Source organism: Psychrobacter lutiphocae DSM 21542, assembly GCF_000382145.1.
Lineage (GTDB): Bacteria > Pseudomonadota > Gammaproteobacteria > Pseudomonadales > Moraxellaceae > Psychrobacter > Psychrobacter lutiphocae.
Window position 1 is genome coordinate 57,672 of sequence record NZ_KB907627.1, and the last position, 54,291, is coordinate 111,962.

The window sequence follows — 54,291 nt, forward strand, 5'->3', positions numbered from 1 at the left end:
TTAAAGATGAGCTAAGTAAGCTAAGCCGTCAAGTGGGTGTGCAGACAGGTGAGGTACGACAGCTAGAAAAAGACTTGTTACAACTTAAAGCCGAATTGCCTGCTAAGTACGTCCATAAGTCTGACTTTAACCGTACCTTTACGGTGGTGGAAGCTAAGCTTGATAGGCTGTATGGCATTATTAGCCAAAACAATAATAAGGATTAGCTATGACTATTGATTTACAAAAAAGTCGCCGTGAGGGTATGCGCTGGTATTTACTAGTGGCCATGCATCGTGGTGAGCCACTTGGCTGCTCTGATCATATACTCAAAACCATTATGGATGATATCTACGGCAAGGTAACGCCTAGTGAGCTACACCAACAGCTAAGCTATCTTGAAAAAAAGCAGACAGTGACGGTGACAAAAAGCCCTGATGGGCATTGGCATGGCAGGCTGACCGCTGTGGGTATTGATATTGTGGATTATACGGTGGACTGCCCTGCGGGTATCGCTCGCCCTGCTAAGTATTGGGAGTAAATGCTATGGGACGGGAAACTGCGATTGATAGGCTTGCACCTGAGCACTTAGAACTGCTAAAGCAAAGGCTTGAGGATAGTGGCTTTAGAAATTATCAAGAGCTAACTGACTGGTTAACTGAGATGGGATATGAAATCAGTAAATCTAGTGTGCATCGCTTTGGTAAAAAGCATGAGCAAAAGATACAAGCGGTCAGTTTGTCGACACAAGCTGCTATCCATATGGCAGAGCGTAATCCTGATGATGCTGGGGCACTGTCATCCACTGTGATTACGATGATGCAATCAGAGTTTTTTAATGCACTGGTGCGACTACAAAGTCTAGATGATGACAATGTTAGCCCAATGCAACGTATGACAGCCTTATCTAAAATTAGTAAAGGAATTGCTGAGCTGTCTAAAGCATCTGTTAATCAGAAAAAATGGCAAGTTGAAGTGCGTGAAAAAACGAAGATAGCCGCTGATGAAGTACAGGATATTGTGAAATCTGGTGGTCTATCTGATGAAACAGCTGACTTGATACGCTCTAAGATCTTGGGGATTGCACACTCATGAAAGCAAATCTTTGGGACGTTATTATCATTTGGATATTTTGTCAAACCATTCTTGAGTTAGGCAAATGCATATGAAACATGCCACGATTAAAAACACGCCATCTATATTCTTACCCTATCAGCAAGCATGGGTAGCGGATACTTCAGCGGTAAAAATATTCGTGAAATCACGGCGTATTGGTGGCTCATGGGCGGAAGCTGGTGAATCAGCACTGGAAGCTTCACGCCAAAATGGACAAGATACCTGGTATATCGGTTATGCCAAAGATATGGCGATAGAGTTTATCCGTGATGTCGCAGACTGGGCTAAGTATTATCAGCTTGCTGCTGGTGAGATTGAAGAGTCTGAAGAGGTGTTTATTGAAGGCGATGAAAAAAAATCTATCCTTGCTTATACCATCAAGTTTGCTAGCGGATGGCGTGTGACGGCTTTGTCTTCTGCACCTCGCAATCTACGTGGTAAACAAGGGCGGGTGATTATTGATGAGGCGGCATTCCATGACAATTTGGGGGAACTACTAAAAGCGGCATTTGCCTTACTAATCTGGGGTGGCTGTGTACGTATTATTAGTACTCATAATGGTGTCACTAACCCTTTTAACCAACTGGTAGAAGATGTTAAGGCTGGAAGGCTACCTTACAGTTTACACCAAACTACCTTTGATGAAGCCTTAGAGCAAGGTTTATACAAGCGAATTTGTCTAAAGCTTGGGCGTGAATGGACTGCTGAAGGTGAAGCTAAGTGGGCAAATGAAATCCGTGAGATTTATGCAGATAACTTGGATGAAGAGCTTAACTGTATCCCTAAAAACAGCGGCGGCAAGTGGCTTAGTCGTGCGCTTATCGAAAGCCGTATGACACCTGATGTGCCCATCTTGTTATATAAGCGTGGTAATGACTTTAATCTACAAACTGAAGCCTTGCGGATTGCAGACTGTAATCAGTGGTGTGTAGAAAATATACAACCTATTATTGATAACTTGCCTAACAATGCAAAATGCTTTGTGGGTGGTGACTATGGTCGTAATGGGGATTTAACAGTGTTCCCACTTGCGATACGTACCACTGGATTGGTATTGGAATGCCAAGCGATATTTGAGTTAGAGAATATCCCATTTAGTCAGCAAGAACAGGTGCTTAATTATATATGCGATGGTCTGATTGATACTGGACGAATGTTGTTAGGTATGGCACTGGATGCTGGTGGTATTGGTGCGTCTAATAGTGAAAAAGCACAGCAACGCTATGGCGCAAGTGTGGTTGAGTGTGTCAAGTTTAGCAATGCTTGGTATGCGCTTAATATGCCACCGTTTAAGGCGGCACTTGAGGATGGCACAGTTGATAACTTGCCACGTCATGAGAATGTGTTGTCTGATTTATCTGCGTTTGAAGTGATTGATGGTGTGCCAAAACTGCCAAAAAAGAAAAATAAGGGCAAAGACAATCAAGACCGACATGGTGATATTGGGACGGCACTGGTACTGATGCACTATGCCAATCGGACGTTGAACGATGGTGCATTAACGATAGGCTCTCGCCCCAGTGATACAGATAACAGTGTACAACAAGGTATCGGTCTGCTTGACCGCTTTAAAAATATGATACGAGGCTATGACTAAATGAGTATAACGACCAGCAAAAGCAACCAACTGTCACAAGAGATTGCCAGTCGTGAAAAGATAAACCCATATCTAGGCTCTGACTTGGGTGCCCTGATGATGTCACTACCTAATCCTGATCCTGTGCTAAAAAAACTGGGCTGCGATATAGAGGTGTATCGAGATATTATGGTCGACCCTGTCATTAAGGGTGCTGTGCGTCGTCGCCGCTCTGCTGTCGTTGGTCTTGAATATGGGCTCGACCAAGGGGATGCCTCAGATAAAGTGATGGACTTGTGCAAGCAGGTACTGGCTAATATCAAGCTGCGTACCTTGATACGTGAGCTACACGATGCAGCATGGTATGGTTATAGCCCAGCTGAGGTGTATTGGACTAAAGATAATGGCTTATGGATACCATCAAAGGTCGTCGGGAAACCGCCTGAGTGGTTTGGCTTCAATGGTGATAATGATCTGTGCTTTAAAGGCTTTGATAATATGAGCTTTGAGCCTGTGCCTGATATGAAGTTTATCATGGCTCGTAATGATGCAACCTTTAACAATCCATACGGTGTGGCGGATATGGCAGCTGTGTACTGGTATGCGATATTCCGTAAAGGCGGACTGAAGTTTTGGTTACGCTTTGCCGATAAATACGGTCAAGCTTTTATTGTAGGTAAGCATCCCCGTGGTACACCGCAACTTGAGGTCGATAAAATACTGGATAGCTTGGAGGTGTTAAGCCAAGACGGTATTGGTGCTATCCCTAATGATGGCTCTGTCGAAATCATTGAGGCGGCTGGCAAAGGGGCAACTGCTGATATGTTTGAGCGACTATTAAAGTACTGCCGTAGCGAGATTAATATTGCACTGCTTGGACAGGATCAATCGACTGATTCATCGAGCACCAATGCCTCTGCACAGGCTGGGCTTGAGGTAACAGACGACATACGTGATGCCGATGGTGAAATGATAAGCGACGCCATCAATGAGCTATTGCGTTATGTGGTGCGCTTAAATATAGGTGATAATGAGCCAATGCCTGTCTGGTCTATGTGGTCTGATGAGGATGTGACCGAAGCTTTGGCTAATCGTGATGAAAAACTACAAAAAGCGGGGGCACGTCTGACTAAAACCTACTTTATGCGAGCCTATAAACTCGGTGAAGATGATGTCGATGTCGACGCACCGCTTACGGCACAAGCTCGAAGTCGAGGACGTGCTGCTCGTGGCCGACAAGATGAGGCTACGCAAGACTCTGGTGTGAAAGCGGACTTTAGTGAGAATCCATCCCCAACCCTTGCTGTATCAAAGGAAGGGAGATTTACGCCTATACGAATAGACTATGCAGATACTAATGTCGATAAAATGGCAAATGCCAGCCAGCCATATATAGACGATTGGTTAACCCGTCTGAAGGTGGTGATTGATAGTGCGCCAAACTTAGAGGCTTTGCCTGATATGCTGGCTAATGCTTTTAGTGATCTACCCAATGATGAATTGGTTGAGGTAATAGCACTGGGGATGACGGCAGCAGAGTTGGCTGGAGGTGCTGAGGTGGTTGGCGAAGCGGTATTAAATAAAGATGGTAGTAGCTTGTGAGTGATAAATTATGAGCGATAAAGATCTGGCTAATGTACAAGCGGCGTTTAAGCTACCCTTTGCTGAGCAAATAGCGTTTTACCAGCAAAAGCTGCGGTTGCCAACACAGAGCTATAAAGACTTACAAGCACACCAGCATGACAAAGCGTTTGTGGTCGCTGGCGCAATGAAGGCGGACCTTCTAAAAGACTTGCAAGATGCTGTGGCGAAAGCAATAGAAGATGGTGAAAGCTTAGGTCAATTTAAATCACGCTTTGATGAGATTGTAGCCAAGCGGGGCTGGCTAACTGATACTGATAAAGAATACAAGGCGTGGCGTGCTCGTATTGTCTATCTGACCAATCTGCGTAGCAGTCATGCGGCTGGACGCTGGCAACAGATGCGTACCCCTGAGATGATGGCGGCACGCCCATACTGGCAGTATCGGCATACGACGCTTGATAATCCAAGGCTCAATCATAAACGGCTTAATGGTAAGGTACTGCCTGCTGATGATGGCTGGTGGTCAATCAACTATCCTCCCAACGGCTATGGCTGTAACTGCTATGTGCGGGCGTTAAGTAGAAAAGATGTAGAGCGTTTAGGGCTTAGCGTTGCAAAAACACCAGATTATGATGGTGCAGATGATAGCTTTGCGCATGCACCAGGATCGAGCTGGTATCCTGATCTTGATAAATATAGCTATGCAATCGCTAAGGCGATGGTTGCTGATGGTATGGCAAACGGGGTGTTTGAGCGTTGGATAGCAAGAATGAATGACCAGCGTGATGAACTGGTACAAAGTGATGGCTATAAAGGTCTATCAAGTTTGGATAAAAACCGACTGATAAGACAGGCTGACACGGGTGAAAAATATGCAGTGGCAGTGATAAATCCAAGCCAAAAGCAAATACTGGATGTTAAAACACAAACTATCTGGCTAAGTGAATATGATGCTCTTAAACAGGCGCAAAGCCGTGCAGGTAATCATGGGTTTGATGCATCGAGTTATCACAAAGTACAACGAGTTATTGATAATGCGACGCTTATTGTACGTCAGATACATAAGCCTACGGGTGATCTGTCAAAACGCACATTATGGGTTGAAGGGTTTATTGATGGTAAGACGTCTCGATATAGTGCAGTGCTGCATCAGACGGCGGATGGCAAAGAGGTGTATTTGAAGTCTTATAGGTTAGATAGCACTAAAGACAAATCAATCAAGAAACGTGGTGAAGTGCTATTTGAGAAATAGCAGACAAAATGAAGCACCTAGCAGAACGCTCCCAGAGTTCTCATGCCAATCACCGAAATCTGTAAAATAGATTGGTGGCGGGAGGGAGGCTCACCGCAGTTGGGGCTAGGTGCCTATTTATATTAATACATAACATGAGTGGGTGCAATGATAAGCGTACAACTTGAAGGCGTTGAGCAAGTAGAAAAGCAGCTGCTACGAGTGCAACAGCGTGTGGGTGATATGCGTCCACTTATGGCGGATATCGGTGAGCATCTAGTCAATAGCACTCATGATAACTTTGAAAGCTCTACTGCACCAGATGGCTCAAAATGGGAGGCTAATAGCCCAGTCACTTTTGCTCGTATGCTAGGCAAGTCTGATACGGGTAAATCAGGACGCATTAACAAGCGTGGTGTGAATAAAGTGGCGAATAAGCGACCGCTGATAATGAGTCATACATTAATGCAATCAATCCATTATCAGGAAACTAGCACTAATGTGACAGTCGGTACTAATATGGTGTATGGCGCAATGATGCACTATGGTGGTAGTAAGGCTAAGTTCCCTCATCTGTGGGGTGATATACCAGCACGTCCGTATTTGGGTATTGGCCGTGATGATGGGTCGGTGATTAAAGATATGATTGGAGATTATTTGCTTGATGCTTTAAATAATAGATAACTAAGCCATCCCCAGCCCTGAGAAGCGTTAAGAAAAGCTCTGGGGGAGCTTTTTAGCTTCGCAAGAGCCAAGCTGTGCTTGGCTAAAGAAAAGGAAGGGAATGAAAATAAAAACCGCTTAAATGCGATTTAAGCGGTTTTGTTGTGTTTGTGGGGTTAGGTGTGGTGATTTTAGCTTTATAGCGTTTATAAACGTTTATAAAGGGGTTTAAAGCTTAGTTTTATGTTGTATTGATTATGCAATTAACTACGCCAGCCCCTTTTATCTGCAAACACCCAAGTCACGACCCCGATAACCATAAAATATTCTGGATGGTCAACAATAACATCACGATGTGTATCGCTATGGGCAATCAATCGAATGCCATCACCACTTACACAAAGCTCTTTGATTAAAGTCTCGTTAAAATAATCGACTGCCACCAGTTGCCCAGATTTAGGCTCAATATGCCTATCGACTAATAAAAAGTCGCCATCATCAATACCCGCCTTAACCATTGACATACCTCCAGCTTGATATAAAAACGTCTCGCTTGGATGTTGCAAGCACAGCGTATTTAGATCTACCATCTCAATATCATCTGTTATTGGGCAGGGTATCCCTGCCGATAGCTTAGATAAAAACTGTGGTAGATTAGCATGAGTCTTGGCATCTAACACCCCAACCAGCTTTGCGTTACTTTCAATAACATCGTGCATTAGCTTCATAAATCCTCCTTTAATCAAATGGATGTAAGATCATCTTCTACTTAGCCACAGCATCTTGCAAGTCAATAGCTAAATTACACGCCATGTAATGTCGTTTCTTTTTTTTAATAAAAACAGCAATGACTATTTAATCCTTAAAACAGCATAAAATCACCACAGTAATACAACCTCTACTATGTGTCATAAATGAGATTAACTCTACTTACTACCTAACTTACGCATAACGATACAGTGTAACAACTGCGAATTATTTTTAAATCGTCAAAAGATAGAGCATTGCCAATCTAAAAATAATCAGCAGTTGTTTTAAAGATTAAAAACTATCTATCTGCGTAACGTCAGTTACTACTTATGGCACTTATCCATGAAACGCATTCATATCTTTAAGACAGGCACACATACTGACAGCCACGGGCAAACGGTGAACTTTAGTGAGTCTGACTTGGCTGCTGCCGTAACAGCTTACAATCCCGATATCCATCAAGCCCCTATCGTAGTTGGACACCCAAAGACGGATGCCCCTGCTTTTGGCTGGGTGCAATCCTTATCTAGTGAGGGCGGTAATTTGTACGCCACTCCTGAACAAGTCAACACTGAATTTAGCGAACAAGTGAAAGCTGGCAGCTACAAAAAAGTATCTGCTAGCTTTTATCCTCCCAATAGCCCAGCAAATCCAGTCAAAGGCGTGTATTACTTGCGTCATGTTGGGTTTTTGGGCGCCAAGCCACCTGCGATTAAAGGCTTACAACCTGTGGAATTTAGCGAAAGCGGTGATGAAGTCACCTTAACGTTAGATTTTAAAGAAAATCCATCCCCAACCCTTCCTTTGGAAAAGGAAGGGAACAAAAACTTATTTGAGCAGATGGTCAGTAGTATAAGAACACTTCTTTTTGGTGAGTCTGCAACTGCTACTGTGACTAGTGCTCAAACTGATATTCAAAATAAACCAGAACAAAAGGATGATGATATGACGACTCCAGCACCTGCTGCACCAGCAACTCCACCAGTACCCCCTGTGACTCCTGCACCACACGCTACACCTGATACTACTGAAAAAGATGCCGAAATTGCACGTTTAAAAGCTGAGCTTGATGCCAAAAAACAAGCGGAAGCGAAAGCAAAAGCCGATGCTTTGACTAAAGAGAATGCCGATTTTGCTGAAAGCTTGGTCAATGACGGCAAGATTGCCCCTGCTGATAAAGCCCTTGTTACTGCCATTTTAGATGGTCTTGATGCAGCTGATACAGCTAAGCCGATTGAGTTTGGTGAAGGTGATGACAAACAGCCATTAAAGCAAGTGGTAAAAGACAAGCTTGCAAGTGCCAATGCAGACAGCTTTGCGTATCTGTTTAGTGAGGCGGCTGGTAAGCCTGCTGAGAGTAGTACAACTAATTTTGAAGCACCGACGGGTACGACGATTGATGCAGATCGGTTGGCTCTACATAACCAAGCCTTGGCTTATAGCGAGGCACATAAGGTTGACTACGCTACGGCTGTGGTCGCTATTGGGGGTTAATAAAAGATGCAAAAAGTTATAGTGCTTGCTGCTGCCTTAATGGCTTGTATGACTGTCACCACAGCCGTCAATGCTAGCGTAGGAAAGATTAGTGTTTTTACAGAGCATCAAGCCATCCATATGACACGCCATCGAGTGTATAACCCTTATGCTCCCACTGGTGACTGGCCGTATATAGGGCGTTTGGGAGTTGAGTACAATCGCAATAACTTTAGTTACAGCTTGGGCTATATCCATCGCTCAAACATCGACATTGACGGCGACGAGTATAACTACGATGGCATTAGTCTAGGTATCAAATACACGCACTGCTTAGTGGGATGCTAAAACATAAGCAACGGCAATTTTTTTTAAACAATGAATAATAGGTTAAGACTATGCAAAACATCGATAAAAGCGTACAGCATCGCAGCGTACTGGCACTGCCCGTCACCGTACAACAAGACACGCCCAAAGGCACATGGGTCACCGCCACAGGTACAAAGCTAACAGCTAATAGCTTGCCACTTGGTATTACTCAATATGATGCGGCAACTGGCGAAACAGTAGCTGTTACCGTCATCGGTACGGCAAGTATGAATCTGGATGGTATTGCCGAATCACAAGTAATGGCAGGTGATGCAATCACCTTTGATGCAGGCTCTGTGGCAGTAAAACCTGCTGCTGAAGCTGCAAGTATACTCATGGACGTGCGAGGTGTGGTGCTGTATGACGCTGCTGCCACGGGACATGCTGAGGTGTTGCTGCGTTAAAAATCCATCCCAGCCCTGATTTAACAAAGGGCGGAGACAACATCTGCAAACCAAAATTATTAAACGAAAAGGACAAAGCCAATGGCTAAAGTAACCGTAGATCCCATTTTGACCAAAGTCGTACAAGGCTATGTTGTACCCAATACTGTGGGTCATGTGCTCTTCCCACGTGTGGGTGTGCAAAAATCTGGTGGTAAGGTCATCATGTTTACTGACCGAGACTTTAAGATCTATAACACGGCTCGTGCACCAGGCTCAAATACCAAACGCATCGATGTCGGCTATGAAGGCGCTGATTATGCGTTAGAGAATCATAGCTTGGAGGGTAAGCTACCACGTGAACATCTGCGTGATGCTAATGCAACCGCACCAACCATTAAGCTTGAACAGCGTGCGGTGCGTAAGCCGTGGAATGCGATGGGACTTGGTCTAGAGGTGCAACAAGCGAAACTGGCTCGTGACCCTGATCAGTATGCAGACAGCAACAAAAAAGCCTTATCTGGTACGAGTATGTGGACTGACCCTGATAGTGATCCTGTACAAGATATTGATGATGCTAAAGAGGTTATCCGCTCTCAATGTGGTGTTGAGCCAAACCGTTTGGTATTAAGCCCAAGTGGTTTTAAAGCGTTAAAGAACAACCCTAAAGTTCGTGCAGCGATGAAAATCACAGCCGATGGTAAAGCCATCTCACCTGAGATGCTTGCTGAACTACTTGATCTAGATGAAGTGGTTGTCGGTAAGGCGCTTTATTACGATGAGCAAGCAGATGAAACCAAAGATGTGTGGGGTAATGATGCCATCTTGGCGTATACCCCAACATCTGGAGAGCTAGATCGTGAAGAGCCTGCATTTGGTTATACCTACGAGATGGAAGGCCATCCGTATGTGGAAGCTAAGTACTATGATGAGAATGCAAAATGCTGGTTTTACCCAGTGACGCATGAGCGTAAGCCTGTGATTGCAGGTATCTCGGCTGGATTCCTGTTTAAAAACGTCGCTTAAAGCATAGCTAACCGATGTTTTTGTCAGCTGGACAATGTGCTGGCTGACATACTCTCACATATTTTTAAGGATTATCTAAATGCAACAGACAAAACTAACAATGGCAATCGTGGCCGCCTTATACACCATCCGTCATAACGGTATTGACTATGAAGCAGGTGATTTGTTCGAAGTGCCAAAGACTCAAGCGGTGTTTTTGCGCATGGCTAAGTGCGTGCGTGAACCGACTGCGTCAGAAATTGAAGATTGGCAAGCGCAAAAGCAAGCAGAGCAACAAGCTGCGACTTTATATATTAATGAAGAAGAGCTGCCTACACCCCAGCATGCAGTTGCAACGGATAGCACAGAGACGGCAGATGCAGTCACAGATGATAATCAGACCGCTACTGATATGGCAGCGGACGTGGTGGTGGATGATGCCTATGCTGACACAGATCATGCTGATGTCGTAATTGGCGAAGCCGTCTCCTTGCCTGAATCTGATGTAGCTGAAGAAGAAATCAGTAAAAGCACAAACCCATACGATGGCTGGCTTAAAAAAGATCTAAACGCCGAGCTTGATAAGCGTGGCATTGATCATGATGACAAAGCTCGGAATGATGAGCTTGAGCAATTGCTAATTGATGACGACGCCAAACAGGCTTAAATAACAGGCTTAAATAACAGGCTTAAATAACAGGCTTAAATAACAGGCTTAAATAACAGGCTTAAATAACAGGCTTAAATAATAAAGGGGGGCGACGGGCGACTTATGAGTTATATCACCAGTGACGACCAAAAAACACTCGTACCTGCTCATGTCATCCGTGAGCTAACCGATGACGATGCTGAGGGTATTGCCAATCTAGCCATCGTAGATGAGGTTATCAAAGAAGCTTGTGAAGAGGTCGATGGCTACTTACGGGGTCGTTATAGCTTGCCCTTTGCTAAAACCCCAACTTTGGTAAAAAGTGCAGCCAAACAAATTGCACGCTATATGTTGTATGAGCGTCGCCCTGAAGGCTTTGAGTTACCTCCTGCGGTGGTTGATGGGCGTAAGATCGCTATTAAAAACCTTGAGAAAATACGAGATGGTCTGATTAGCTTGGGCGTCAGTGAGGGTGAGCTACAAGGTCGCATACTTGATGATGATGGTGAATTCCACGTCAGTGTGCGCCCAAGCCAAGATAGGATGAGTAACTTTGGGCGAGATGTATTAGATAGGTATTAGACCAATGGTAATGAGTCACTCAAGCATACCGCCTCATAGCTTAACTTGTGATGTGAGCCAGTCGATAGTTGAGCAATTACAAGACATCGTTGATACCACTTTAGCGGTTGAGTTTTATCCAGAAAAGCCAGCGACTTATCGACTCAATCATGCCAATGGTGCACTGCTGGTTAATTATGCTCGCTCAAATTACCCCAAGCACAATGAAACAGGCGCTGTTATACGTCCTCGCACGATGATACTTACCGTCACTATCGTAAGCCGTGGACTATATGACAGATATGGTGCTGTGCCACTGGTGGATTGGGTGCTGGCAATGCTATCAGGCTTCACACCTGAACATGCGGATAAACCACTAGCACCGATTAAGGATTACTTTGTGCAACATCAATCAGGTTTGTGGTTTTATGGTGTGGACTTTGAGACTGAGGTGGTGCATGTGCAGAGCTTGGGTGTGCCTCAGGGTTTTTAGAAATTCCCCTTTAAGGGAATTTCTCTTGCGAGCCTAAAATTGCAGTGCAATTTTTTAACGGCTCTCAGGTTTTATGGCGTGGACTTTGAGACTGAGGTGGTGCATGTGCAGAGCTTGGCGATGAGAGAGTTTTAATTAAAAGGATAAATGATGGCGGAGTATGAATATAACGGCTGTGTGACAGGCTTTAGTGAGTCGGATACGGTGAGTGTGTGGCAGCCTGAACAGGTGCCTTATACGGTAGAGCGTGACGATAATGAGTATAGTCAACGACTGGTTGATGTGTTGCTGCTTGAGACAAAGCTACCTTCTGACCAAGGACTAGCCAAAGACTACTCAGGCACTGGTTGGTATAAAGCTACTGATACTGGGATTGTTTATAACAAGGGCGTACCAGAAGGCGAGACTCATGTGTTTGAGGGCGACCCTGTTGAGTATGTTAGTGTTTATTCCAAAGAAGACGCTAAAGCAAATGCGGAAAGAGCGGCGACATCTAATATACGAAATATGAGCGGTATGTTTTACAAAGAAAGTGACTTTAATGAAGATATTGCGCACTGGGATGTATCCAATGTCACTGATATGTCAAAAATGTTTAACTCAGCTACCTTCTTTAACCAGGATATAGGTAATTGGGATGTATCAAAAGTTACCAGCATGTGGTTAATGTTTTATGGAGCCACTGCTTTTAATCAGGATATAGGTAGTTGGGATGTATCAAACACCTCTAATATGGGGACCATGTTTTATGAAGCCGCTGCTTTTAACCAAGATATAGGTAATTGGGACGTATCAAAAGTGACTAACATGGATTCAATGTTTAGTAGGGCCACTGCTTTTAATCAAGATATTGGCAGTTGGAATACAAGTTCTGTCATTAATATGAACCATATGCTTTACAAAGCTAGTTCGTTCAACCAAGATTTGTCGAAGTGGTGTGTATCTAAGATACCATCAAAACCTAAAGGTTTCGACAATCAAGCGGGAGCATGGACCAAACCACGTCCTGTATGGGGCACATGCCCAAGAGGTGAAGACCGTATTTGATTAATTATCAACAAAGCTTATTACTAGCTATAACCTAAATCATTGCTCAACATATTAATAAAAGGACATACTCATGACCCAATTTTTACACGGTATCGAAACCGTCGATGTCTCCAAAGGCACTACCCAAGTACGTGAAGTACGCTCAGGTATCATCGGCCTCGTCGGCACAGCACCCAAAGGCGAAGTGAACACACTCACCATCTGTATCTCATCTACTGACGATGCCCAGTTTGGCGAGATTACTAGTAATCATACTATACCTCAAGCTCTGAAAAGCCTACGTGAGCAAGGTGCTGGCATGGTGATGGTGGTCAATGTGGGCAGTGATACAGATAGTATTGATGTCGCTGATATCATAGGTACCACTCTCAACACAGGTGAGCGTACTGGCATCCAACTGCTTGCTGATGGCTACGGCACTTATGGCTATGATGCCAGAATACTTATCGCACCAGGCTTTAGTAGTGTGCCTAGCGTGGCTGGTGCACTTGAGGTCATGGCACACAAAGTTAACGCTATGGCATATATCGACTTGCCACTGGGACTCAAACCGACTGAAGCAGTCGCTAGCCGTGGCGGCGTAGCGCCACTTGGCTTGGATATCTACCAGACTCAATCTAGCCGTGTGCGCCTGTGCTATCCGCACCGCAAAGTATTTGACCCTGTGACCAATGAGACTAAGCTTGAGCCTGCCTCTATCGCTTATGCTGGTGTACGTGCTCGTGTGGATAGAGAAAGTGGCTACTGGACGAGCTCATCTAACAAAGAAGTACGGGGCACACTTGGGCTTGAGCGTGTCATCTCTGCTCGATTGGATGACCCTGATACCGAAACTAACCTATTAAATGAAGCGGGTTTTTCGACTCTATTTAAGTCCTTCGGCACAGGATTCTTGACTTGGGGTAACCGCTCAGCCTCATATCCTGTCATTAATGATTTTGATAGCTTTGAGCAAGTACAGCGTACCAAAGACATGGTGGAAGCATCTATTCATCAATCTAGTTTGCCCTTTGTCGATAGTGACATCCGTCAGCCACAGATTGAGACCATTACCGAATTTGTTAACAGCTACTTACGCACGTTGCAAATGCGTGGTGCTATCGTCGGCGGTGAAGCGTACTTTGACCCTTCACGCAATCCTGCCTCTGAGCTTAGCCAAGGACATATCGTGATTGGCTATAAGTTTACCCCTATCTTCCCAATGGAGCGTATCACTTACGAGCGTGAAGTGACGGGTGAATATTTATTAAACCTAAAATCTGTCAACATGGGAGGCATCTGATATGTCCAATAACGGTATAAAAATTCACAAAATTACCCAAGGCGTGGTGTATCTAGATGGTAAAACCATGCTGGGTAAGTGCGAGAGCGTGGACTTGCCTGAGCTGAAGTTTTTGTTTGATGAGTTTAAAGCTTTGGGCATGGTCGGTAAGCTTGAGCTACCCACCAATGGCATTGACAAAGTCGAAGGCAAGATCAAGATGAACAGCCTATATCCTGATGTTGCTCGTAAGCTGACCCCATTTGACTATCGTCAAATTCAGGTGCGCTCAAGTGTCAGTGTGCATAACTCACAGGGGCGTGAAAGTGAGTTGCCTCTGGTTACGTTTTTAACCGTTGCTGTGAAGAATATGCCACTGGGTAAGCTGGGGGATCATAAGAATGTAGACTTTGAATATGATTTTGCCTGCACCTATGTGAAGCAGGTCTTTGATGGTCGTGATGTGGTTGAGTATGATGCCCTTGCCAATATCTTTAAGATCGGTGGTGAGGATATGTTAGCCGACTATCGCAGTAATGTGATGTAAGCATTAAACTGCCATAAAATATAGATACTAACCCGCCCGTTATCCTACCCTTAATGCAAATGCATTGAGGGTTTTTTTATGCCCTATATATATTCCATAGTGAAATTAGATTACACATTTAAGGATGCTGATATGAGTAAAGATACCAAAAAAGAAGCGGTAGCAAACCAACCAATTAAATTACAACATCCGTTTGCAACTGATGCAGGCGTGCCTGTTGAGCAGGTGACAGTAAAAGGTATTACCGTCCGCCAGATGAAACAGGCACAGCGACGTGGCGGTAGTGATGAAGCGGAAGTCGAAACTGCCATGGTAGCAGTCGCTTGTGACTTGGTCGTGGAAGACTTGGAAAATATGCAGATGGTGGACTATGTCGCGGTGCGTGAGCGATTTCAACAGCTTAACTTCAATCGTACCGAGTAGCCACTGGCAAAGCATCCAAGGCTTATTAGCTAAGTGGTTTCATATTCAGCCGAGCGAGATTGATGCGATGACCATTGATGATCTACTGGGATGGGTGGATGAGGCGAATAGGCAAATTGATGCGCAAAATAAAAGTGGTTAATGGTTAAGTGATTGTTGGTCTTTAAGGAGTATGTTTATACCAGCAATCATAAAAATGGGCAGAATAAGTAAAACACCACTGACTGGTGTAGAAATTAAGCTGAAAAATAAAGCACTGAAAAAACCAAACCCATCTTGGTAAACCCAAAAAAAGACGTTTACTACATAAAAAATAAACATGGTTGTCTTGATGTATTCAAGCAACCACTCAGCAAGCTGACCAATAAATTTAAAGAGTGTAATTAGACTTGTCATTTCATTGCCATGTTTATTCAATTTCTTCACTAATAAATTAAACCCTGTTGTAATAAAGGTGGGTAGATAATGCAAAACTTAACGCTTGGTTTGGTTATTGGTGCGACAGTATCAGGCGCACTTTAGAAGCACTGATTAAGTCAGGCAAACCGTGCAAATAATAAACAGATAAACTTCATAGCAATGTTAACTGGTATGGCAATAAAAAAACTTGCAACCAAACAAAGCAGCAAGTGAAAGTCAGTGAGCATCACCATGCCAAGTACAGACACCACCCAACTGGTATAAACAAAGCTATCTGTATCAAAAGCAAGCTCTTTTAGGTAGTTAATAGTTTGTTGGTTCATAATATTGCCTCTGTTTATTGATTTTATATTAAAAGATTGGATTGATTATGGCAAGTAATTTGGTGTTGAGTTTAAGTATTGGGGCTTTGGTATCAGGAACTTTTAGTACAGCGATGGCTAACACCTCGAATACCATTAAAAAGCTTGATGTCCAAACTAATCAGCTAAGCGCTAAGCAGCAGCGGCTGGGCAGTGCTCTATCAACTGGTATGAGTCGCCCTCATGCCAGTATGTCCAAACTACACAATCAGTATTTAAAGATTGGTCGTGTTATTGAAAGTAATCGCAACGCTCAAGAACGACTCAACGCCAGTATTGCAAAGGCAGAACGACTAAAGACTGGGCGTGCTGACTTACGTAGCTCAGCGATGGAAACAATCGGGACAGGTGCAGCTTTTGCCGCTCCGTTTATTGCCTCAGCAAAAGCAGCTATAAACTTTGAAAGTGCAATGGCTGAGGTGAATAAGACGGTTGATTTTAGTGCTGGTAATAGTATTGGTAAGCTTGGTGATGAGCTAAAGCAGCTCTCGCTACAAATACCTCTGACTGCTAATGAGCTGGCATCTATTGCAGCATCTGGCGGACAGCTTGGCGTTGCAGATACTGAGCTTATTGGTTTTACTGAAACAATTGCTAAGATGGGTGTGGCTTTTGATATGTCAGCTGGTGAAGCTGGCGATAGTATGGCTAAGCTTGCAAATGTCTATAAAATCCCTATCGCTCAGATGAGTGAGGTTGGTGATGCAATCAATGAGCTGTCAAACTCAAGTCCTGCTAAAGCAAATGAGATTGTCAATACACTGGGTCGTGTAGGCGGTTTGGCGCAACAGTTTGGCTTGACCGTGAATGAAGCCACAGCATTATCTGGTGCATTTATTGCACTAGGCAAGTCACCAGAGGTTGCTGCGACTGCTATCAATGGCATGATAACCACGCTAAGTACGCTTGACCCCACTAATAAAAAGCAAGCTGGAGTATTTAAGCAAATGGGCTTAGATATGACTGAGTTTCAAAACTTGGTCAAGACCGATGGTCAGGCAGCGATAAACACTCTGCTACAACATATCGAAAAAATACCTGAAGCTGATCGTATTGGTGCATTAACTGGGTTGTTTGGACGTGAATATGCCGATGACATTGCAGCGTTAAGCGGTGGCATAGATACATACACAGCACAGTTACAGACGTTACAAGCTGTTGATGAACAGGGTAATCCTCAATATATAGGCTCAATGGCAAAGGAGTTTGCCAGTATAAGCGGTACAACTGAAAATAAGTTTGCGCTTTTTAAAAACAATCTAACTGTATTGGCTATAACTATTGGTGATGCGTTATTACCAGCGATTAATGAGGCTTTATTGGCAGTAGCGCCTTTTATCCAAAAATTTACTGAGCTTGCTAAAAACAACCCCCAAGTCATTAAATCTATTGCTTTGCTAGTAGGCGGACTATTTGCAGGTAAATTGGGGTTTATTGGTGCTCGTTATGGTATCAACCTGTTTTTTACAGCGTTAAATAGTCTTGCCATGCCTATCAATTTAATTACAGGTAAATGGTCATTATTACGTGGCATGACTGCACTAGGATTAAAACCTAAGGGACTTGTAAGTTTTATAGGCAGTATGCGTCGACTTAGCAGAGTGATAATAACGGTAAGCCGTATTATTGGTGGTGCAGGGCTTCGTGGGCTATTAAGGCTAGGAAGCGGACTGCTTAGACTGGGGCGTATTGTACGAGTAGTTGGTATGATGTTTATGAGCAACCCGATACTTATTGCAGTTGCTTTGATCGCTGGTGCCGCTTTCTTAATCTACAAAAATTGGGATCGGGTTGGACCTTATTTTTCAAAGCTGTGGAATAGCCTAAAAACCTTTGCAAAAAGCGGTGTGGGTAATATCTTGCGCACCATTGCTAGCTTTACGCCACTAGGCTTATTTATTCGAGCGTGGACAGCGGTGTTTGGCTATTTTAGTGGATTGACAACTAAGTTTCGGCAGTATGGTATTAACATCATTCAAGGCTTGATTGGTGGTATCACAGCCAAGTTTGGTGCATTAAAAGCCAAAATGAGCGAGATGGCCAGTAGTGTTGCAGGGGTATTTTCAGGTAAGTTAGAGATTAACTCACCCTCGAAGTTATTTACTCGTATTGCCCACAGCATCCCTGAAGGTATTGGATTGGGGGTAACTAATAAAGCTGGCATAGCTTTAGGAGCCATCCGTAACCTATCAAAGCGCATCGGTGGTAGTGAGATTGAAAGTCCTAAAGTCACTGAAATGGACAACCGCCTAGCTCAAACCGAATATTCAAACAAAGTCTTAGGCAACAGAAGTCTAAGCGGTGGCGGTATGAGTGCAGGCTCTATCCAGTTTAGTCCTACTATTAACGTGCAGGTCTCTGCTGATAACAACAATGTGTCAGCACAAGTACAAACAGGTCTATCCGCTAGCTATGCCCAATTTGAACGTATGCTGGCACAAGTGGAAGCCAATAGACAACGGAGAGCATTTGCATGATAACTCATCTAGGTGATATCAATCTTGGCGACGTGCGAGCGACACAGGGTGCTACGCTAAGAGTTGGTTATGACTTCGCCACTCATGAGCGCCCATTGGGTAAAGCTACCAAGCAGCGATTAGGTGGCACCTTGGATGAATGGCGGTTGAACTTTAAGCTTAGCCATCAGTTTTGTGAGCCACAACAGGTGCTCAACAGGATTAAAATGCTGTGTGAAAAAGGTGAGCCTGCGCCCTTGGTATTTGATTATATTGATTATCAAGGCTGGGTAACTCTTGATAGCGTTGATGTAACCTATCAAGACGTTGCCCCCAATGGCAAACCTTTAATTATTACAGGATCACTGACATTGACCGAGTTTGTTGGTGATACACAGTCAGCACCGACCGCACCAGCAGTACGTGAGCAAGGACAATCTATCGCCAACCCATCACCTGTACAAACTGCAATTACAGATGATGTCAATACGTTATTGCCGCATCGACAGCCTATGCAGCACTTACAACAAGCATTAATCGCACAGCATAAAGCTAAGCGCTTGGTACGTGATATAAAGGACATTAAAGATGGCGATACTGAGGCAATAGCAGGTGTTATTAATGATGCTGTTAATACAGTAAATGATTACTTTGACAGCGATGACTGGAGCGGTCCTCATGTGTCAACATTGCCTGACTTTAGCCTAAAAGACCCTGAGCCACTTGCTAGTCACCTTAATACAACCAACCCATTTTTTACCACGCTTGCTCGTAACACAGTGACACGGTGGTTAGCATGAATACAGTATCAAATCATGGTTATTTACAACACATTGCAAGTGCAGGTGATCGCTGGGATAGCTTGAGTTATCAGTATTATGGTGATGCGACAGCTTATGAACAAATTATCATTGCAAATAAGCACTTACCAATCACAGCAACATTAATAGCAGGTCAAATTGTCTTTATACCCATTATCCAAAAGCCAGCACCAGCAGTGCAGATACCAGCATGGCTGAAAGCAGACAATGATGAGCTAATAGATGAGGTGCCAAGTGATTAAAACACCTGCATTTACACTTCTTTATGACAATAAGAATGCCACTATCGACATTGCAGAGTATATGACTGATGCCAGATATACAGATCATCTTACAGGTACAGCAGATGAGTTGGATATCACCTTATCCGATCCAAAGCGTAGATGGATGGATATATGGTATCCAAATAAAGGCGCTACCCTTAAATTTAGTATTGGTTATGAAGGTGGCGATATGCTCGATTGTGGTACGTTTGAGATTGACGAAATTACCGTTAACGATAGCCCAAATACCGTGCAGATTAGGGCATTGTCGGCTGGCGTTAATACGCCTCTGCGTACCAAGCAATATCGGGCATTTGATGATCAAACATTAGATCAGGTCATTAAGAAGGTTGCTGATGATTTAGGCTTTAGTATTGAAGGGAAAATTGAGCCATTACCCATCGAGCGGATTACTCAGCAAGAAACGGACTTAGCTTTTATTAAACGTCTTGCTGAAGACTATGGCTATATTGTCAAAATAAGGAATAAGCGTTTGATATTTAGCCATGCTGAAACATTAAAGATGGCAAGCTCAGTGACGACAATAGATAGAACTGATGTTATGCGAGGCTGGAACATGCGGGAGCAAATACGGGATGTGCCAAAAGAAACAAATGTCACCAAGCACAATCCAAAACGCAAAAATACAGTTAAAGGCTCTGCTAAACATAAAACCAAAACCATCCGTAAGTCATCAAATACAAAAACTAAGACCAAAACTAAATCAAAAGCTAAACCAAAATTAGTGGTTTATGACATCCAAGACGGTAAGCTAACCAAAAGTTAAAGGTAATATATGGCAACTCATAGTAGTGATAAGCGTAATAGTAGAGCCAATGCCTCAACACCAGAGGTAGCAAGTGCTAAAGCCAAAGCTCGACAATCGCAAGCGGATGATAAGCAAGCAGAAGGACGCTTTAACATAACAGGCGATACAAGACTAACCGCAGGCAGTAGCTTTAATCTCACTGGCTTTGGACGCTTTGATGGTAAGTGGCAAATACAACAAGCGACACATAGCATTAGCCGCAGCTCAGGCTACACCACTGAAGTGCAGTTCCAAAAGGTAGCTAAAAAGGAAAGCTAATGACACAAGTTGTATATGGATTGGTAGAAAATATCGAATACGCCCCTCTACGCATTCAAGCCACACTACCTGATATGGACGGTATGCTCTCACCTTGGGCGTTGGTGTTATGTAGCCGTAGCCAAACTGCCAAGAGCTATGATCCACCTGTAAAAGGTGAACAGGTTGCTATTTTGATGTATGACGATGGCGAATCAGCACTGTGTTTAGGTTCAGTGATGAGTGATGTGGATAACAGCCCTGCTGACGGTCACCAGTATACAAAGGTATTTGATGACGGCACACGTATTGATTATGACCCAAATACCAGCGTGCTCTCTATTAATGCGGTTGGTGCTATCAACGTAGTTTGTGCTGGTGATGTGACTGTCACTGCTAATCATGCAGCCATTAATAATGATGTCACTATCAACGGCAAAGCAACTATCACAGATGATGCGGTAATTGGTGGTATATCGTTTATTAATCACAAACATGGTGGTGTCAGATCGGGTGGATCTAAAACTCAGCCACCAAGTTAACCCTTAAACCAGCATAAAATTAGCGTAACAAACAACCCCTTACTATACAGCTTAAAGATAACTAATAACTATGACAAATAAAATCAGTAATAGCCTACATTGGCAGTCCAGCCTTGATAATGACGGTATCGTCGAAGGCTTTGCCGATGTCGAACAAGCCATCCGTATTATCTTGTCGACACCCAAGGGCAACGTCCCACATCGCCCAGAGTTTGGCTGTGACATCTTGCCTTTAATAGATGGCAACTTTAAAGACGTTGCACCACTATTTATAGCACGAGCCACAGACGCCATCCTAACCCATGAGCCAAGAGTACAGTCGCTGACCATTACCGCCAGACAATATGGTAAGCAACAAGGCTTTGCAGGTAGCGTGTTCAACATCAAATGGACACCGATAGATAGTCTAGTACCACAAAACATGACATATAGAGTTTAAAACATGGACATCAGTCAATTACCCGAACCAAGCTTTATAGAGCGTGATGCTAATAAGATTACAGATGCTCTTATTGCTAAATACGAAGAGCTAAGTGGCAAACCACTGTATCCAGCCCAAGCGGATCGGCTTATGGTAGATGTGATTGCTTATCGTGAAATGATGATACGTACTGCAATCAATGAAGCGGCAAAACAAAACCTTATTGCTTTTGCAGATGGCGTAATGCTTGACTACTTAGGTGATTTTTTTGGTGTTGTACGCTTAGATGGCGAAACAGACGATCAGCTACGTACTCGCATCCGTCTAGCACCAGAAAGTTATGCCACTACTGGCAGTCGTCAAGCCTATATCTATCACACACTTAGTACCAGTGCAGAAATCATTGATGCTGAAGCCATACGAGGTGAAGAAGGTAATGTTTATATCCATATTTTAACTGAGACTGGCGTTGTCAGTGATGAGCTAAAGCAGGCAGTGCTTAATAACACCAGCGATGAAAAGAAACGGCCGTTATCGGATAGAGTGCATGTGCTAAATGGAGAGAAGTATCAATTTAACTTAAATGTTAAAGTCTATCCATTAAGTCAAGCTAACCCACACTCCGTACTACAAAGCGTTAAAGACAAAGCGCAAGCCTATATTGATAACTTACAAAAAAAACTAGGGCAAGACGTAGTGCCTAGTCAGATTATTGATGTATTAAGTAGTAGTGATATATGGCAAGTTGAAGTCATAGCACCGTCTCAACCCCTTATTGTCAAACCGCATCAATGGGCAAAATGCACAGGTATTAACATAACACTTGGAGACACGCAAGATGGCTGAGGTAGTGCAAGATAGCGTCTTGCCTATGGTATTACAAAACCATAGGTTTTTGGTGCTAGAAAGCTTGCTTGAACGTTTAAATAGCTTACCCCAGTACGCAGTTATTATGCTCATAGATATTGTACCAAGCGATAGCTTACCTTGGTTCGCTGATCACTTTAGTCTTTTTGGGGACGGTTGGACATTTGCAACAACCGAACAAGAGCAAAGAGACTTAATTAAGTCAGCAATCGAAATACATAGGCATAAAGGCACACCTTGGGCAATTAAACGTACATTATCATTACTCGGTTATTTTGGCTGTGAAATAGAAGAGCGATTTGCAGGCATCATACATAATGCTAGCTTCGCCCATGATGGACAAGAAGTTTACGGTACAACTGGTGCATGGACACACTATAAGCTTTACATTCCGTATTTAATCACTCAATTAGAAGCAAATCGTATACGCAATTTGTTGGCAGATGTCGCTCCTCTGCGCTGTCTGCTTATCTCTATCGATATGCAACTAACCTATGACAACAGTATCATACACGATGCCACTTATCATCACCAAGGAGTCATATCATGGCAAGCCAATTAAGTAAGTCAGATGTAAGTATAAACTTTAAAGATACTTTAACGATTATAGATCGCAATGACCCAGTAGAGGGTGGATTGGATGGTATTGATAATAAGCCCCACATCGAACTTTTTAGCAATCAGTTATGGCTAAAAAACAATCAAGATAATTTAGCCAAAGCAATAGAAGCTTTACGCAAAAAAATTGCAGCAATTGAGTCAGAACCGACACCTGAACCGACACCTGAACCAACACCTACGCCGACGCCAACACCGACGCCAACACCGACGCCGACGCCGACACCTAATAAAAAATCAATCATCAATATCACAGGTTATAAAGATGGCGATGCTAACGCAAGCCTTATCAAACCAGATATCACCCTAATCTTTGGGACCAATAAATTTGACGGTCTTAAAGCGGGGATAAGTCGTAGCTATTCGTACATGCAACCAGAAAGTGGCAAAGTGACTGAACTTAATAACGGAGGTAATTGGAGAAAAGGAGATGTAAGCAATGGTGAGGTACATTTAGGGAAGCCTGTAGAATGGGTTGCTGATAAGGACAGAGATTCCTATGTAATCAGTATCGAGTACAACGCATATATTGACTACGGTGAGACGAGAGATCCTAGATACGATAGATTTAGGCGGATTGTAAAAGGTAAAGGTTGGGACAATTATCCACTAACCGATGCACAGCAACGAGCCCCCTACGCAGGTATCCTAGATTTAGTCAATGCTAATGAGGGAAAGACTAAGGTAGATGCTTACATGAGACCACACCCTCGCAATACGTCAGATATAGACAATAAACAATTCACATTAAGCTTGATATTTCGAATAGAAGAGGTTGGTAAAACAGGGATAAGCATACTAACAACATACTACATAAAATCTGCTGTAGCAACGGCACGAATGATTAATGGAGTCGCTACATTTAAAGATATATCTTTAAATATCCCGAATAGTATTAAAGAGCAAGGATATGTGAAAAACAGTCTTATAGCTGTAATTGCAGGAACTCCTGATAATCCATATGTTACTGAAGGACTGCTTATTCCAGAACATGGTAAGAGCCCTGTACCATCTGAGTACATCGCAATGCATAAAGGAGAAGTTGATTATTACTTACACGAACAAATTGAAGGTTTAGACTTATAAAAAAGACAGGGCGATGGTTTAATGCGTCAACATTGAACCACCCCTTTTGACAGCACAACCTGTCGCAAAGCTAGACCCTGCCACTCTGTACAGAGCGTAGCAAGTCTAGCATAAGATAAAAATAAATGAAATCTTATTGCACAGGAAGAAATAATGAACTTTTTAAACTGCAATTCTTGCGGAAAAAAACTACTCAAAATCAGAACATTTGATGAACTGTCAATCAAATGCCCTCGTTGTAAAACACTTAACTATCTGAGCGTCAAGAACGCCAAACCAGAAGACCACGAGTCTCATAATTTAGAGGATAAGACTCGTGGACAATCAAAAACCAAAGCTATTCAGCAAAGCACCGCTACCATTCGTAGGTCAAAAGCGTAATTTCTTAAAAGCCTTTCGATCTGTAATTACTGATAATATCATTAACGAAGGTTGCGGTTGGACCATCATTGATGTATTTGGAGGAAGCGGTCTACTCGCTAATAATGCAAAGCATCTATTGCCAAACGCTCGTGTAATCTATAACGATTTTGATAATTATAGCAATCGATTAAGTAATCTAGCAGATACTAACAGGCTGCTTATATTATTGACAGACGTACTCAGCAACTCACCACGTGGTAAAAAAATATCAGATCGGGTTAAAGCTAAGGTCAAAGATACAGTCAACAACTTTGATGGATTTATTGACTTACAAACGCTAAGTACATGGCTACTCTTTAGCGGTAAGCAAGTGGGTACATTAGATGAGCTATGGCAGCATACGATGTACAATACGATTAGGCGTACACAATATGAGATAGCAGATAACTATTTAGATGGTATTGAACTTACTTCGGTACCATTTGAGATATTGATGTCACAGTATAAAACCAGCGACAAGACACTGTTTATACTAGACCCACCTTACGTTAGCACTAAGCAGGGTGCATACGCACTTGATGAATACTTTGGCATGGTGCAGTTCTTAAGGCTAATGAGCTTAACCAGACCGCCTTATATAATGTTCAGCAGTACACGGAGTGAGCTATTAAGCTATATAGATCATATAAAGGAGTATGATGTCATGGAGTAGATTAGGCAACTATGAGATAATTAGCCAAATGTCGCATGTTAATAAATCAGCAAGCTATATTGATAACATGATATCTAAATGGTGATACCATAATACAGTGGTGCAACTACATTACACGTTAAGCAAAAATGATACCGAGCATTTATAACGCAATTTTCGCAAAATTATAACGCTCGGCATCAGCTCAGCCTGTGGTATTGGTTATTGATAGATAGTTTGAATGTTGTCCATTACACCAAAAATCCAAAAAAAAAGAACCACTATTAACTTTAATAGTGGTTCTTTTTATCATAAATTGAGATGTAATAGATAAGTCGATTGGTAGTTAAATAGAATACATCACTTAGTTCAACAGTCAACAGTCAACAGTCAACAGTCACAGAGACTAACGTACCTGACGCCAAACAGTGACTTGTCCTGTTTGTGTCTGAGTTAATAAATAGCCCTTACTAAAGGTTAATTTATTAATAGCCCCTTTTGACTGACTACGGCTAACAATCTGACCATCTTGTGGCGATAAGAAGTGTACCACACCATCCAAATCACCAACGGCAATATAATTACCAACACGCTCAGGATTACTTAGCTTGCGATAAGCTAAGTCTTTATTTTCCCAAAGCATCTCACCAGATTGGCGGCTAAAAGCCTTAACTGTGCCATCTAAGGTAGTCACAATCACAGTATCATTGGTCACAGCCACACGATTTCTACTGGCAGCTTCTTGCAAAAAACTAACTTGACCTGTCGCTAAGTCAGCGGCTAATAGCTGACCACTATAACTGACCGCAAATAACTGACCTTGGTCAACCGTTGGCGTGCCATCAATATCTGTCATACGCTGAATTTCACTAGCCCCTGTTGGAATACCGACACGGCGGTTCCACTGTGGAATACCTGATTCGATATCAACTCCATGCAATCGACCATCGGCAGTAGCGAGCAACACCGTTTGGTTGTCTAACAAGGTTGGCTTGGCCGTCCCACGCACACTAATGCTAGGTGACTGGGTAGCAAACTGCCAAATAGTTGCGCCTGTTTGTAGCGATAGCCCGTACATAATGCCATCATTGCCTGACAAAATTACCCGATTATTATGAATTAATGCCGGTGCAAGCACAGTGCCATCAATTTTAGTTTGCCATCTGATGTTCCCACTGACACTATCAAAAGCAATAACACGTGCAGATTTGGTGGTAACAATCGCCGTTTGGCTAGCTCCATCAAACGCCACGCCACCAACGATATCTTCTTTTAAATCAACACTCCATAGATTTTGACCAGAAATATTATAGCTTTCTACTTTACCTGAGCTACCTGCAACCACCAGTTGTTGACCATCAAAGCCGACTTCAAAGCGATTGACATCTGCAAGCTTAGAGCGGTTGTTGATAGAGGTTTGAAATACTGGCTCAACCACAGTAATAGACTGAGAGAGTTGGGTCAGCTTGGTTGGCTTGTGTACTTCTGGTTTAAGGGTCTTAGTACACGCAGGTACTAAGGCGATAGCGGCACATAGCAGACCAATTTTGGAAATTTGTGCTAGGCCAGAAGCCTTTTTTTCTGCTATTAGTTGCGTTGTGTTATTATCCATAGTTGGGTCAGTATACATAATTATGTCAGCTCAATTAGGTTAAAAGTCATCATACACTTAAAAAAATGTTTAGCATAATGAAGGTTGGTGCTAGTCTTAGTGTTGATGTTGATATTCATTATTAGTATGTATCTATCAGAGGCAATCTTGCTAAAATTTAGATCTTAACTTCAATTTTTTCCGATTATGAGATACGGCTTTTATTCACTAGCAGCTATCAGCAGTATTCGTATATTAATTTATTAGTTCTATACAGCCTCTATCTACTTAACTGCTACTAATTTACTTAACTGCTACTAATTTACTTAACTGCTATTAATTTACTTAACTGCTATTAATTTACTTAACTGCTATTAAGATATCTGAAAGATATCCATTGCTATTCATTACTCTCTGACGCTGTGACATCAGCTTCTGCACTAGCGGCAGCCTCTTGCTCAGCTTCTAAGCTGGCCAGCATAGCTTCTTGGTTTGCCAACATAGCTTCTTGACTAACAACTTGTGCTTCAGGTTCAATCGGCTCAGGAGTAACGCCTAGGTTTTCTAATTTTAAGTATAAAAATGGACGCTGTTCATTACGCTTAGATAATAAACTCCACGCATTTTTATAAGCACGAATTGCTTTCTCTTTTTCTTTTTGTGCCAGATAAATGTCGCCGAGTAGCTCCTGCTGAGTGCCTTCAAACGCAACCGGTACATCAATAGAAGCTTGCGTTAATGCCTCATCGACTTGACCACTGGCTAACAATACAGTTGCATAGCGCAGCTGGCTAATGGCGTGCAATCCAGCATCATGTAGATCTATTTCTAGTGCTGTTTGTAGCGCTGCAAGTGCGGTTTCATTGTCATTGACATCAACTGCATTACGTGCTTTTAGCATCAAGGCCTGCCAAGCATAAATGGTTTTTCCATGCTCAGCAACTAATGCATCTATATCCGCACTTAGCTGTTTCATGCCCTCTGCATCAGGGTCAGCACGCAAGTTATCATTGGCAGTCTCAATAGCGGCATATTTATCAGCTGCCACTGTGTCGGCTTTCATGCCAGAGTTTTGTAGATAATTCCAGCCAAAATAACCGATTAACGCAATTAAAATGGCGCCAATAATATAACCAGCAGACTGTTTAAGCTTTTCCATAGACTGAGCGTCTTTGCTTGGATCATGCTGCTCTGGCGTGGCGGGATTGGGATGTTTGGCCATAAATCTACCTAATAATTTTATTATATATAATCGACGTGTCGGTCAAGCTAAATACAATGTTAAACGAATACAATGTTAAACGAATACAATGTTAAACGAATACAATGTTAAACGAATACAATGTTAAACGAATACAATGTTAAACGAATACCAAATAAACTGAATTAATTAAATAAGTAAATGAAACTAATAACAAAAAAACCATAAGAAATGCAGCCAATAAAAGACTGACTAAAATAAATCAGCCTTCAACTCTACCATTTATCTTGCTATTTCATCTACTGTAAAATTATCTGCACTATGAAGCCAGAGTCTATCATGACAGCTTTGCTCACCCGTTTGCATATCTTTCACGCTGATACGCTGACTGTCAATCTCGTCTTGCGCTAAGATGACAGTTAGTTTGGCACCAGACTTGTCAGCTTTTTTCATCTGTGATTTTAAACTGCTAGCACTAGCCATCTTAACACGTAAATCAAGACGAGCTGCCCTTAATGACTGCGCATAAATCAGACCTTGCTCATATAAATCTGGATGTACCACCACAAACACATCACAAGCTGGCGCTTCTGGCATTGGATTAACAGCTTGTACCAGTAGCAACAAACGCTCCAAGCCCATCGCAAAGCCAACTGCTGGATCTGATTTCACAGGTTTATCTGATCCTTTTTTGGACTGTCCAATTGATTTTAATTGACCAATTAGACCATCATAGCGACCGCCAGCACAGACGGTGGCTTGTGAGCCAAGCTTATCTGTTACCCATTCAAAAACGGTTTTATTGTAATAATCCAGACCACGCACTAACTTAGGATTGATGACAAAATCAATGCCAAGTGCTGTTAAGTAACTCTGTAATTGTTCAAAATCGCTGCGGCTTTGCTCACCTAAGAAGTCTGACAAACGTGGTGCGTCGGTCAATAAGGCTTGCGTATTTGGGTCTTTACTGTCTAAGATGCGTAGTGGATTGGTGCTCAGTCGGCGCTGGCTGTCGGCATCTAGCTGCTCTTTTTTATCGGTTAAAAACTCAACCAAAGCCGCACGATAAGCATGACGCTCTTCTAGTTCACCAAGGCTATTAATCTCAAGCGTCAACTCATGATCTATCCCTAAGCGCTGCCACATCATATAAGTCATGGCAATCAGCTCGGCTTCTACATCAACATGCTCACTACCAAAAGCTTCAACGCCTAATTGATGGAACTGACGGTAACGTCCTTTTTGCGGCTGCTCATAGCGAAACATAGGACCCATATACCACAGCTTTGGACTATCTCCACGCAGTAGATTATGCTCAATCACCGCACGCACTGCCCCTGCTGTGCCTTCAGGACGCAAGGTAATTGGGGTTGGTGGATCTGACTTATCAGTAAAACTGAACATCTCTTTTTCGACAATATCAGTGGCATCACCAATGGCACGTGCAAACAGTTGGGTTTCTTCTACAATTGGTAGGCGAATCTCTTCATAACCAAACTGATCCAGCACTTCTTTTAAAATACCTTCTAAACGGCGCCAATAACTACTAGGCTGACTAGTAGAAGTTGCTACGTGTAGAATGTCATTAAACCCTTTGATTGACTTAATCATATCGTTGCCCAGTTTTTTATATGGTTAGTTTTTTATATGGTTGATAAAACAGGTATGGTTGATAAACAAGCTGTTAAATTTGATGACGCTAACTATTTGCTACCATCAACCCTTAAAATTTCATTAGCAGCTTTTTTTTCGGCTTTAGCGACCCGCTCACGTACCATTTTTTCAATATTATCAACCAGTGTCGTGGTGTCAATTAAATGACTTTTTTGGCCCTCTAAATAGACCAATGAATTTGGTGAGGCGCCCACCACTCCAATATCCGACTCTTTGGCCTCACCTGGTCCATTTACTTTACAGCCGATGACAGAGACATCCATCGGGATTCGAACATCCTCTAAGCGGACTTCTAGCTCATTCATTACCCGAATCACATCAAACTCTTGGCGTGAACAGCTTGGACAGGCGATAAAGTTAATACCATTGGCACGAATACCCAAAGATTTTAAGATATCAAAACCGATTTTGATTTCATCTTCTGGCTCGGCAGCCAACGAAATACGAATAGTATCACCAATACCGTCTAATAATAAACCGCCCAAAGCGATGGCCGATTTAACCGTACCAGTACGATAAACACCGGCTTCTGTCACGCCCAAATGCAGTGGGTTGTCAATCTGCTGTGATAACAGGCGATAGGCATCTAAAGTCAAAAACACGTTACTGGCTTTGACCGACACTTTGTATTGATCAAAGTCTAATCGATCTAAAATATCAATATGGCGCATGGCAGACTCCACCATTGCCGCACCAGTAGGCTCTTTATACTTACGTTGAATTTCTTTTTCTAACGAACCGGCATTCACCCCGATACGAATCGGAATATTATAGTCACGAGCACAGGCTACGACCTCTCGCACCTTCTTATCGTTACCAATATTGCCTGGGTTAATACGCAAACAGTCTGCACCTGCTTTAGCAACCGCTAGCGCAATTTTGTAATCAAAATGCACATCAGCAATCAAGGGAACCTTGACTCGTTTTCTGATCTTCGCAAATGCTTCTACTGTATCCATCGTTGGCGTTGACACCCGCATCATATCCGCACCTGCATCGACACAGCGCTCAATTTGTGCAACAGTGGCATCGACATCACAAGTGTCAGTATTGGTCATGCTTTGTACGCTAATTGGCGCATCACCGCCGACTGCCACATCACCGACATATATTTTTTTGGTTTTACGACGTTTAATTGGAGAGGGAGTTGACATAGGACTTCTCAGTTGACTGAAAAATTTGTGAAAAATAAGAGATTAAAAGCAGAAAGCTAACTTGCCAGTACTGACGTTAATGTTGGCACGCCCTTGTGTTCAAGCACGCCATAGCCTTAAAGCCATACCATAGCCTTAAAGCCTTACCATAGCCTTAAAGCCTTACCATAGTTATGGCGCTATACTAAAGTCTGCCGCCCCGTTTTGGGCATAATCATTAAGCTGAATGGGTGTGCCATTTAAGTTTAATGCCACATTGGCTACTGGATTGACTTGAATCTTAAATGGAGGTTGACCCGACAACTTATAGCCACCTCTTGGCTGCTCTCCTGAAATCAAGGTTTGACCTGACGCATCCACCACACTAAGCTGGGTATTGCCTTGAATCCAAAAATCTAAAGTTGCTGGCGCAGCATTAGAAACCCCTTCAGCACCAACACCTATTGCTGAGCCACTGTTACTAAGCGCATCGCCTGAGCTTACCACAGCAGTATTAATAGCAGCACCTGCTGACTGCTCTCTATCAGATAGTTCGTCAGCTAAGCTGATGTCATCTCCTTGTACATTGGTTGTCGTGGCATCCTGCGCTTTGGTCACCATACGGATTAAAAATACCGCCAAAATAATCAAAGCAATAACACCCAGCACCAATAAAGGATTGATCCGAATCGAGCGTCCACCTTCACGCTGCAAGGTACCCATTGGCTTTAGTGGTGACTCGATATCATCAACACTTTTTCGCTTCAACTCATCTGGATAGTTGCGATTAAAGCTCTCTACGATTTGATCTGGGTCTAAGCCCAAAAACTTAGCGTAGTTAATCACAAAGCCACGGGCAAATGCCATTTGAGGCAATTCTTTAAAGTCTTCCGCCTCAATGGCTTCTAGGTGACGGCGCAAAATAAACAGCTCACCTGCCACATCATCTAAGGTTAAGTCCTTATTGATACGTGCTTGTTTTAATCGATTGCCAAATGAGCCGACATTTTGATTCGAAGTGTCGAAGTTTGGGGTTGACGATTCTTTGTTATCTATTTCCATGATGCCTCTGGGTTACGAATCCAAACAATTAGCCTGTTAACCTCTTATAGCAAGTAGTCAATGACACACAAGGTCAGATGACTGGGTTATGGGTATGCTAAAAGCTGTCGAAAAGTTGTTTTTTGATCTGTTATCTGGTTTGTTTTCATCTAAAAGCAATATACTATATTAATAAAAGCAATATACTACCCCACTCTCAACTTATTACAATCTCATGTAGGCTGGTGCTTTTAGCCCAGCAAAACCTAATTTTTAGCCAAATATGCTGGGCTAAAGCCTCAGCCTACGCAAAGAGTTGAGATTGGGGTAATATACTATATTAATAAAAGCAATATACTATTTTAACCGCTTATGAATACTTATCATAGCCACTAAATCTAAGCCAGCATCGCTAGCACTACTAACCGATCTATTTTAGCCGAATGCCTTGCGCAGCGATGCGTGGATGCTGCTGAGCCTGATCGCCCATGATTACCAGCAACTCATTATACAAGTTTTTTGCTTGCGCGACTTGTTTACTGTCAATCAATAAATCTATCAGCTCAATATGTGCTGTGATGTTATTGCGATCACTTTCTAGCACTCTGACAAAAGCGGTGCTTGCCTGCCCAGTATCGCCCACTTTTAAAGCGGTTAAGCCCAAGTTTTCAAGGGCACCGATACGGCCATAATAACCAAGTGCCGAGCCGGCAATCTGAAACTGCGCTATCGCCCGTCTATGCTCACCTAATTGTGACAAATAGACGCCATAATTATTATGCGCCTGCATAAAGTGCGCATCCAACGCAATCGCCTTTTTAAAATAAGCTTCGGCCTGTGCAAGATTATTGGCACTACCTTCTTGCTGCAACAGTACGCCCATCATATCATAAGCTGGCGCATAGCTTGCATCGGCAGCAAAGGCTTTTTGCAATTGACGGCTGGCCTCATCAAGCTGATGATTTTGCAAATAGTGCGCAGCCATCTGTGTTCTAATCTTGGCTGCTTGCTGTTGGTCTGCCTGAGCATGGCTGACGTTATTGCTGGTGACACCTGTTGCAATGTGGCTTAACCTCTCATTGTGCTGAGAGCTTTGACAGCCCAGCATCCATGCTACGCCAACTAGCAGCGTCACAAGGGTCAGCCTTTGTGGCACCGCTGCCAATGGTTTGGCTATCCTAGCCATATTTATTCCTACTGTTGTCTGTAAGCGTTTTTTGAGTTTAACACTGATTGCCTTTAAGCTCAGCGTTGTGGTTATCGACAGATGCTACTGATGTTAACCAGCCTATTCTTATAACACGCCTAATCGTCTTACTTAATCGTCTTAATAGCGCCTTGTGAGGCTAATATTAACATCACCTTTGCCTATTTGTAATGGCTTTGGCGATTTTTCTACTATTTTTTATGTCAGGCTTTTACTATTTGCATCTATCTTTATTGCTCGTACTTGCCTGCTTGTACTTGCGTGCTCATACTTAATTAAGTTTGACTATATTAGTCTTGGTCGGCTAATTGTTGCTGCTGACGCTGCTGAATGCTTTGTTGCCACTTAGCAGAGCGGCGCGTTCTATCTGCGACCTGCCCAACCAACTGACCACAGGCGGCATCAATATCATCCCCACGGGTCTGACGAATGGTACACACAAAACCAGCATTATTTAAAATATTACTAAACGCATGAATTCGGTTGTTGCTTGAGCGCTCATAAGGCGCATGTGGGAATGGATTAAACGGAATTAGGTTGATTTTGCTGGGCAGATCTTCAAGCAACGCCACCAATTGGTGGGCATGCTCATCACTGTCATTAACACCTGCCAACATCACATACTCAATGGTGACGTGTTTTTTGTGACGTGGATTGTTATCATGAACGTACGCTTTGGCAGCGGTAATCAGCTCGCTTAACGGATACTTTTTATTAATCGGTACCAACTCATTACGTAGCTCATCATTAGGCGCATGCAAAGAAATCGCCAATGCCACATCGATATCTTTGTACAAGTCGTACATCTTAGGCACCACACCAGAGGTGGATAAAGTGACGCGGCGCTTAGACAGCCCATAAGCATGATCAGATAACATTAAGCTCATAGAAGCCACCACAGGCTTATAATTAAGTAGAGGCTCACCCATCCCCATCATCACCACATTGGTGACCTCATTTTGCCACTCTGCATTGTCCGTATCTTGCATATAAGAGGCGTTTGCTACCCACAGTTGACCGATAATCTCAGCCGCAGTGAGATCTCGCTCAAAGCCTTGCTTACCCGTACTACAAAAGCTGCAATCTAACGCACAGCCCACTTGCGATGAGATACACAGAGTCTTGCGACCGTTGACCTTGCTGTCATCAGCCGGAATCAATACGGTTTCGACCAATGAACCACCTGCAACCTTAAACACCCATTTGCGTGTGCCGTCATCACTAAATTCTTTGTGTACCACTTCTGGTGGCTCCACACACGCCTGTTGAGTTAACTTATCGCGCAAACCTTTTGACAAGTTGGTCATCTGCTCAAAGTCGGTCACACCATGCTGATAGATCCACTTCATTACTTGGGTGGCTCGAAAGGGTTTTTCGCCCAATTGCTTAAAAAACTCGCCCAACTGCGCCTGACTCATCCCCAGTAAGTTAGTCTTACTATTGGCTTGCATGGCGCCTTGTTCTGAGTTCGAGTTTGACGGGTTAATACGAGTATCTACTGCTGGCGAGCTATCGGCAGGCTGCATTGGAATTTTGGTCATGATAAGTCGGCTAACCTGGTTTAAGTTGTGAGTGGTGACAGTTTTGGATTTTATATTATAACTGATATTTAGATTCGCTTCTGCTTACAACAAGTGAATTAACCATGAAAATATGAATTTTCAAGTTGCACGCAGCGGTGAAAATAAAAAACGGCCAAGCAAATTGCCCAGCCGTTTTTTTAGTGGTAAATCTTAGAGATTAACGTGTGCGCTCTAATACTTCGTCTTCATTGAAGAAATAAGCAATTTCACGTTTCGCTGATTCAGCTGAGTCTGAACCGTGTACTGCGTTTTCGTCGATGCTGGTTGCGAAGTCTTTGCGGATAGTACCCTCTGCTGCTTCTGCTGGGTTAGTGGCGCCCATGATTTCACGATGCTTAGCAATGGCATTTTCGCCTTCTAGCACAGAGACCACTACTGGACCTGAAGTCATAAAGGCAACTAGGTCATTGTAGAATGGACGCTCTTTGTGCTCAGCGTAAAAACCGCCAGCTTTTTCGTCGTCAAGATGTAGCATTTTTGCGCCAACGATTTTTAGGCCAGCGTTTTCAAAACGGCTATAAATAGCACCGATGTGATTGCCGCCAACAGCGTCTGGCTTGATGATTGATAAGGTACGTTCGATAGCCATATTTAAGCTCCTTGGTTTATTAGGGTTTGTTTCGGTTTGGGTTTAAATTAAAAGTTCATATGAAAAAGCACATTAACCTCATCTCGACCTTAATGGCTTCCCATAAATGAGTCTTATTTTGTCATTTTTGTCAGATAAAAGCCAACAACCTGTGATTTTCAACCTGTGATTTTAACAGGCTATGATTTTAACAGGCTATCTGCTTAATATGCCAGCTTCGGTCTTAGTGTATGTGTTTGATTTTAACATGGATTGAGTTAACACGCTGTGTGTTATTGTCTAAATAGCAAAGCGACTGATAAGTCGTTACCGATTGGCACAATTAGATAACATGCCACAATTAGGTTTAAACCATAATATTGGCTATAATTGGAGTAATCATTTATCAATAAACAAACACCCTGTTTTTACCATTTTATCAGGTGACAACATAAATAACTGGTTTATTTGCTATGTCTGTGAGCTTATTTGCAACATACTGAAACGGAGGTAAATCCCCCTTTATTAAAGGGGGATTTAGGGGGATTTCCACAATACTTGTTGAAAATCCATCCCCAGCCCTGAGAAGCGTTAAGAAAAGCTCTGGGGGATCTTTTTAGCTTCGCAAGAGCCAAGCTGCGCTTGGCAAAGAAAAGGAAGGGAGCTAAACCCTGAATCAACCATAGCCTATATTTTAAGTTGAGATGGGCGTATTTTATAGGGTGACAAAAAACCAATTATAAAAAAAATTTTACGAACCAATTAACACACCAATTAATAAGCCAGTTAAACAACTCATTAACGAATCCATTAAGCAACGCATTAACTTAACGTACTGAATAAAGCAATTTAGCATCGAAATTGATAAAAATTGATAGAGGATATTTATGTCACAATCTTCGAAAAATGCCCCAAATAGAATTCCTATGGTTGAGCAAAATGAACGCCAATACCAAGTTGGGGTTCTCAAACGATATGGACTACTGATTGGTGTCACCATCGTCACTATTATCTCTATTTTAGTATCCTTATGGTGGCTGGCTATCATTGCTGGTGCATTAATGTTGGTTGGTATCTATGATTTGCTCCAGTCAAAGCACGCTGTATTGTACAACTATCCGATTGCTGGACACATCCGCTACTTTTTAGAAAGTTATCGCCCTGAAATCCGTCAATACTTTATCGAAAATGATAAAGAAGAAGTGCCTTTTTCACGCCAGCAACGGGCTTTGGTATATCAAAGAGCGAAGAATGTTAGTGACACCAATGCTTTTGGAACCTTAGATGACTTGTATGTACAAGACAAAGAGTGGTTTTTGCAGTCGCAAACCAGCCACCCACTGGATGTCGATGACTTTCGTATTATTGTTGGTAATGACCAGTGTAGTCAACCTTATTCTATGTCAGTATTTAACATCTCTGCCATGAGCTTTGGCAGCTTATCCAGCCGCGCTATTATGGCGCTCAATCAAGGCGCAAAGATGGGTGGCTTTGCTCATGACACAGGTGAAGGCGCTATTAGCCCTTATCATCGTAAATATGGAGGTGACTTAATTTGGGAGTTGGGTACTGGCTATTTTGGCTGCCGTGATGACGAGGGTAATTTTAATCCTGAGCTATTTGAAAAAAACGCCAAAGACGCGCAGGTCAAAATGATTGAAATCAAGCTATCACAAGGTGCTAAGCCTGGTAAAGGCGGGGTATTACCTGCTGAAAAAATCACTGAAGAGATTGCTGCAACCCGCCATATCCCTATGGGTGTTGATTGTATCTCACCCTCAACCCACTCTGCATTTGACTCACCACGTGAACTGGTTCACTTTTGGCAACAATTGCGTGAGTTATCTGGTGGCAAACCAGTTGGCTTCAAGCTATGTATTGGTCAGCCTTGGGAGTTTATGGCGATTGTTAAAGCCATGATTGAAGAAAATAACTATCCAGACTTTATTGTCGTTGACGGTGCTGAAGGCGGTACTGGTGCAGCACCTGTTGAGTTTATGGATAATGTGGGAATGCCATTGATTGATGGCTTTATGTTTGTGCATAACACCTTAGTCGGTGCTGGTATTCGTGATAAAATAAAAATTGGTGTCAGTGGAAAAATTGTTTCCGCCTTTGATATTGCCAAAATGCTCGCCCTTGGTGCTGACTGGTGTAACTCAGCACGTGGCTTTATGTTTGCGGTCGGCTGTATTCAATCTCGATCTTGCCACACCAACACATGCCCAACTGGGGTAGCCACGCAAGATCCTTATCGTGAAAAAGCATTAGACGTGCCCAGTAAATCTGAGCGTGTTGCCAACTTCCATCGCAACACCTTAAAGTCACTGGCCAACTTTGTCGGCTCTGTGGGTCTGTCACATCCTTACGACCTCAAGCCGTATCATATCGCACGCCGTACTCATGATGGCTCAATCAAGCTGCTGTCTCGCTTCTTCTACTTTATGGATGAAGGTGTCTTGCTGCGTGATGGTGCCCGTGCCGATATTTATAATCAAATGTGGCTGATGGCAGACCCTGATAGTTTTAAAGCCAATAATGAAGCGTATATCGCACATAATGCAGATTCACGCAATTTGCCCTCTTCGCCTTATATCTAACTTATGACTTGATAATAGGTTGTGACTCAATAATATGTACGGATAAACCAGAACAATCCGTAATAATAAATGTAGGATCCCTGATGCAGCAGCCATCAACACCACAGCAATCATCCAAAATCTACCCTTTATTAGCAACCGCTCTAGGCATGTTGCTATTAACAGGGTGTAATAAGGCGGACTTTAACGCCCTGATTGCAAAAACCCAAAACTCTGATGCTCAATACTGTCAAGCACAAGCGACACCTTTTAACCACACCTTGTGTCGCGTAAGCCAAGACAGCTTGCAGCAAGCAGACAGCGGCTTATCACTAAGATTGTTTTGGAAATCAGGACAAATGCACACTGCAAGCGCCAGCTCTGATGTTGCTGCTACTGGCGAAACGTCAAGCGTCAGTAGCGACTCTTTGAACAATAGCAGCAAGCAAGATGTGAGCCTGCCTGATCTAGATCAGTCACGAGAGCCACTGTATACCTTTGATGCGCTATTGGCAGATTTACCTGAGCGCAGCCAGCTGCAATTTGCGGTCAATGCTGGCATGTATGACAGCGAGTTTGCTCCTATTGGTTATACTGTGATGCAGGGACAGCAAGTGTTGTCGCTCAATCTAAATCAAGGCGCTGGTAACTTTCATTTGTTGCCAAATGGGGTGCTGTGGTGGAATAAAGACAGTCAGGTGCAGATTACAGAAAGCAAGCAGTTTGCTAAGATGCTAGATAGCCAACAGATAACACCTTGGTATGCGACCCAATCTGGACCCATGCTGGTGATTGACAATCAACTGCATCCTAAGTTCAATCAAAACAGTACGTCTAAAAAGATTCGTAACGGTGTCGGGGTGTGTGCAGATGGACAAATAAAGTTTGTCACCGCTCAAGAGCCTGTTAATTTTTATCAATTTGCCAGCTACTTTCAGCAGCAGCTACACTGCCCAAACGCCCTATTTTTAGATGGTGGCATTGCTTCGGCATTGTATGCCCCTGAACTGGATTACAAAGATGATAAAAACATGGGGGTCATGCTGGGCTTGGTTGAAGATAGCACTGATTAGGGATGCGCCCTAAGCATTCGTCACCTTGCTTTTTATGACCCTTTTGACAGCAGTATTTGCTACAATAGCGCCAATTTAGCACAATAGACTTGGGATAACTTTTTAAAACTTTAGTTTAACCCTACCGCATTTTTAATGTTTTGGATTGTGAATCCTTTTGCGCTTTTTATTGTTTACCCTTTAATTTATTGTTTACCCTTTAATTTTTACTGTTAAATTTTTACCCCTTAATCTTTAATTCTTTAATTTTTAACCCCTTAACTTTGACAACATTTAATATTAAGAGAGATAACCTATGGGCTTTAATTGTGGCATCGTCGGCTTACCAAACGTCGGAAAATCAACTTTATTCAATGCCTTAACTAAAGCAGGTATTGCAGCTGAAAACTTCCCCTTTTGTACAAAAGATCCTAACGTAGGAATCGTACCTGTACCTGACCCACGCTTAAAAAAGCTGGCTGATATCGTCAATCCAGAGCGTGTATTGCCAACGACCATGGAATTCGTTGACATCGCAGGTCTGGTTGCTGGTGCTTCACAAGGTGAAGGTATGGGCAACCAGTTTTTGGCCAATATCCGTGAAACGGACGCCATTGCTCACGTGGTTCGCTGCTTTGATGATGACAACGTTATTCACGTTGATGGCCGTGTTAGCCCAATTGATGACATCGAAACCATCAATACTGAGCTGGCATTGGCCGACTTAGAAGCCGTTGAACGTGCCATCGTTAACTTAACCAAAAAAGCCAAAGGCAATGACAAAGACGCTCAAGCTGCCCTTGATGTGTTCAAAAAAATTGAACCTTTCTTAGCAGAAGGTAAAGCGGCTCGCTTAGCTGAGCTTGATGACGATGAGAAAAAACTGATCAAAAGCTATGGTCTCATTACCTTAAAGCCAACCATGTATATTGCTAACGTCAGCGAAGATGGCTTTGAAAACAACCCTTATCTTGATGCGGTACGTGAATATGCTGCCGAAGAAGATGCCATTGTTCTGCCTCTGTGCAACCAAATTGAAGCTGAAATCTCGCAGCTAGACGAAGATGACAAAGCCGACTTCTTAGAAGGCATGGGCATGGAAGAAGCTGGCTTAGATCAGGTAATTCGCTTAGGCTATAAGCTGCTTGATATGCAAACCTACTTTACCGCTGGCGTAAAAGAAGTGCGTGCTTGGACAGTAAAAGTGGGTGCTACTGCACCTGAAGCAGCTGGCGTGATTCACACTGACTTTGAGCGTGGCTTTATCCGTGCCGAAGTGATTGCTTATGAAGACTTTATTGAATACGGCGGCGAAAAAGGCGCTGCTGCTGCGGGTAAATCACGTCTAGAAGGCAAAACCTACATCGTGCAAGATGGCGATGTGATGCACTTTAGATTTAACGTATAACCTTATAGATTTAACGTATAACCTTATAGATTTAACGTATAACCTTAGAATGTATAAGCTCAGTAGTATAGGTAGGCAGTCTATGCTCAAGCGCTGTTACTAAGTACAAATTAACATCCTAAAACTGATAGAAGGTGCATCACTATCAGTTTTATTTTATACTCTTACTGTTACTATATAACATAACAATTATATGATGTAGTATCATAGGTGCAATAAGAGTAAGAAACTTTCATTTTTGTGCAAAAACAAGCTAAATTCGCCTTACTCTGCGTTGATGAATTGGTCAATATTCAGATATTAACTGCATTCATCACCTTGATTAAGACAGTTTTATCTCAATTTTTCCTACGAAGATGGAAGTTCAACAGACCCTATCAACTTTTTAACTATCAACTTTTTAACTATTAACTTTTTATTTATCTTTGAGGCGTACCATGTCACATAAACAACTAGCAAAACTAGCAACCACCACCCTATTCAGTACTGGCCTATTATTGATAGGCTGCCAGCCAGCACAAGAAGAAGCGCAACATGACACAGAACAGGCTGAACACGAACACGCTCATGATGAACATACACATGACGAACACGCACATGATGAACATACACATGACGAACACGCACATGATGAACACGCACATGATGAACACGCACATGATGAACATGCACATGACCATCACCACCACGATCATGACCATGATCATGGACGTATCATCTTTAACTGTGAGCCTACCGCTAAGCTGGGTGTGTTTTACCACACAGACACCACCCCAAAGACAGCACATATCTTGATTGACGGTATCGAATATGACTTCGTACAAGACAGCAATTTGTCAGAAGATGCCTACATCAGTAATCTGGGCTTAGAAGATGGTAAAGGCCTAGTCTGGTATGTACAACAACAGCAAGGTGATCTATACGCTGTTCCTACCGATATGGCAAAAGCAGGTGCGCTAGCCTCAGTTAGCGACTTACAAAAAAATGAGAAGCTGTTTGGTTGTCAGCAAGCAGAAGCCGAGTAATTTAACCCTTAACCAGCTTAAGTTAAAGTGCTATAAACCATGATCTTAAAGGCTGCTATCGGCTTATATTAGGCAAGCCCAAGGCTGAATCATTTTTCCGACATACTTTTCTGCTATGCTATGATGCATGACGTCATCATAGTTATGAACAGTTATTACCACTCAATGTATGTATATGGATGCCTTATGACTCAGCCTAGCCTTAATCTGAACAGCCATCTTAACGAACACAAGCTAAATCGCTTAAACGCCAGCCAGCGCTGGTCTTATCTATTTAGCGAACGGCGCTTGGGCAGCCGCAAACAGCAAAACACCTCCGAAAAATCACGCACACCGTTTCATAAAGACTATGATCGCTTGATTTTCTCTCAGTCTTTTCGTCAATTAAACCAAAAGACACAAGTACACCCTCTGACCAATCAGCTTGGCATTCACACTCGCCTTACCCACTCGTTAGAAGTGTCTTGTATTGGGCGCTCGCTGGGCATGATGGCTGCTGAAAGACTACACGACCTCTTACCCGATGGGCTGCCACGTGGTATTAGTGTTGGTGATGTCGGCGTGATAGTCCAGGCCGCCTGTCTGGCACATGATATTGGCAATCCACCGTTCGGTCATGCTGGTGAGTATGCCATTCGAGATTGGTTTAATCATACCTCACAGCACGCGTTTTTAAGTTATTTAGCCCCAGCACAACGCCTAGACTTACAAGGTTATGAAGGTAATGCTCAAGGTTTTCGCCTATTAACTCGCAATGAGCATCATCCAGATCGCGGTGGGATGCGCTTAACCTGTGCCACATTAGGGGCATTTATGAAGTATCCTTGGCTGGCCAAGCATAGTAATGCCACTTCTACTTATCCTAGCCATCTAGAACCAACCCTAAATACAACCGCCACACAACAACAAGCCACTCCTACTGTTAGTGCACTTGACATCAAAAAATATGGCTGTTTTTTTAGTGATGCTACCCTATTAGATAAGCTGGCTGGACAGCTACGCCTACCCTATGCACCCAACCATGATGGCTATGCACGTCACCCTTTGGCCTATTTGCTAGAAGCGGCTGACGACATCTGTTATGCCTTAATTGACCTTGAAGATGGTATCCATCTGAATATGATCGAATATCAGGAAGTAGAGCCATTAATGCTACGCCTGATAGGCTCTCGTGGCACACCACCAGAGGTTACTCAAAATGCACCTGTGGTACAAAAGCTAGCAGCCTTACGAGGGCGAGCTATGATGCGGCTGGTCGATAAAGTTACCCAAGCATTTGTTACTCACTCTGAAACGCTACTAGCAGGGGAGCTGCAAGGCAGTTTATTTGAACATTGTGAACCCAGTGTGAAGGATGGTATCGCTGAAGCTAAGCAACTTGCCTCTACCCAAATCTTTGCCCATCCTAGCAAGATACGCATGGAGCTCATGGCTAATCGCTGTTTACATACCTTATTAGACGCTTTTATGCCACTGGCACTGCTACCGATTGAGCAACAGCCACTACACTTTGAACAAAAGCATTTGCTGCAGTTATTAAATCAACATTTACATACACTTCATCGTCAGCTTGGCACCGATGTCTATGCAAATGCGCTGAATATTTTGGACTATATTACTGGTATGAATGACCATGAGGCGTATCGCTTGGCACAGGATTTAAACGGCATAGGTGGCGATAAGATATGGTAGAGCACGCTTATCTGGCGTAAACTTTGATATATGAGGTGGTTTTAGTATATTATCTTAGAGTCTATTAACCATAGACTTTGACTTTACTACGCCAGATTCCGCCAGAGACAACCTATCATGAGCAATACTTCTCACCCGAGCACAGCCCCATCCAACACAACCAATATACCCAGCACTGCCTTAAATAGTCGCAAACAAAAAAAGCGTCAAACACGCCAAGCTTTTTTTAATGCCGTCTTAGACCTGTGCATGATGGGACAATCTTTTGCCTCTATCAGCTTGCGTCAAGTTACCCGTGAAGTTGGTGTTGTCCCCACAGCCTTTTATCGTCACTTCGATGACATGGAAGGCTTAGGGCGTAGCTTGGTAGAAGAAGAGCTTGGTGAAGCGCTATCTACCTTGCGTAGTGGCTTACAAATGGGACGTACCCGTAGCCATGATCGCCAAATTGCCAAAAGTATTCAGCTGTTTTTTGCCTCAATTGATGAGCACCCACGCTACTGGCAGTTTATGGTAAGTGAGCGCTTTGGTGGCTCAGAGTCAGTGCGCAATGCTATTGCCTCTCAGATTAAGCTATTTGCCCAAATTATGGGGGAAGACTTAGGCATTCAGCCAGCATTTCAACATATCAATGCCGAGGACAGACGCTTGTTAGCGGAAGCTGGTCTTAATTTATTTTTGGCTTGGATTATTGATTGGCTAGATCTCACCTACTCACAGGCGTATGATGAAGACAGTGATATTGATAATGTCACTGCCAAAAAAGAGCAGATGCTTAGACAGTGCACCCGCCAAGCACAAATGCTATTTTATGGTGCTGAAAACTGGCGTTCAAATGAAGCAACCCTTTTACCAGATGATTAAAACCTTTCTTGTACGCTGATGCTTAAAGCATTTCTGACAAGCTAAAACGGTTAGATAAGCTAAAACGGTTAGATAAGCTAAAAACAAAAATCTGTCATTTAAACCAATTTAAATGACAGATTTTTTTGTGTTACTGTTATCTAAGGCGTATCTTCAATTCGTGCAATGATATTTAAATAGGCTAAAAAAAATAGCTAAATCTTGTCATACAGGCGTCAAATAATTGGTTAATAACATCATATTATCTACGTTATTTTCTTAGCCTGACAGCAATTTATCTTATTTTTATCACCATTTTCAAAGTGAAAACACGCCCTAGTTAACCTTGTGCTTGATGATGCGCTTCGCTTTCAGAATCTATTTGATTGACCAAATCTACCATATCCTCATCTCCTTTTTCCTCGCTTGGATACTGCTTTGGTAAATCTAACATCTGCTGGATTAACGCCAAACGCAATGTATCACGGCGACCTAAATAACGCTGATAGAAGCTTGAGTTTAATAAACTTGCACCACCCTGACCAATTGCCCAAATGGTAGACAAGTAATCACGAGTGCTTAACCCACTATTTTGACTTTGTAAATACTGACTGGTGATATCCAACAACCGTTTCATACGAGCACGGCGGATTTGATACAGCTCACCAAACATTCGGTTTAACCCTTGCGCTGATGCCGCTAAACGCTCTTCAATTTGGTTAAACAGCAAGGCTTTTTGTGGATTCATCAACTGTTGTAATATCATACGCGACACGCCAGAACCAGCACTATCATCTATCTTATTAATAGCAAACAACTGCTCTTCATAGCGAATAATAATACGCAAATATAACTCATCTTTACTTGAGAAGTGCTTATATAAAGTCCCTTTTGCTAAGTCCAGCTGATCGGCCAGACTATCTAAAGTGATGTCACCACTTCCTGCTTCAAGTAAGAGCTGCTCAGCTGTGGCTAAAATCTTCTCTTCACGGTCCTTGAATTGCTGCTGCCTGCTCATGCAAACTCCTAACCTGTATCTACTTTAACAAAATATCTACCATAGAAATAAGGAAAATTCCTTGGCTCTACAGCACAAACGAGTTATGACTGCTTGGTCATACCTAGCATAGGATACCTATTTTATGACCTTTGTGCTAGTAAATCCTCAAAATTTTTTGTTGTTAATCGTCCAACTTCCTCACTACTCATCCCAAACAAGTCGCCCAAACATTGTGCTACATAAGGCACATAAGCTGGCTCATTAGACTTACCTCGTTTAGGCACTGGTGCCAAATAAGGGCTATCCGTTTCAATTAACAACCTATCTCTTGGTACTTTTAACGCTGCATCACGCAGACTTTGTGCATTTTTAAAACTGACAATACCTGAAAATGAAATATAAAAGCCTAGGTCCAATGCCTTCTTGGCCGTCTCCCAATCCTCGGTAAAACAGTGGATAATACCATGCTCCGCTTTTTCAGCCCTCAAAACATCGATGGTATCCTGTTTTGCTTCTCTGGTATGTACTACCAGTGGCTTTTTTAACTGTTGACTGGCATAGATATGTCTGGCTAAGCTGTCTTTTTGCGCACTGATATTCTCATCACTCCAGTAATAATCAAGACCAGTCTCACCAATGGCCCACACATGCTCCGCATCAGCCATCTCCACAATCCGCTCTACCGTAGCAGACTGCAAAACAGCAATATCTTCACAAGGGTGAATACCGACACTCATACCCAAATTTAGCTCGCTATCGCCAAATTTACTAATAATGCCATAAATTTCATCATACTCTGCAAAATCACACATAATCGCCATCGCTCGGCTTACCTTAGCCTGCTTCATAGCCTCTATGGCTCCTGCGATGTCTCCATCATACTTACTTAGATCTAAACGGTTTAAATGGCAATGGGTATCGGTAAACATAATCTCTCTTTTAGTTAAAGACAATCTCTCTTTTGGTTTAAAGTTTGTTGCTCTAGGGCTGTGCTAAAGTTACCGCTTCATTATCAGCATATTTTTTAAAAATTCAAGCGCCTGAAATGTTTGCTAATACAAACGAATAGTTAGCACAAATGGGCAATCGCCACAATATGCATCGTCTGCTGAGCATCCATCTCAAAACTGATATCAAAATTTTTGTAACGCATCACACATACTGTATCTGTTTCTTGATGTCGGTATGCAGGGCGTGGATCTAACCCAATTAACTGGCATATCAACTCAACATCAGTACCCGTTAGCACATCTGGGCTATCTGATACATCAAGCCCCTCTGTTACTTGCGCATGCAGCTTGTCTAACTGCTGTTGCACCTGCTTGCTTATCACAACAGGCAAAAACTCAGGAGAACTCGATGCAAAGCTACTTGCTGCATCACTAATGGCATCACTATAAGCAATATAAGGCTTAATATCTATGATGGGCGTACCATCAAGCATATCTGCACCTAAAAGATGCAACACCACACTATCTTGACCGTTATCATTGACCACTGCAACCTTGACCAACTGCACCACAGACAAGCCTAATTGTGACGGCCGAAATGGGCTACGTGTCGCAAACAATCCTCGTTTTTTATTCCCACCTAATCTTGGTGGACGCACCAAAGGCTTAAAAGTCTCTGGCGTGGTTGGATTTTTATGAATAAACCAAGTCACCCACAAATGACTAAACTCAGCCAGACCCATAAAAGCATCTGGCGTACCGTAAGGTGGCAAAAACTCAATAGTGGTCGCCAGTGGCACAATATTCGCCTGCCGAGGTAAGCCAAATTTTTGGGTTAATGGCGAATGGTGGTAGCCAATAATAGGAATTGATACCTCTGATTGCAATGCACCTGATTGAGACAACATATTTAACACACCTTCAAATAAAAATAACCTAAAATAAGGGTTTAACACCAGCCCTATGATTGAATCCCATCTGCCACGACCCAATATATTCTTATATAAGAGCTATAAATAAACATCTAATAAAATATTAAACAGCTCGATAAATAAATCACTGATAAATAATGGACAAAATATGATGAATAATACACCCCAAACGCCTCCGCCACTAGATTATGATTATCAAGCTGCTGCTGCAAAATGGACAGAAGAAGAAAACTACACCCTATTAGATTGGTTTAAAAAATCATTAAAAGATTTTAGCAACTTTAGTGGTCGCTCCCGCCGAAAAGAATATTGGTACTTTGTACTCTCTGTCTCATTAATTGCGATTGTGGCCTCAGCAATTGATAATATCTTTGATATGGATGAGGTATTAGTTAGTCTTGTTGGCCTGATATTTTTTCTACCTGGCTTAGCACTAAGCGTCCGACGCTTACACGATATTAACAAGTCTGGCTGGTGGTATCTGATATCTTTTATACCTTTCGTTGGTAGTCTGATATTATTTATTTTTGCCTGCATGGATACAAAACCCAATATCAACCAATGGGGCGTACCTGCTCGTAGAGTCATCTAATACAGCGCTTATATGAGGTGATGGCAACACCTACCATCTCCAACAAGAATAAATCGTTCAAACCCTGTACCCTTATGGTTTCTATACCATAGGTTATTCCATTTTGTAATGATGCTTTTGCCCAATTTTTACCAGATAGTCGTTATGATACACAATAATTTGTTATCATGTAGCGCCTAAAAAAATAATTTACGACTGCAAAACCTATTTACTTAACCACTGTTATTCATTACTAACTGAGGCCTTTATGTCAAAGTTTCTTACTGAAACCGTCACTTACGTTCATCACTGGAATGATTCTTTATTCACTATCAAAACAACTCGCCATGCTGGCCTACGCTTCCGTAATGGTGAGTTTGCGATGATTGGTATTATGGTAGATGGTCGCCCACTTTGCCGCGCTTACTCCATTGCCAGCGCTAACTATGAAGATCATTTAGAATTTTTCTCTATTAAAGTACAAGACGGTCCGCTTACTTCACGCCTTCAACATATCAAGGTGGGTGACGAGCTACTGATTAGCAAAAAACCGACGGGAACTCTCGTATTAGATGACTTACTGCCTGGTAAAAACTTATATATGCTGGCCACTGGTACTGGGTTAGCGCCATTTTTATCCTTAGCACGCGACCCTGAAGTGTACGAACGATTTGATAAAATCATTCTATGCCATGCTGTACGTAAAGTCGAAGATCTCGCTTATCGTGAACTATTTGAAGAAACCTTACCTAACGATGAGATCTTTGGCGAATGGTATCGTGAAAAATTCATCTACTACCCAACCGTCACCCGCGAGGACTTCCGCAATACTGGCCGTATCACTGATTTGATGAAGTCTGGCAAGCTATTTGAAGATATCGGTTTGCCACAAATTAATAAGGAAGACGATCGAGTCATGATCTGTGGTAGTATGCCCTTTAATGCGGATGTGTCTGAGATTTTAGATGGTTATGGCTTAACCGTTTCTCCTCGAATGGGTGAGCCTGCTGACTATGTGGTCGAGCGCGCCTTCGTAGGCTAGAAGCCGGATATTATAACTACACCCCTATATCAACATAACTTTTCGTAAGAAAACTTCTTGACCCAGATTGAGAAGTTGCTATAATACGTCACCTAGCTTGACGTATTACTGGCTAACCACACACGCCGGTGTGATGGAATTGGTAGACATGACGGATTCAAAATCCGTTGCCTTTAAAAGCGTGTCGGTTCGAGTCCGACCACCGGTACCAATATTAAAAACCCTTACAGATTATAGTCTGTAAGGGTTTTTTATTGCCTATGAATTATGCAATTAACACAGTATCAAAGCCTGTATCAAAATGGTTTTGATACTATCTTGATACTTTGACTCCACTGCTGATTACCGTATGATGGTTCTATTAGAACATCTATTAAGAGGCCAGTATGAAAGTTAAACTCACCAAGCGATTTGTAGACTCTGTTGAGTATGCAACAAGTGGTACCGATATTTATATGGATGAGATACTGACAGGTTTCGCATTAAGAGTCGGTAAACAATCAAAAAAATATACCCTACATAAACGAATCAACGGTAAGCTTTATCGTGATGAAGTCGAAGAAACACACTTAATCACTTTGACAGAAGCTCGTGAAAAAGCCCGTACTATGATGGTTAATATCAAAAAAGGTCTGCATGTCTATGATGGCTATCAAGCTGGTCCAGTTAACCAGCCTGCTTCAAACGCTGATGTGCCAACATTAAAAGAAGCATATGAATACTTTAAAACCATGAAACCAAACCTCGCCAGCCGTACTATCGAGACATATGATCAGCAAATACTTGGTCGGCTTAGTGATTGGCTGGACTTGTCGTTAAACGATATTACTAAAACCATGGTTAGTGAAAAACATAAGGAAATTAGCAAACGTAGTAAAGCACAAGCTAATGCCACTATGAGAGCTCTACGCTCTGTTTGGAACTATTGTCAGGATAGTTTTTTAGATGAAAATGAAGAATACATCATCAAAGATCAGCCTATCCGAATTTTAAATGCCAAAAAAGACTGGAATAAAATCAAGCCTCGAACTCGACATGTTGAGGAAGAATATCTTGGTACATACTTTCAAACTCTAATTGAACATAGGGATGGTGGCTCATTCAAACAAGCACCTTATAGTAATAATGCTCGTGACATTCTATTACTGTTCATGTTTACTGGTGTACGTTTAAACGAAGCACAGACTTTAAGGTGGGAAGATGTTGATCTTGAAGCAGGCCGTATCGTATTTAAGGCTACAAAGAATGGCTCTGACTATCACATGCCTACAGGTAAAATCCTACAAGCTATTTTAAAAGAGCGTAAAAGACTAAGTAGTGGTGAAGAATGGGTGTTCCCAAGTGACTTAAAAAGAAGTAGTGATCACGTCAAAGACTTAAGCGGTAGTTACAAAGCTATCTCTGAAAAGGCTGGCTTGTATATTACACCTCATGATTTACGCCGCACATTTGGCACAGTGGCTAATAGCTTAAATGTTAACTACCCTGTACTAAAGAGGCTGTTAAACCATCGTGAGGCAAAATCTAGCGATGATGTGACCTTACAGTACATACAGGTGTCACAACGCCAGCTACGAGATGCTTTAAATGAAATAGAGGCCTTATACTGCAAACGAATCAACCTGAGTCAAGAGGATGTTATTGAAAAATTATTGTAGATTAAAGGGTTGAGCAAACCGTGCTTTCATAAAATCTTAGGTATAAAAACTTGTAAAACTAATGGTATTAGTCTGTTAAGAAGAATACACTTTAAGGATTTTATTATTTCTAGTTTTACGACTTCATAATTCCTAAATCCTGGTATGATATAGCTCTGTAGTTAGGTAAAAGTCAGGGTTTGCCATACCTGTTCTATTTTTTAAATTTGTTGGGTGTAATTTCTCTTAGTTTCTAAGGGTTCAAAATATCAACTTAACTTATCTGAAAAACCGGCTATTTATCACCTTAATGGCTCAAACTTCCTAAACATAAGCAGTCACGACAAGTATAGTTTCTATTTTTTCCTAGGTGCGTAGAAGAAAGTTGGGGTTTGCAGTTTGATGAATATCTAGTACAAGGTTTTGAGCATGTTGCTGATTAATTACTTTGTCATTATAATCTTGAATAACTTCAACAACTGCATTTGATATTGCATCACTATAATTTGGGTGGTCTCCTGAATGATTCGTAGCGCCCATATTGGTACCATTTAACGCATCTGGGTTAGCTGCCAAGGTATTTTTTATGGCGTCTGCCATATTGGCATCTTCAAATAGACGAATACGGTTACTATAATCGTCTTGACCTATTAGGCTTTCATTATCAAAAATTTCAGATAATTTTACACCAAACTCTTTATAAAACTTTTTAGTAAAAATATGATGCGATTGTGTGATAATTGACATAAGTATTTATCCTTTTAATTTATTATTATTTTTATGATTGGATTGTACAACGTACCAAAGCTAAGTCTTCGCTAGTGATGCCCGCATCGAACAAGGCTTGCACTAACGCATCAGATAAAAATAGGGAACGTACTAAAATAGGGTCATGCCAAATATCAACATCGCAGTCCTTGGCAGTGCATTCTAGTTTGATGTCATTGTCTTTAGGGTCATCAATATATCTTCGTTTATCATTAGGTGCATACGGGTTGCCATCCAAACCATCACTCTTTTCGATATCTAAAAACGTTCTAGTTTCGGCAATATTTATAAAATAATAAGGGGTATTGGTCGCCGTCTTATTGGTTTGCATATCAATAATTTCAATCTCACTAAAATGCGTATCACCTAACCTAAATTGACTCATTACCTCATAACATTGCTGATTAACGACCAAATAACCGTTAATAATTTTAAAGGCAACTTCATCGGGTTTTGGTAGTACTTCATTCGGTTCTCGATATACTCTTGTAGGCATATTTTTATCTGCAATATACTCCGAAGCAAACCATTTGTTTATAAATGATATATTTCGATTAAGCTCTTCTTTAAATCTTTTTTCTTCAATATCTGACAATTGATGATGAGTCATTTTCTGATTATTTTCATAAAACGAAACAGCATCGACATATTCTGGAATATCGGCTTGAAGACCATAAATATTAAATAGACTAGTGACAGAATATTGACACAACCAAGCAGTATTTGAGTTAGACATTATTTGTTTCCTTATTGAGTTGAAAAGTATGTAAGATAATTAAGTGATAAAAAGATAGCAAAGGAAGACTTTGTAAGTCTTCCTTTGCTATCTTAAAAATATATTTATCCTCAAATATTTCTCTCGGAAAGATATGATGGGCATTGATTGGTCTTGATGTGTTAGTGTTAGTGTTAGTGTTTGTATGTATTGCTGCACTGTTGTTAGTTTCCTGACTCATAGTTAACTCCCTTTGATATAATATAAAAGCTATAAAATGATATATAGGTTATAAAAATAAGGTTAAACCAAACGACATTGCACCAAGTCAACATCCTGTTGCGGAGTGAGTCCTGCTTTTATTAATGCCTGTACCAATCTATCCGACATAAACCATGAGTCGCGCAACATCGGCTCATGCCATAAGTCCACATCACACTCTGCTGCATCAGCTTTTAAGGCGATATCGCCTGTTTGAGGGCGTCTTATATACTTACACTTGATGCTTGGATCGTAACTATTACCACTCACTTGCTCACTTTGTTCAGCTAAAAAATAATCTCTTTTTTCTGCCAAATCTACATAGTAATATACGTCATCAGTGACTTTTTCATCAGTTAAGATGTTGATAATATCTACTTTTCTAAGCTTTGTTTGCCCTAGCTGAAACTGCATCAATACCGTTGCGATAGACTCATGCAAAAATATTGAACCGTTAGTTAGTATCTTTTCTTGTGGTTTTGGTACATCAATAGGTGGCAGAGCATAAACCGTATGCGGCATGTTTTCAATGGGTAAAGGTTCTTTATTTCTTGCACTGCTTAATATTTCATCATCAATGCTATCAAGTAATGCAAACCTTTGAAGCTCTTCAGATGTTATAGTTTGAGATGATTTTTTTTCTTTAAAAAGAAGTACTCTTTATAATCTAATAAATTAGGATAGCTCTGTCTATACATAAAACTATTGACAAACTCATTATTCTGATGATGGAACAGCCATGGTGCTTGCGACATAGTATTCACCTTTTCTTTGGTTGATAGTGTGTTAACAAATGTTAACGACTAGAATAAAATAGTAAAGGGTTTGATTTTATTAAAGACCACACTATATTCTACTATCCATAGACCTCACGATTTTTAATATAGGCTAATATAGACTAAGGTTAAGGTACCACTGCATAGTAGTTGAGCCATACAAGAGTACTAAGATACCAGCAATAGCAAGATAGGGGCCAAAAGCAAAAGATCGGCTTTCTTTATTTTTAAACAGGAGCATGATACCGATGACAGAACCAAGAAGCGAAGATAGCAGGATGATAAGAGGGAGCATCAGTACCCCTAGCCAAGCACCTAGTGCTGCTAATAGCTTAAAATCACCCTCTGCCATACCCTGTTTTTTAAAAATCAGATAAAACAGTTGAGCCACAATCCACAAACTTAAATACCCTATTATTAGTCCCAAAATAGATTGTGCGGGGGAAACTAATAAACCTTGTGAGTTTATGGCTAAGCCTATTCCTGCTAAAGGGTAAGTTAGTTTATCGGGAAGATATCGAGTTTCAAAATCAATACCTGCTAGAACAATTAAGCACCATACGAATATCAAAGTGAATAGCGTTAATACTTGAACTCCCATCTGATATATCACCATGGCTGATAGCAGTGCAGTGGCAAGCTCTACCAAAGGATATCTTCGGCTAATATCTTGATGACAATATGAGCATCTACCTTTTAAGGCAATCCAACTTATTAAAGGTATATTTTCATACCAGCTAATCTGATGTCTACACTTTGCGCAATGCGATAAGGACTTGAATAAAGATAACCTTTCATTATTACTAATTATATTGTTAATAGGCGTTGTTAATGAAGCAGGGATATCAGGTTGCGACTGCAAAAATTGTATCGAGTCTATTCGCCACTGTTGCATTATGATTAAAGGTGTGCGATAGATGACTAGATTCAAAAAGCTACCTACAATAAGCCCTATAAAAGCAAATAGCATCAGCGCCAGTGTATTATTTTGCTGTAGAAAGTGCCAAAACTGCATAAAACAACCTTAATATAAAGCCAGAGGAAACCAAAGCATAAAATTATAGTGGATTTAACAACGAAGCTTTTCGACAGGGTTAATGACAGTCACCTAGTCCTTTGTAGCTATTTTAGAATTATTAAGCTTAATGACAGCATCTTCGGTTATCGAAAAATATACATTAATGAAATTTTCAAACAATCAGTATCTTTATAACCATACTAAATATCTAAATGAAGATCTAAAAGTCTAGGCTCAACCTACTAGATTATTATGCTTATATTAGTTAATCTTAAAGGATATAATATATAAAAAAAACCAGATACAAGCGCATCTGGTTAATATATTGAATAGCGACATTCATCTATCCTCAAAGCATATCCATGGTTCTGACATAACCGTACTCATCTTTTAAGGTCACATTGCCGTTTTCATCTAAGATAATTTCCATTCTTATTTTTTTAGTAGCCACACTACTGGGTAAGATGGGTGTGCCATCGGCTTTTTTACTACGTTTTACTTGTGACATAAATTGACGAGGATAAACCGTCACTGTCTTCCATGCACTAGCAGGCAATGAAAAAAAGCCAAAAACGAAACGTATTTACCCCTATGAAATTATTTTATCGGAAAACTTAGCTAAATAAATCTTACCAAGGTACTGCTGGATCTAAATACAATATGTTATCTTTTTCAGTAACACTCATATCATAGTGAAAGGTAAGTTCATAATAAATTATCGATGCTCGCATTCTATTAATGACCCCCATTTGTTTATGATATTTCTCCAGAATCTGTCTAGGATAAATAGTATAAGTATGCCAGTCGATTTCTCGCTCCATAGCAGCAAACTTAGCCTCTCGAACTTTCTTATATTCAGGTTTATTGAATACTTTTTTTCTGAAAGCCTCATCCGCCTTTAAATACTCCTGCAGACTTCCATAATCATCTGAATT

At 41.9% G+C, this 54,291-nt stretch carries 61 protein-coding genes, 1 tRNA gene and 1 pseudogene (1 of these 63 cut by a window edge); 41 read left to right on the forward strand and 22 right to left on the reverse strand.

Features of this window, described 5'->3' with window-relative positions; translation table 11 throughout:
• From H140_RS0103615 to H140_RS0103645, 7 genes are all read left to right on the forward strand, one after another.
• Positions 1 to 206, forward strand: partial view of a hypothetical protein gene (locus H140_RS0103615; protein WP_019672293.1) — the 3' portion only. It extends 127 nt beyond the left edge of the window; the window shows 206 of its 333 coding nt (coding positions 128-333); the start codon falls outside the window, past its left edge; it ends in the stop codon at positions 204 to 206.
• Positions 207 to 208: 2 nt separating this feature from the next.
• Entirely contained in the window at positions 209 to 520 is a 312-nt protein-coding gene (locus H140_RS0103620; RefSeq protein ID WP_019672294.1) for a hypothetical protein, read from the forward strand.
• Positions 521 to 525: 5 nt separating this feature from the next.
• On the forward strand, positions 526 to 1,074 hold the full coding sequence (locus H140_RS0103625; protein WP_019672295.1) for a DUF3486 family protein: 549 nt from the start codon (positions 526 to 528) through the stop codon (positions 1,072 to 1,074).
• Between the two features lie 70 nt (positions 1,075 to 1,144).
• Complete coding sequence (locus H140_RS13820; RefSeq protein ID WP_019672296.1) at positions 1,145 to 2,692, forward strand: terminase large subunit domain-containing protein; 1,548 nt, start codon at positions 1,145 to 1,147, stop codon at positions 2,690 to 2,692.
• Positions 2,693 to 4,273 carry a DUF935 domain-containing protein gene (locus H140_RS13825; RefSeq protein WP_019672297.1) on the forward strand — a complete coding sequence of 527 codons (1,581 nt, stop codon included), beginning with the start codon at positions 2,693 to 2,695 and terminating at the stop codon, positions 4,271 to 4,273.
• A gap of 10 nt (positions 4,274 to 4,283) precedes the next feature.
• Positions 4,284 to 5,507, forward strand: a complete 1,224-nt coding sequence (locus tag H140_RS15055) for a phage head morphogenesis protein (protein WP_019672298.1) — start codon at positions 4,284 to 4,286, stop codon at positions 5,505 to 5,507.
• A gap of 147 nt (positions 5,508 to 5,654) precedes the next feature.
• On the forward strand, positions 5,655 to 6,170 hold the full coding sequence (locus tag H140_RS0103645) for a phage virion morphogenesis protein (protein WP_033426805.1): 516 nt from the start codon (positions 5,655 to 5,657) through the stop codon (positions 6,168 to 6,170).
• Between the two features lie 242 nt (positions 6,171 to 6,412).
• On the opposite strand, the gene H140_RS13835 is transcribed toward H140_RS0103645, so the two are convergent.
• On the reverse strand, positions 6,413 to 6,877 hold the full coding sequence (locus H140_RS13835; protein ID WP_019672300.1) for a LexA family protein: 465 nt from the start codon (positions 6,875 to 6,877) through the stop codon (positions 6,413 to 6,415).
• 364 nt (positions 6,878 to 7,241) lie between these two features.
• Between H140_RS13835 and H140_RS0103655 the strand changes: the two genes are divergently transcribed.
• The 12 genes from H140_RS0103655 to H140_RS15405 all read left to right on the forward strand — a co-directional run bounded on the left by H140_RS0103655 (position 7,242) and on the right by H140_RS15405 (position 15,255).
• On the forward strand, positions 7,242 to 8,393 hold the full coding sequence (locus tag H140_RS0103655; protein ID WP_019672301.1) for a hypothetical protein: 1,152 nt from the start codon (positions 7,242 to 7,244) through the stop codon (positions 8,391 to 8,393).
• Between the two features lie 6 nt (positions 8,394 to 8,399).
• Positions 8,400 to 8,720: a hypothetical protein gene (locus H140_RS0103660; protein ID WP_019672302.1), complete on the forward strand. Its 321-nt coding sequence runs from the start codon at positions 8,400 to 8,402 to the stop codon at positions 8,718 to 8,720.
• A 50-nt stretch (positions 8,721 to 8,770) separates the two neighbouring features.
• A complete protein-coding gene (locus H140_RS0103665; RefSeq protein WP_019672303.1) occupies positions 8,771 to 9,145 on the forward strand; it encodes a capsid cement protein in 375 nt (124 codons plus the stop codon).
• Positions 9,146 to 9,226: 81 nt separating this feature from the next.
• The gene (locus tag H140_RS0103670) at positions 9,227 to 10,150 is read left to right on the forward strand and encodes a major capsid protein (RefSeq protein WP_019672304.1); all 924 of its coding nucleotides are present in this window, start codon (positions 9,227 to 9,229) and stop codon (positions 10,148 to 10,150) included.
• Between the two features lie 79 nt (positions 10,151 to 10,229).
• Positions 10,230 to 10,796: a hypothetical protein gene (locus H140_RS0103675; RefSeq protein ID WP_019672305.1), complete on the forward strand. Its 567-nt coding sequence runs from the start codon at positions 10,230 to 10,232 to the stop codon at positions 10,794 to 10,796.
• A 105-nt stretch (positions 10,797 to 10,901) separates the two neighbouring features.
• Positions 10,902 to 11,360 carry a gp436 family protein gene (locus H140_RS13840; RefSeq protein ID WP_019672306.1) on the forward strand — a complete coding sequence of 153 codons (459 nt, stop codon included), beginning with the start codon at positions 10,902 to 10,904 and terminating at the stop codon, positions 11,358 to 11,360.
• A gap of 10 nt (positions 11,361 to 11,370) precedes the next feature.
• Positions 11,371 to 11,832, forward strand: coding sequence for a Gp37 family protein (locus tag H140_RS0103685; RefSeq protein WP_167320783.1), 462 nt, complete (start codon positions 11,371 to 11,373; stop codon positions 11,830 to 11,832).
• A 150-nt stretch (positions 11,833 to 11,982) separates the two neighbouring features.
• Positions 11,983 to 12,879 (forward strand): BspA family leucine-rich repeat surface protein, encoded by an 897-nt coding sequence (locus tag H140_RS15060; protein WP_019672308.1) that lies wholly within the window; start codon positions 11,983 to 11,985, stop codon positions 12,877 to 12,879.
• 73 nt (positions 12,880 to 12,952) lie between these two features.
• Complete coding sequence (locus H140_RS0103695) at positions 12,953 to 14,164, forward strand: phage tail sheath subtilisin-like domain-containing protein (protein ID WP_019672309.1); 1,212 nt, start codon at positions 12,953 to 12,955, stop codon at positions 14,162 to 14,164.
• Position 14,165: 1 nt separating this feature from the next.
• A complete protein-coding gene (locus H140_RS0103700) occupies positions 14,166 to 14,690 on the forward strand; it encodes a phage major tail tube protein (RefSeq protein WP_019672310.1) in 525 nt (174 codons plus the stop codon).
• A gap of 132 nt (positions 14,691 to 14,822) precedes the next feature.
• The gene (locus H140_RS13850; protein WP_019672311.1) at positions 14,823 to 15,113 is read left to right on the forward strand and encodes a phage tail assembly protein; all 291 of its coding nucleotides are present in this window, start codon (positions 14,823 to 14,825) and stop codon (positions 15,111 to 15,113) included.
• Positions 15,073 to 15,255, forward strand: coding sequence for a GpE family phage tail protein (locus tag H140_RS15405; RefSeq protein ID WP_228127155.1), 183 nt, complete (start codon positions 15,073 to 15,075; stop codon positions 15,253 to 15,255). The genes H140_RS13850 and H140_RS15405 overlap by 41 nt, the downstream gene beginning before the upstream one ends.
• Here the strand turns inward: H140_RS15405 and H140_RS0103710 are convergent.
• Complete coding sequence (locus H140_RS0103710) at positions 15,252 to 15,509, reverse strand: hypothetical protein (RefSeq protein WP_019672312.1); 258 nt, start codon at positions 15,507 to 15,509, stop codon at positions 15,252 to 15,254. The two genes, H140_RS15405 and H140_RS0103710, sit on opposite strands and share 4 nt — an antisense overlap.
• Before the next feature lie 140 nt (positions 15,510 to 15,649).
• Positions 15,650 to 15,856: a hypothetical protein gene (locus H140_RS0103715; RefSeq protein ID WP_019672313.1), complete on the reverse strand. Its 207-nt coding sequence runs from the start codon at positions 15,854 to 15,856 to the stop codon at positions 15,650 to 15,652.
• A 47-nt stretch (positions 15,857 to 15,903) separates the two neighbouring features.
• On the opposite strand from H140_RS0103715, the gene H140_RS13855 reads away from it, so the two are divergent.
• From H140_RS13855 to H140_RS14875, 12 genes are all read left to right on the forward strand, one after another.
• Entirely contained in the window at positions 15,904 to 18,372 is a 2,469-nt protein-coding gene (locus tag H140_RS13855) for a phage tail tape measure protein (protein WP_019672314.1), read from the forward strand.
• A complete protein-coding gene (locus H140_RS0103725; RefSeq protein ID WP_019672315.1) occupies positions 18,369 to 19,151 on the forward strand; it encodes a phage tail protein in 783 nt (260 codons plus the stop codon). Before H140_RS13855 ends, H140_RS0103725 begins: the two co-directional genes overlap by 4 nt.
• Positions 19,148 to 19,414 (forward strand): tail protein X, encoded by a 267-nt coding sequence (locus H140_RS0103730; RefSeq protein ID WP_019672316.1) that lies wholly within the window; start codon positions 19,148 to 19,150, stop codon positions 19,412 to 19,414. Before H140_RS0103725 ends, H140_RS0103730 begins: the two co-directional genes overlap by 4 nt.
• On the forward strand, positions 19,407 to 20,222 hold the full coding sequence (locus tag H140_RS0103735; RefSeq protein WP_019672317.1) for a phage late control D family protein: 816 nt from the start codon (positions 19,407 to 19,409) through the stop codon (positions 20,220 to 20,222). Before H140_RS0103730 ends, H140_RS0103735 begins: the two co-directional genes overlap by 8 nt.
• Positions 20,223 to 20,231: 9 nt before the next feature.
• Positions 20,232 to 20,522 carry a hypothetical protein gene (locus H140_RS0103740; protein ID WP_019672318.1) on the forward strand — a complete coding sequence of 97 codons (291 nt, stop codon included), beginning with the start codon at positions 20,232 to 20,234 and terminating at the stop codon, positions 20,520 to 20,522.
• Positions 20,522 to 21,043 carry a phage baseplate assembly protein V gene (locus tag H140_RS0103745; protein WP_019672319.1) on the forward strand — a complete coding sequence of 174 codons (522 nt, stop codon included), beginning with the start codon at positions 20,522 to 20,524 and terminating at the stop codon, positions 21,041 to 21,043. The genes H140_RS0103740 and H140_RS0103745 overlap by 1 nt, the downstream gene beginning before the upstream one ends.
• 70 nt (positions 21,044 to 21,113) lie before the next feature.
• On the forward strand, positions 21,114 to 21,482 hold the full coding sequence (locus tag H140_RS13860) for a GPW/gp25 family protein (protein ID WP_019672320.1): 369 nt from the start codon (positions 21,114 to 21,116) through the stop codon (positions 21,480 to 21,482).
• Between the two features lie 3 nt (positions 21,483 to 21,485).
• The gene (locus H140_RS0103755) at positions 21,486 to 22,310 is read left to right on the forward strand and encodes a baseplate assembly protein (RefSeq protein WP_019672321.1); all 825 of its coding nucleotides are present in this window, start codon (positions 21,486 to 21,488) and stop codon (positions 22,308 to 22,310) included.
• Positions 22,303 to 22,893 carry a phage tail protein I gene (locus tag H140_RS0103760; protein WP_019672322.1) on the forward strand — a complete coding sequence of 197 codons (591 nt, stop codon included), beginning with the start codon at positions 22,303 to 22,305 and terminating at the stop codon, positions 22,891 to 22,893. The genes H140_RS0103755 and H140_RS0103760 overlap by 8 nt, the downstream gene beginning before the upstream one ends.
• Positions 22,878 to 24,035, forward strand: a complete 1,158-nt coding sequence (locus H140_RS16020) for a hypothetical protein (protein WP_019672323.1) — start codon at positions 22,878 to 22,880, stop codon at positions 24,033 to 24,035. Before H140_RS0103760 ends, H140_RS16020 begins: the two co-directional genes overlap by 16 nt.
• Before the next feature lie 153 nt (positions 24,036 to 24,188).
• Positions 24,189 to 24,416 (forward strand): Com family DNA-binding transcriptional regulator, encoded by a 228-nt coding sequence (locus tag H140_RS16475; protein WP_083932674.1) that lies wholly within the window; start codon positions 24,189 to 24,191, stop codon positions 24,414 to 24,416.
• Positions 24,352 to 25,110: a DNA adenine methylase gene (locus tag H140_RS14875; protein WP_019672324.1), complete on the forward strand. Its 759-nt coding sequence runs from the start codon at positions 24,352 to 24,354 to the stop codon at positions 25,108 to 25,110. Before H140_RS16475 ends, H140_RS14875 begins: the two co-directional genes overlap by 65 nt.
• Before the next feature lie 385 nt (positions 25,111 to 25,495).
• Here H140_RS14875 and bamB read toward each other — a convergent pair whose 3' ends face one another.
• The 8 genes from bamB to ndk form a co-directional block, all read right to left on the reverse strand.
• Positions 25,496 to 26,701 (reverse strand): outer membrane protein assembly factor BamB, encoded by a 1,206-nt coding sequence (gene bamB / locus H140_RS0103775; RefSeq protein WP_051086851.1) that lies wholly within the window; start codon positions 26,699 to 26,701, stop codon positions 25,496 to 25,498.
• Positions 26,702 to 27,080: 379 nt separating this feature from the next.
• Positions 27,081 to 27,902: a YfgM family protein gene (locus tag H140_RS0103780; RefSeq protein WP_019672326.1), complete on the reverse strand. Its 822-nt coding sequence runs from the start codon at positions 27,900 to 27,902 to the stop codon at positions 27,081 to 27,083.
• A 261-nt stretch (positions 27,903 to 28,163) separates the two neighbouring features.
• Entirely contained in the window at positions 28,164 to 29,492 is a 1,329-nt protein-coding gene (gene hisS, locus H140_RS0103785; RefSeq protein ID WP_019672327.1) for a histidine--tRNA ligase, read from the reverse strand.
• A 92-nt stretch (positions 29,493 to 29,584) separates the two neighbouring features.
• Positions 29,585 to 30,709: a flavodoxin-dependent (E)-4-hydroxy-3-methylbut-2-enyl-diphosphate synthase gene (gene ispG, locus H140_RS0103790; RefSeq protein ID WP_019672328.1), complete on the reverse strand. Its 1,125-nt coding sequence runs from the start codon at positions 30,707 to 30,709 to the stop codon at positions 29,585 to 29,587.
• A gap of 171 nt (positions 30,710 to 30,880) precedes the next feature.
• Complete coding sequence (locus H140_RS0103795) at positions 30,881 to 31,750, reverse strand: RodZ domain-containing protein (protein ID WP_019672329.1); 870 nt, start codon at positions 31,748 to 31,750, stop codon at positions 30,881 to 30,883.
• A gap of 409 nt (positions 31,751 to 32,159) precedes the next feature.
• Entirely contained in the window at positions 32,160 to 32,915 is a 756-nt protein-coding gene (locus H140_RS13870; protein WP_019672330.1) for a tetratricopeptide repeat protein, read from the reverse strand.
• A 311-nt stretch (positions 32,916 to 33,226) separates the two neighbouring features.
• Complete coding sequence (gene rlmN, locus H140_RS0103805; RefSeq protein WP_019672331.1) at positions 33,227 to 34,477, reverse strand: 23S rRNA (adenine(2503)-C(2))-methyltransferase RlmN; 1,251 nt, start codon at positions 34,475 to 34,477, stop codon at positions 33,227 to 33,229.
• Positions 34,478 to 34,676: 199 nt separating this feature from the next.
• Positions 34,677 to 35,108 (reverse strand): nucleoside-diphosphate kinase, encoded by a 432-nt coding sequence (ndk, locus tag H140_RS0103810; protein ID WP_019672332.1) that lies wholly within the window; start codon positions 35,106 to 35,108, stop codon positions 34,677 to 34,679.
• 866 nt (positions 35,109 to 35,974) lie between these two features.
• Between ndk and H140_RS0103815 the strand changes: the two genes are divergently transcribed.
• The 6 genes from H140_RS0103815 (at position 35,975) to H140_RS0103840 (ending at position 43,707) form a co-directional block, all read left to right on the forward strand.
• Positions 35,975 to 37,687, forward strand: a complete 1,713-nt coding sequence (locus H140_RS0103815) for an FMN-binding glutamate synthase family protein (protein WP_019672333.1) — start codon at positions 35,975 to 35,977, stop codon at positions 37,685 to 37,687.
• 83 nt (positions 37,688 to 37,770) lie between these two features.
• Entirely contained in the window at positions 37,771 to 38,739 is a 969-nt protein-coding gene (locus tag H140_RS0103820; protein ID WP_019672334.1) for a phosphodiester glycosidase family protein, read from the forward strand.
• 295 nt (positions 38,740 to 39,034) lie between these two features.
• Positions 39,035 to 40,126 (forward strand): redox-regulated ATPase YchF, encoded by a 1,092-nt coding sequence (gene ychF, locus H140_RS0103825; RefSeq protein ID WP_019672335.1) that lies wholly within the window; start codon positions 39,035 to 39,037, stop codon positions 40,124 to 40,126.
• A gap of 437 nt (positions 40,127 to 40,563) precedes the next feature.
• Entirely contained in the window at positions 40,564 to 41,151 is a 588-nt protein-coding gene (locus tag H140_RS16025) for a hypothetical protein (RefSeq protein WP_019672336.1), read from the forward strand.
• Between the two features lie 186 nt (positions 41,152 to 41,337).
• Positions 41,338 to 42,843 carry a deoxyguanosinetriphosphate triphosphohydrolase gene (locus H140_RS0103835; protein WP_019672337.1) on the forward strand — a complete coding sequence of 502 codons (1,506 nt, stop codon included), beginning with the start codon at positions 41,338 to 41,340 and terminating at the stop codon, positions 42,841 to 42,843.
• 117 nt (positions 42,844 to 42,960) lie between these two features.
• Entirely contained in the window at positions 42,961 to 43,707 is a 747-nt protein-coding gene (locus H140_RS0103840) for a TetR family transcriptional regulator (protein WP_019672338.1), read from the forward strand.
• Positions 43,708 to 44,026: 319 nt separating this feature from the next.
• On the opposite strand, the gene H140_RS0103845 is transcribed toward H140_RS0103840, so the two are convergent.
• The 3 genes from H140_RS0103845 to tsaA form a co-directional block, all read right to left on the reverse strand.
• A complete protein-coding gene (locus tag H140_RS0103845; protein ID WP_019672339.1) occupies positions 44,027 to 44,704 on the reverse strand; it encodes a TetR/AcrR family transcriptional regulator in 678 nt (225 codons plus the stop codon).
• A 122-nt stretch (positions 44,705 to 44,826) separates the two neighbouring features.
• Entirely contained in the window at positions 44,827 to 45,615 is a 789-nt protein-coding gene (locus tag H140_RS0103850) for a TatD family hydrolase (RefSeq protein WP_019672340.1), read from the reverse strand.
• A gap of 140 nt (positions 45,616 to 45,755) precedes the next feature.
• Positions 45,756 to 46,544 carry a tRNA (N6-threonylcarbamoyladenosine(37)-N6)-methyltransferase TrmO gene (gene tsaA / locus H140_RS0103855; RefSeq protein ID WP_019672341.1) on the reverse strand — a complete coding sequence of 263 codons (789 nt, stop codon included), beginning with the start codon at positions 46,542 to 46,544 and terminating at the stop codon, positions 45,756 to 45,758.
• Positions 46,545 to 46,716: 172 nt separating this feature from the next.
• Between tsaA and H140_RS13875 the strand changes: the two genes are divergently transcribed.
• The 4 genes from H140_RS13875 to H140_RS0103875 all read left to right on the forward strand — a co-directional run bounded on the left by H140_RS13875 (position 46,717) and on the right by H140_RS0103875 (position 49,839).
• Positions 46,717 to 47,160 carry a DUF805 domain-containing protein gene (locus tag H140_RS13875; RefSeq protein ID WP_019672342.1) on the forward strand — a complete coding sequence of 148 codons (444 nt, stop codon included), beginning with the start codon at positions 46,717 to 46,719 and terminating at the stop codon, positions 47,158 to 47,160.
• Between the two features lie 247 nt (positions 47,161 to 47,407).
• Positions 47,408 to 48,181, forward strand: a complete 774-nt coding sequence (locus tag H140_RS0103865; RefSeq protein WP_019672343.1) for a ferredoxin--NADP reductase — start codon at positions 47,408 to 47,410, stop codon at positions 48,179 to 48,181.
• A gap of 124 nt (positions 48,182 to 48,305) precedes the next feature.
• A tRNA-Leu gene (locus tag H140_RS0103870) sits at positions 48,306 to 48,392 on the forward strand.
• A gap of 175 nt (positions 48,393 to 48,567) precedes the next feature.
• Positions 48,568 to 49,839: a tyrosine-type recombinase/integrase gene (locus tag H140_RS0103875; RefSeq protein ID WP_019672344.1), complete on the forward strand. Its 1,272-nt coding sequence runs from the start codon at positions 48,568 to 48,570 to the stop codon at positions 49,837 to 49,839.
• Positions 49,840 to 50,184: 345 nt separating this feature from the next.
• Here H140_RS0103875 and H140_RS0103880 read toward each other — a convergent pair whose 3' ends face one another.
• The 8 genes and pseudogenes from H140_RS0103880 to H140_RS16030 all read right to left on the reverse strand — a co-directional run.
• Positions 50,185 to 50,565: an AHH domain-containing protein gene (locus H140_RS0103880; protein ID WP_019672345.1), complete on the reverse strand. Its 381-nt coding sequence runs from the start codon at positions 50,563 to 50,565 to the stop codon at positions 50,185 to 50,187.
• A gap of 31 nt (positions 50,566 to 50,596) precedes the next feature.
• Positions 50,597 to 51,322 carry a hypothetical protein gene (locus H140_RS0103885; RefSeq protein ID WP_019672346.1) on the reverse strand — a complete coding sequence of 242 codons (726 nt, stop codon included), beginning with the start codon at positions 51,320 to 51,322 and terminating at the stop codon, positions 50,597 to 50,599.
• Positions 51,315 to 51,542 (reverse strand): hypothetical protein, encoded by a 228-nt coding sequence (locus H140_RS0103890; protein ID WP_019672347.1) that lies wholly within the window; start codon positions 51,540 to 51,542, stop codon positions 51,315 to 51,317. The genes H140_RS0103885 and H140_RS0103890 overlap by 8 nt, the downstream gene beginning before the upstream one ends.
• Before the next feature lie 62 nt (positions 51,543 to 51,604).
• Positions 51,605 to 52,084 carry a hypothetical protein gene (locus tag H140_RS0103895; protein ID WP_019672348.1) on the reverse strand — a complete coding sequence of 160 codons (480 nt, stop codon included), beginning with the start codon at positions 52,082 to 52,084 and terminating at the stop codon, positions 51,605 to 51,607.
• A 366-nt stretch (positions 52,085 to 52,450) separates the two neighbouring features.
• Positions 52,451 to 52,939, reverse strand: coding sequence for a prepilin peptidase (locus H140_RS16415; protein ID WP_322782938.1), 489 nt, complete (start codon positions 52,937 to 52,939; stop codon positions 52,451 to 52,453).
• Between the two features lie 12 nt (positions 52,940 to 52,951).
• A pseudogene (locus H140_RS16420) lies at positions 52,952 to 53,353 on the reverse strand (prepilin peptidase); the annotation flags it as partial.
• A gap of 352 nt (positions 53,354 to 53,705) precedes the next feature.
• The gene (locus H140_RS0103910) at positions 53,706 to 53,888 is read right to left on the reverse strand and encodes a hypothetical protein (protein ID WP_019672351.1); all 183 of its coding nucleotides are present in this window, start codon (positions 53,886 to 53,888) and stop codon (positions 53,706 to 53,708) included.
• 97 nt (positions 53,889 to 53,985) lie between these two features.
• Positions 53,986 to 54,291: hypothetical protein (locus H140_RS16030; protein WP_026348814.1), on the reverse strand; the 306-nt coding region annotated here is incomplete at its 5' end.

Coding starts and splice junctions, on each gene's coding strand:
- H140_RS0103745 (WP_019672319.1), top strand. CDS start 20,522: ATGACACAAGTTGTATATGGATTGGTAGAAAATATCGAATACGCCCCT.
- H140_RS0103670 (WP_019672304.1), top strand. CDS start 9,227: ATGGCTAAAGTAACCGTAGATCCCATTTTGACCAAAGTCGTACAAGGC.
- H140_RS0103710 (WP_019672312.1), bottom strand. CDS start 15,509: ATGACAAGTCTAATTACACTCTTTAAATTTATTGGTCAGCTTGCTGAG.
- H140_RS15060 (WP_019672308.1), top strand. CDS start 11,983: ATGGCGGAGTATGAATATAACGGCTGTGTGACAGGCTTTAGTGAGTCG.
- H140_RS0103660 (WP_019672302.1), top strand. CDS start 8,400: ATGCAAAAAGTTATAGTGCTTGCTGCTGCCTTAATGGCTTGTATGACT.
- H140_RS0103715 (WP_019672313.1), bottom strand. CDS start 15,856: ATGAACCAACAAACTATTAACTACCTAAAAGAGCTTGCTTTTGATACA.
- tsaA (WP_019672341.1), bottom strand. CDS start 46,544: ATGTTGTCTCAATCAGGTGCATTGCAATCAGAGGTATCAATTCCTATT.
- H140_RS0103875 (WP_019672344.1), top strand. CDS start 48,568: ATGAAAGTTAAACTCACCAAGCGATTTGTAGACTCTGTTGAGTATGCA.
- H140_RS0103695 (WP_019672309.1), top strand. CDS start 12,953: ATGACCCAATTTTTACACGGTATCGAAACCGTCGATGTCTCCAAAGGC.
- H140_RS0103740 (WP_019672318.1), top strand. CDS start 20,232: ATGGCAACTCATAGTAGTGATAAGCGTAATAGTAGAGCCAATGCCTCA.
- H140_RS0103845 (WP_019672339.1), bottom strand. CDS start 44,704: ATGAGCAGGCAGCAGCAATTCAAGGACCGTGAAGAGAAGATTTTAGCC.
- H140_RS13835 (WP_019672300.1), bottom strand. CDS start 6,877: ATGAAGCTAATGCACGATGTTATTGAAAGTAACGCAAAGCTGGTTGGG.
- H140_RS0103675 (WP_019672305.1), top strand. CDS start 10,230: ATGCAACAGACAAAACTAACAATGGCAATCGTGGCCGCCTTATACACC.
- H140_RS16020 (WP_019672323.1), top strand. CDS start 22,878: ATGGCAAGCCAATTAAGTAAGTCAGATGTAAGTATAAACTTTAAAGAT.
- H140_RS0103850 (WP_019672340.1), bottom strand. CDS start 45,615: ATGTTTACCGATACCCATTGCCATTTAAACCGTTTAGATCTAAGTAAG.
- ispG (WP_019672328.1), bottom strand. CDS start 30,709: ATGTCAACTCCCTCTCCAATTAAACGTCGTAAAACCAAAAAAATATAT.
- H140_RS13870 (WP_019672330.1), bottom strand. CDS start 32,915: ATGGCTAGGATAGCCAAACCATTGGCAGCGGTGCCACAAAGGCTGACC.
- H140_RS0103625 (WP_019672295.1), top strand. CDS start 526: ATGGGACGGGAAACTGCGATTGATAGGCTTGCACCTGAGCACTTAGAA.
- H140_RS0103890 (WP_019672347.1), bottom strand. CDS start 51,542: ATGAGTCAGGAAACTAACAACAGTGCAGCAATACATACAAACACTAAC.
- H140_RS0103620 (WP_019672294.1), top strand. CDS start 209: ATGACTATTGATTTACAAAAAAGTCGCCGTGAGGGTATGCGCTGGTAT.
- H140_RS15055 (WP_019672298.1), top strand. CDS start 4,284: ATGAGCGATAAAGATCTGGCTAATGTACAAGCGGCGTTTAAGCTACCC.
- H140_RS13820 (WP_019672296.1), top strand. CDS start 1,145: ATGAAACATGCCACGATTAAAAACACGCCATCTATATTCTTACCCTAT.
- ndk (WP_019672332.1), bottom strand. CDS start 35,108: ATGGCTATCGAACGTACCTTATCAATCATCAAGCCAGACGCTGTTGGC.
- H140_RS13855 (WP_019672314.1), top strand. CDS start 15,904: ATGGCAAGTAATTTGGTGTTGAGTTTAAGTATTGGGGCTTTGGTATCA.
- H140_RS0103895 (WP_019672348.1), bottom strand. CDS start 52,084: ATGCCGCATACGGTTTATGCTCTGCCACCTATTGATGTACCAAAACCA.
- H140_RS0103700 (WP_019672310.1), top strand. CDS start 14,166: ATGTCCAATAACGGTATAAAAATTCACAAAATTACCCAAGGCGTGGTG.
- H140_RS0103820 (WP_019672334.1), top strand. CDS start 37,771: ATGCAGCAGCCATCAACACCACAGCAATCATCCAAAATCTACCCTTTA.
- H140_RS0103760 (WP_019672322.1), top strand. CDS start 22,303: ATGGCTGAGGTAGTGCAAGATAGCGTCTTGCCTATGGTATTACAAAAC.
- H140_RS0103655 (WP_019672301.1), top strand. CDS start 7,242: ATGAAACGCATTCATATCTTTAAGACAGGCACACATACTGACAGCCAC.
- hisS (WP_019672327.1), bottom strand. CDS start 29,492: ATGATTAAGTCAATCAAAGGGTTTAATGACATTCTACACGTAGCAACT.
- H140_RS13840 (WP_019672306.1), top strand. CDS start 10,902: ATGAGTTATATCACCAGTGACGACCAAAAAACACTCGTACCTGCTCAT.
- H140_RS0103755 (WP_019672321.1), top strand. CDS start 21,486: ATGGACATCAGTCAATTACCCGAACCAAGCTTTATAGAGCGTGATGCT.
- bamB (WP_051086851.1), bottom strand. CDS start 26,701: ATGGATAATAACACAACGCAACTAATAGCAGAAAAAAAGGCTTCTGGC.
- H140_RS13825 (WP_019672297.1), top strand. CDS start 2,693: ATGAGTATAACGACCAGCAAAAGCAACCAACTGTCACAAGAGATTGCC.
- H140_RS0103885 (WP_019672346.1), bottom strand. CDS start 51,322: ATGTCTAACTCAAATACTGCTTGGTTGTGTCAATATTCTGTCACTAGT.
- H140_RS0103780 (WP_019672326.1), bottom strand. CDS start 27,902: ATGGCCAAACATCCCAATCCCGCCACGCCAGAGCAGCATGATCCAAGC.
- H140_RS13860 (WP_019672320.1), top strand. CDS start 21,114: ATGACAAATAAAATCAGTAATAGCCTACATTGGCAGTCCAGCCTTGAT.
- rlmN (WP_019672331.1), bottom strand. CDS start 34,477: ATGACCAAAATTCCAATGCAGCCTGCCGATAGCTCGCCAGCAGTAGAT.
- H140_RS0103840 (WP_019672338.1), top strand. CDS start 42,961: ATGAGCAATACTTCTCACCCGAGCACAGCCCCATCCAACACAACCAAT.
- H140_RS0103865 (WP_019672343.1), top strand. CDS start 47,408: ATGTCAAAGTTTCTTACTGAAACCGTCACTTACGTTCATCACTGGAAT.
- H140_RS0103880 (WP_019672345.1), bottom strand. CDS start 50,565: ATGTCAATTATCACACAATCGCATCATATTTTTACTAAAAAGTTTTAT.
- H140_RS0103815 (WP_019672333.1), top strand. CDS start 35,975: ATGTCACAATCTTCGAAAAATGCCCCAAATAGAATTCCTATGGTTGAG.
- H140_RS0103725 (WP_019672315.1), top strand. CDS start 18,369: ATGATAACTCATCTAGGTGATATCAATCTTGGCGACGTGCGAGCGACA.
- H140_RS13875 (WP_019672342.1), top strand. CDS start 46,717: ATGATGAATAATACACCCCAAACGCCTCCGCCACTAGATTATGATTAT.
- H140_RS16025 (WP_019672336.1), top strand. CDS start 40,564: ATGTCACATAAACAACTAGCAAAACTAGCAACCACCACCCTATTCAGT.
- H140_RS0103730 (WP_019672316.1), top strand. CDS start 19,148: ATGAATACAGTATCAAATCATGGTTATTTACAACACATTGCAAGTGCA.
- H140_RS0103645 (WP_033426805.1), top strand. CDS start 5,655: ATGATAAGCGTACAACTTGAAGGCGTTGAGCAAGTAGAAAAGCAGCTG.
- H140_RS0103665 (WP_019672303.1), top strand. CDS start 8,771: ATGCAAAACATCGATAAAAGCGTACAGCATCGCAGCGTACTGGCACTG.
- H140_RS16475 (WP_083932674.1), top strand. CDS start 24,189: ATGAACTTTTTAAACTGCAATTCTTGCGGAAAAAAACTACTCAAAATC.
- ychF (WP_019672335.1), top strand. CDS start 39,035: ATGGGCTTTAATTGTGGCATCGTCGGCTTACCAAACGTCGGAAAATCA.
- H140_RS16415 (WP_322782938.1), bottom strand. CDS start 52,939: ATGGGAGTTCAAGTATTAACGCTATTCACTTTGATATTCGTATGGTGC.
- H140_RS0103795 (WP_019672329.1), bottom strand. CDS start 31,750: ATGGAAATAGATAACAAAGAATCGTCAACCCCAAACTTCGACACTTCG.
- H140_RS13850 (WP_019672311.1), top strand. CDS start 14,823: ATGAGTAAAGATACCAAAAAAGAAGCGGTAGCAAACCAACCAATTAAA.
- H140_RS0103685 (WP_167320783.1), top strand. CDS start 11,371: ATGAGTCACTCAAGCATACCGCCTCATAGCTTAACTTGTGATGTGAGC.
- H140_RS0103835 (WP_019672337.1), top strand. CDS start 41,338: ATGACTCAGCCTAGCCTTAATCTGAACAGCCATCTTAACGAACACAAG.